Annotated in this window: 61 protein-coding genes (2 of these 61 running past the window's edge); 39 read left to right on the forward strand and 22 right to left on the reverse strand. The window is 42.7% G+C overall.

The annotated features are described in order from the left end of the window. The 7 genes from ACYVBM_RS13770 to ACYVBM_RS13800 form a co-directional block, all read left to right on the forward strand. Nucleotides 1-513 carry the 3' portion of an SDR family NAD(P)-dependent oxidoreductase gene (locus ACYVBM_RS13770; RefSeq protein ID WP_460686254.1) on the forward strand. 252 nt of this gene lie to the left of the window's left edge, so only the last 513 of its 765 coding nucleotides appear in the window; its start codon lies beyond the left edge, outside the window; the stop codon is at nucleotides 511-513. 29 nt (nucleotides 514-542) lie between these two features. After that, the gene (kduD, locus tag ACYVBM_RS13775; RefSeq protein WP_460686255.1) at nucleotides 543-1,304 is read left to right on the forward strand and encodes a 2-dehydro-3-deoxy-D-gluconate 5-dehydrogenase KduD; all 762 of its coding nucleotides are present in this window, start codon (nucleotides 543-545) and stop codon (nucleotides 1,302-1,304) included. Nucleotides 1,305-1,396: 92 nt separating this feature from the next. Next, nucleotides 1,397-2,296 carry a 5-dehydro-4-deoxy-D-glucuronate isomerase gene (gene kduI / locus ACYVBM_RS13780; protein ID WP_460686256.1) on the forward strand — a complete coding sequence of 300 codons (900 nt, stop codon included), beginning with the start codon at nucleotides 1,397-1,399 and terminating at the stop codon, nucleotides 2,294-2,296. 109 nt (nucleotides 2,297-2,405) lie between these two features. Next, complete coding sequence (locus ACYVBM_RS13785) at nucleotides 2,406-3,431, forward strand: PfkB family carbohydrate kinase (RefSeq protein ID WP_460686257.1); 1,026 nt, start codon at nucleotides 2,406-2,408, stop codon at nucleotides 3,429-3,431. 72 nt (nucleotides 3,432-3,503) lie between these two features. Beyond that, a complete protein-coding gene (locus ACYVBM_RS13790; RefSeq protein ID WP_460686258.1) occupies nucleotides 3,504-3,989 on the forward strand; it encodes a NanQ anomerase/TabA/YiaL family protein in 486 nt (161 codons plus the stop codon). A 267-nt stretch (nucleotides 3,990-4,256) separates the two neighbouring features. Next, complete coding sequence (locus tag ACYVBM_RS13795; protein ID WP_460686259.1) at nucleotides 4,257-4,919, forward strand: bifunctional 4-hydroxy-2-oxoglutarate aldolase/2-dehydro-3-deoxy-phosphogluconate aldolase; 663 nt, start codon at nucleotides 4,257-4,259, stop codon at nucleotides 4,917-4,919. 6 nt (nucleotides 4,920-4,925) lie between these two features. After that, the gene (locus ACYVBM_RS13800; RefSeq protein ID WP_460686260.1) at nucleotides 4,926-6,371 is read left to right on the forward strand and encodes an MFS transporter; all 1,446 of its coding nucleotides are present in this window, start codon (nucleotides 4,926-4,928) and stop codon (nucleotides 6,369-6,371) included. 95 nt (nucleotides 6,372-6,466) lie between these two features. Here ACYVBM_RS13800 and ACYVBM_RS13805 read toward each other — a convergent pair whose 3' ends face one another. Together ACYVBM_RS13805 and ACYVBM_RS13810 are read right to left on the reverse strand one after the other, a co-directional pair. Beyond that, nucleotides 6,467-7,738 (reverse strand): hypothetical protein, encoded by a 1,272-nt coding sequence (locus ACYVBM_RS13805; protein WP_460686261.1) that lies wholly within the window; start codon nucleotides 7,736-7,738, stop codon nucleotides 6,467-6,469. 153 nt (nucleotides 7,739-7,891) lie between these two features. Continuing rightward, nucleotides 7,892-8,338 (reverse strand): Hsp20/alpha crystallin family protein, encoded by a 447-nt coding sequence (locus ACYVBM_RS13810; RefSeq protein WP_460686262.1) that lies wholly within the window; start codon nucleotides 8,336-8,338, stop codon nucleotides 7,892-7,894. Nucleotides 8,339-8,695: 357 nt separating this feature from the next. Here ACYVBM_RS13810 and ACYVBM_RS13815 point away from each other — a divergent pair, with 357 nt between their 5' ends. The 8 genes from ACYVBM_RS13815 (at nucleotide 8,696) to ACYVBM_RS13850 (ending at nucleotide 14,002) form a co-directional block, all read left to right on the forward strand. Beyond that, nucleotides 8,696-9,112, forward strand: a complete 417-nt coding sequence (locus tag ACYVBM_RS13815) for a BrxA/BrxB family bacilliredoxin (protein WP_460686263.1) — start codon at nucleotides 8,696-8,698, stop codon at nucleotides 9,110-9,112. 144 nt (nucleotides 9,113-9,256) lie between these two features. Further along, a complete protein-coding gene (locus ACYVBM_RS13820) occupies nucleotides 9,257-10,543 on the forward strand; it encodes a prolipoprotein diacylglyceryl transferase (protein ID WP_460686264.1) in 1,287 nt (428 codons plus the stop codon). A 173-nt stretch (nucleotides 10,544-10,716) separates the two neighbouring features. Beyond that, nucleotides 10,717-11,574, forward strand: a complete 858-nt coding sequence (locus ACYVBM_RS13825; RefSeq protein WP_008585204.1) for a sigma-70 family RNA polymerase sigma factor — start codon at nucleotides 10,717-10,719, stop codon at nucleotides 11,572-11,574. A 307-nt stretch (nucleotides 11,575-11,881) separates the two neighbouring features. After that, on the forward strand, nucleotides 11,882-12,334 hold the full coding sequence (locus ACYVBM_RS13830) for a TlpA disulfide reductase family protein (protein WP_460686265.1): 453 nt from the start codon (nucleotides 11,882-11,884) through the stop codon (nucleotides 12,332-12,334). A 50-nt stretch (nucleotides 12,335-12,384) separates the two neighbouring features. Further along, on the forward strand, nucleotides 12,385-12,471 hold the full coding sequence (locus ACYVBM_RS13835; protein ID WP_460686410.1) for a hypothetical protein: 87 nt from the start codon (nucleotides 12,385-12,387) through the stop codon (nucleotides 12,469-12,471). A gap of 41 nt (nucleotides 12,472-12,512) precedes the next feature. Continuing rightward, nucleotides 12,513-12,737: a DUF433 domain-containing protein gene (locus ACYVBM_RS13840; RefSeq protein ID WP_460686266.1), complete on the forward strand. Its 225-nt coding sequence runs from the start codon at nucleotides 12,513-12,515 to the stop codon at nucleotides 12,735-12,737. Further along, complete coding sequence (locus ACYVBM_RS13845; protein WP_460686267.1) at nucleotides 12,734-13,078, forward strand: DUF5615 family PIN-like protein; 345 nt, start codon at nucleotides 12,734-12,736, stop codon at nucleotides 13,076-13,078. Before ACYVBM_RS13840 ends, ACYVBM_RS13845 begins: the two co-directional genes overlap by 4 nt. Nucleotides 13,079-13,111: 33 nt before the next feature. Further along, a complete protein-coding gene (locus ACYVBM_RS13850; protein WP_460686268.1) occupies nucleotides 13,112-14,002 on the forward strand; it encodes an SDR family oxidoreductase in 891 nt (296 codons plus the stop codon). A gap of 12 nt (nucleotides 14,003-14,014) precedes the next feature. Here ACYVBM_RS13850 and ACYVBM_RS13855 read toward each other — a convergent pair whose 3' ends face one another. From ACYVBM_RS13855 to ACYVBM_RS13865, 3 genes are all read right to left on the reverse strand, one after another. After that, nucleotides 14,015-14,587 (reverse strand): DUF1684 domain-containing protein, encoded by a 573-nt coding sequence (locus ACYVBM_RS13855; protein WP_460686269.1) that lies wholly within the window; start codon nucleotides 14,585-14,587, stop codon nucleotides 14,015-14,017. Nucleotides 14,588-14,873: 286 nt separating this feature from the next. After that, nucleotides 14,874-15,791, reverse strand: coding sequence for a citrulline utilization hydrolase CtlX (gene ctlX, locus ACYVBM_RS13860; protein WP_460686270.1), 918 nt, complete (start codon nucleotides 15,789-15,791; stop codon nucleotides 14,874-14,876). 282 nt (nucleotides 15,792-16,073) lie between these two features. Further along, a complete protein-coding gene (locus ACYVBM_RS13865; RefSeq protein ID WP_460686271.1) occupies nucleotides 16,074-17,525 on the reverse strand; it encodes an arginine deiminase family protein in 1,452 nt (483 codons plus the stop codon). A 64-nt stretch (nucleotides 17,526-17,589) separates the two neighbouring features. On the opposite strand from ACYVBM_RS13865, the gene ACYVBM_RS13870 reads away from it, so the two are divergent. Both ACYVBM_RS13870 and ACYVBM_RS13875 read left to right on the forward strand, forming a co-directional pair. Continuing rightward, nucleotides 17,590-18,492, forward strand: a complete 903-nt coding sequence (locus tag ACYVBM_RS13870; protein ID WP_460686272.1) for a DMT family transporter — start codon at nucleotides 17,590-17,592, stop codon at nucleotides 18,490-18,492. Between the two features lie 5 nt (nucleotides 18,493-18,497). After that, complete coding sequence (locus ACYVBM_RS13875; RefSeq protein ID WP_460686273.1) at nucleotides 18,498-18,707, forward strand: hypothetical protein; 210 nt, start codon at nucleotides 18,498-18,500, stop codon at nucleotides 18,705-18,707. On the opposite strand, the gene fabD is transcribed toward ACYVBM_RS13875, so the two are convergent. The 3 genes from fabD to ACYVBM_RS13890 form a co-directional block, all read right to left on the reverse strand. Further along, nucleotides 18,700-19,590 (reverse strand): ACP S-malonyltransferase, encoded by an 891-nt coding sequence (fabD, locus tag ACYVBM_RS13880; RefSeq protein WP_460686274.1) that lies wholly within the window; start codon nucleotides 19,588-19,590, stop codon nucleotides 18,700-18,702. The two genes, ACYVBM_RS13875 and fabD, sit on opposite strands and share 8 nt — an antisense overlap. 166 nt (nucleotides 19,591-19,756) lie before the next feature. Then, nucleotides 19,757-20,353, reverse strand: coding sequence for a GTP cyclohydrolase I FolE (gene folE, locus ACYVBM_RS13885; RefSeq protein ID WP_460686275.1), 597 nt, complete (start codon nucleotides 20,351-20,353; stop codon nucleotides 19,757-19,759). A gap of 283 nt (nucleotides 20,354-20,636) precedes the next feature. After that, nucleotides 20,637-21,047 carry a 6-pyruvoyl trahydropterin synthase family protein gene (locus tag ACYVBM_RS13890; protein ID WP_460686276.1) on the reverse strand — a complete coding sequence of 137 codons (411 nt, stop codon included), beginning with the start codon at nucleotides 21,045-21,047 and terminating at the stop codon, nucleotides 20,637-20,639. Between the two features lie 518 nt (nucleotides 21,048-21,565). Between ACYVBM_RS13890 and ACYVBM_RS13895 the strand changes: the two genes are divergently transcribed. Both ACYVBM_RS13895 and ACYVBM_RS13900 read left to right on the forward strand, forming a co-directional pair. Beyond that, a complete protein-coding gene (locus ACYVBM_RS13895) occupies nucleotides 21,566-21,931 on the forward strand; it encodes a hypothetical protein (RefSeq protein ID WP_460686277.1) in 366 nt (121 codons plus the stop codon). Nucleotides 21,932-21,941: 10 nt separating this feature from the next. After that, nucleotides 21,942-22,658 carry a thioredoxin domain-containing protein gene (locus ACYVBM_RS13900; protein WP_460686278.1) on the forward strand — a complete coding sequence of 239 codons (717 nt, stop codon included), beginning with the start codon at nucleotides 21,942-21,944 and terminating at the stop codon, nucleotides 22,656-22,658. Nucleotides 22,659-22,918: 260 nt separating this feature from the next. Here the strand turns inward: ACYVBM_RS13900 and rny are convergent, their stop codons facing one another. Then, the gene (gene rny / locus ACYVBM_RS13905; RefSeq protein ID WP_460686279.1) at nucleotides 22,919-24,478 is read right to left on the reverse strand and encodes a ribonuclease Y; all 1,560 of its coding nucleotides are present in this window, start codon (nucleotides 24,476-24,478) and stop codon (nucleotides 22,919-22,921) included. 384 nt (nucleotides 24,479-24,862) lie between these two features. On the opposite strand from rny, the gene ACYVBM_RS13910 reads away from it, so the two are divergent. From ACYVBM_RS13910 to ACYVBM_RS13925, 4 genes are all read left to right on the forward strand, one after another. Then, on the forward strand, nucleotides 24,863-24,988 hold the full coding sequence (locus ACYVBM_RS13910; RefSeq protein WP_460686280.1) for a hypothetical protein: 126 nt from the start codon (nucleotides 24,863-24,865) through the stop codon (nucleotides 24,986-24,988). 38 nt (nucleotides 24,989-25,026) lie between these two features. Then, entirely contained in the window at nucleotides 25,027-26,235 is a 1,209-nt protein-coding gene (locus ACYVBM_RS13915; RefSeq protein WP_460686281.1) for a DUF4369 domain-containing protein, read from the forward strand. Between the two features lie 158 nt (nucleotides 26,236-26,393). Beyond that, nucleotides 26,394-26,591 (forward strand): hypothetical protein, encoded by a 198-nt coding sequence (locus ACYVBM_RS13920; protein WP_460686282.1) that lies wholly within the window; start codon nucleotides 26,394-26,396, stop codon nucleotides 26,589-26,591. Nucleotides 26,592-26,798: 207 nt separating this feature from the next. Beyond that, nucleotides 26,799-26,954 (forward strand): hypothetical protein, encoded by a 156-nt coding sequence (locus ACYVBM_RS13925; RefSeq protein WP_460686283.1) that lies wholly within the window; start codon nucleotides 26,799-26,801, stop codon nucleotides 26,952-26,954. 5 nt (nucleotides 26,955-26,959) lie between these two features. Here ACYVBM_RS13925 and ACYVBM_RS13930 read toward each other — a convergent pair whose 3' ends face one another. The 5 genes from ACYVBM_RS13930 to ACYVBM_RS13950 all read right to left on the reverse strand — a co-directional run bounded on the left by ACYVBM_RS13930 (nucleotide 26,960) and on the right by ACYVBM_RS13950 (nucleotide 33,224). Next, on the reverse strand, nucleotides 26,960-27,250 hold the full coding sequence (locus ACYVBM_RS13930) for a cell division protein ZapA (protein ID WP_460686284.1): 291 nt from the start codon (nucleotides 27,248-27,250) through the stop codon (nucleotides 26,960-26,962). A 67-nt stretch (nucleotides 27,251-27,317) separates the two neighbouring features. Then, a complete protein-coding gene (locus ACYVBM_RS13935) occupies nucleotides 27,318-27,620 on the reverse strand; it encodes a hypothetical protein (RefSeq protein ID WP_460686285.1) in 303 nt (100 codons plus the stop codon). Nucleotides 27,621-27,809: 189 nt separating this feature from the next. After that, nucleotides 27,810-28,793, reverse strand: coding sequence for a 6-phosphofructokinase (gene pfkA, locus ACYVBM_RS13940; protein ID WP_460686286.1), 984 nt, complete (start codon nucleotides 28,791-28,793; stop codon nucleotides 27,810-27,812). Nucleotides 28,794-28,805: 12 nt separating this feature from the next. Then, complete coding sequence (gene pheT, locus ACYVBM_RS13945; protein WP_460686287.1) at nucleotides 28,806-31,253, reverse strand: phenylalanine--tRNA ligase subunit beta; 2,448 nt, start codon at nucleotides 31,251-31,253, stop codon at nucleotides 28,806-28,808. A gap of 729 nt (nucleotides 31,254-31,982) precedes the next feature. Then, nucleotides 31,983-33,224, reverse strand: a complete 1,242-nt coding sequence (locus ACYVBM_RS13950) for a serpin family protein (protein ID WP_460686288.1) — start codon at nucleotides 33,222-33,224, stop codon at nucleotides 31,983-31,985. A 751-nt stretch (nucleotides 33,225-33,975) separates the two neighbouring features. On the opposite strand from ACYVBM_RS13950, the gene dnaB reads away from it, so the two are divergent. The 4 genes from dnaB (at nucleotide 33,976) to nagA (ending at nucleotide 38,231) form a co-directional block, all read left to right on the forward strand. Then, nucleotides 33,976-35,553, forward strand: coding sequence for a replicative DNA helicase (dnaB, locus tag ACYVBM_RS13955; RefSeq protein WP_460686289.1), 1,578 nt, complete (start codon nucleotides 33,976-33,978; stop codon nucleotides 35,551-35,553). Nucleotides 35,554-35,619: 66 nt separating this feature from the next. Beyond that, nucleotides 35,620-35,961, forward strand: coding sequence for a hypothetical protein (locus ACYVBM_RS13960; protein WP_460686290.1), 342 nt, complete (start codon nucleotides 35,620-35,622; stop codon nucleotides 35,959-35,961). Continuing rightward, nucleotides 35,940-36,641, forward strand: coding sequence for an RsmE family RNA methyltransferase (locus ACYVBM_RS13965; RefSeq protein ID WP_460686291.1), 702 nt, complete (start codon nucleotides 35,940-35,942; stop codon nucleotides 36,639-36,641). The genes ACYVBM_RS13960 and ACYVBM_RS13965 overlap by 22 nt, the downstream gene beginning before the upstream one ends. Before the next feature lie 477 nt (nucleotides 36,642-37,118). Next, nucleotides 37,119-38,231 (forward strand): N-acetylglucosamine-6-phosphate deacetylase, encoded by a 1,113-nt coding sequence (gene nagA / locus ACYVBM_RS13970; RefSeq protein ID WP_460686292.1) that lies wholly within the window; start codon nucleotides 37,119-37,121, stop codon nucleotides 38,229-38,231. A 47-nt stretch (nucleotides 38,232-38,278) separates the two neighbouring features. On the opposite strand, the gene ACYVBM_RS13975 is transcribed toward nagA, so the two are convergent. The 3 genes from ACYVBM_RS13975 to ACYVBM_RS13985 all read right to left on the reverse strand — a co-directional run bounded on the left by ACYVBM_RS13975 (nucleotide 38,279) and on the right by ACYVBM_RS13985 (nucleotide 40,086). Beyond that, nucleotides 38,279-38,680 (reverse strand): phage holin family protein, encoded by a 402-nt coding sequence (locus ACYVBM_RS13975; RefSeq protein WP_460686293.1) that lies wholly within the window; start codon nucleotides 38,678-38,680, stop codon nucleotides 38,279-38,281. Nucleotides 38,681-38,758: 78 nt separating this feature from the next. Continuing rightward, nucleotides 38,759-39,391 (reverse strand): CatA-like O-acetyltransferase, encoded by a 633-nt coding sequence (locus ACYVBM_RS13980; RefSeq protein WP_460686294.1) that lies wholly within the window; start codon nucleotides 39,389-39,391, stop codon nucleotides 38,759-38,761. Between the two features lie 2 nt (nucleotides 39,392-39,393). Further along, complete coding sequence (locus ACYVBM_RS13985) at nucleotides 39,394-40,086, reverse strand: HAD family hydrolase (protein ID WP_460686295.1); 693 nt, start codon at nucleotides 40,084-40,086, stop codon at nucleotides 39,394-39,396. Between the two features lie 91 nt (nucleotides 40,087-40,177). On the opposite strand from ACYVBM_RS13985, the gene ACYVBM_RS13990 reads away from it, so the two are divergent. Continuing rightward, on the forward strand, nucleotides 40,178-40,765 hold the full coding sequence (locus ACYVBM_RS13990; RefSeq protein WP_460686296.1) for a Crp/Fnr family transcriptional regulator: 588 nt from the start codon (nucleotides 40,178-40,180) through the stop codon (nucleotides 40,763-40,765). A gap of 55 nt (nucleotides 40,766-40,820) precedes the next feature. Here the strand turns inward: ACYVBM_RS13990 and ACYVBM_RS13995 are convergent, their stop codons facing one another. The 3 genes from ACYVBM_RS13995 to ACYVBM_RS14005 form a co-directional block, all read right to left on the reverse strand. Next, entirely contained in the window at nucleotides 40,821-42,104 is a 1,284-nt protein-coding gene (locus ACYVBM_RS13995; RefSeq protein ID WP_460686297.1) for an alpha/beta fold hydrolase, read from the reverse strand. 84 nt (nucleotides 42,105-42,188) lie between these two features. Continuing rightward, entirely contained in the window at nucleotides 42,189-43,019 is an 831-nt protein-coding gene (locus ACYVBM_RS14000) for a GNAT family N-acetyltransferase (protein ID WP_460686298.1), read from the reverse strand. Nucleotides 43,020-43,400: 381 nt separating this feature from the next. Next, complete coding sequence (locus ACYVBM_RS14005) at nucleotides 43,401-43,859, reverse strand: GNAT family N-acetyltransferase (RefSeq protein WP_460686299.1); 459 nt, start codon at nucleotides 43,857-43,859, stop codon at nucleotides 43,401-43,403. Nucleotides 43,860-44,184: 325 nt separating this feature from the next. Between ACYVBM_RS14005 and ACYVBM_RS14010 the strand changes: the two genes are divergently transcribed. From ACYVBM_RS14010 to ACYVBM_RS14020, 3 genes are all read left to right on the forward strand, one after another. Further along, complete coding sequence (locus ACYVBM_RS14010; protein ID WP_460686300.1) at nucleotides 44,185-45,636, forward strand: NHL repeat-containing protein; 1,452 nt, start codon at nucleotides 44,185-44,187, stop codon at nucleotides 45,634-45,636. Between the two features lie 43 nt (nucleotides 45,637-45,679). Beyond that, nucleotides 45,680-46,918: a 6-bladed beta-propeller gene (locus ACYVBM_RS14015; protein ID WP_460686301.1), complete on the forward strand. Its 1,239-nt coding sequence runs from the start codon at nucleotides 45,680-45,682 to the stop codon at nucleotides 46,916-46,918. Nucleotides 46,919-47,411: 493 nt separating this feature from the next. Then, the gene (locus ACYVBM_RS14020) at nucleotides 47,412-47,657 is read left to right on the forward strand and encodes a helix-turn-helix domain-containing protein (protein WP_460686302.1); all 246 of its coding nucleotides are present in this window, start codon (nucleotides 47,412-47,414) and stop codon (nucleotides 47,655-47,657) included. A gap of 91 nt (nucleotides 47,658-47,748) precedes the next feature. Here the strand turns inward: ACYVBM_RS14020 and ACYVBM_RS14025 are convergent, their stop codons facing one another. Together ACYVBM_RS14025 and ACYVBM_RS14030 are read right to left on the reverse strand one after the other, a co-directional pair. Then, a complete protein-coding gene (locus ACYVBM_RS14025) occupies nucleotides 47,749-48,579 on the reverse strand; it encodes a DUF3108 domain-containing protein (protein WP_460686303.1) in 831 nt (276 codons plus the stop codon). Then, nucleotides 48,566-49,561: a lysylphosphatidylglycerol synthase transmembrane domain-containing protein gene (locus tag ACYVBM_RS14030; protein WP_460686304.1), complete on the reverse strand. Its 996-nt coding sequence runs from the start codon at nucleotides 49,559-49,561 to the stop codon at nucleotides 48,566-48,568. Before ACYVBM_RS14030 ends, ACYVBM_RS14025 begins: the two co-directional genes overlap by 14 nt. Nucleotides 49,562-49,591: 30 nt before the next feature. On the opposite strand from ACYVBM_RS14030, the gene ruvC reads away from it, so the two are divergent. The 8 genes from ruvC to atpF form a co-directional block, all read left to right on the forward strand. Next, a complete protein-coding gene (ruvC, locus tag ACYVBM_RS14035; RefSeq protein ID WP_460686305.1) occupies nucleotides 49,592-50,155 on the forward strand; it encodes a crossover junction endodeoxyribonuclease RuvC in 564 nt (187 codons plus the stop codon). Between the two features lie 115 nt (nucleotides 50,156-50,270). Beyond that, nucleotides 50,271-52,004 carry a sensor histidine kinase gene (locus ACYVBM_RS14040; protein WP_460686306.1) on the forward strand — a complete coding sequence of 578 codons (1,734 nt, stop codon included), beginning with the start codon at nucleotides 50,271-50,273 and terminating at the stop codon, nucleotides 52,002-52,004. After that, nucleotides 52,001-52,741 (forward strand): LytR/AlgR family response regulator transcription factor, encoded by a 741-nt coding sequence (locus ACYVBM_RS14045; RefSeq protein ID WP_460686307.1) that lies wholly within the window; start codon nucleotides 52,001-52,003, stop codon nucleotides 52,739-52,741. Before ACYVBM_RS14040 ends, ACYVBM_RS14045 begins: the two co-directional genes overlap by 4 nt. 49 nt (nucleotides 52,742-52,790) lie before the next feature. After that, nucleotides 52,791-53,006 (forward strand): hypothetical protein, encoded by a 216-nt coding sequence (locus tag ACYVBM_RS14050; RefSeq protein WP_460686308.1) that lies wholly within the window; start codon nucleotides 52,791-52,793, stop codon nucleotides 53,004-53,006. A gap of 299 nt (nucleotides 53,007-53,305) precedes the next feature. Then, nucleotides 53,306-53,467, forward strand: a complete 162-nt coding sequence (locus tag ACYVBM_RS14055) for a hypothetical protein (protein WP_460686309.1) — start codon at nucleotides 53,306-53,308, stop codon at nucleotides 53,465-53,467. Between the two features lie 148 nt (nucleotides 53,468-53,615). Next, on the forward strand, nucleotides 53,616-54,764 hold the full coding sequence (gene atpB / locus ACYVBM_RS14060) for a F0F1 ATP synthase subunit A (RefSeq protein ID WP_460686310.1): 1,149 nt from the start codon (nucleotides 53,616-53,618) through the stop codon (nucleotides 54,762-54,764). Between the two features lie 36 nt (nucleotides 54,765-54,800). Further along, the gene (gene atpE, locus ACYVBM_RS14065; protein ID WP_460686311.1) at nucleotides 54,801-55,052 is read left to right on the forward strand and encodes an ATP synthase F0 subunit C; all 252 of its coding nucleotides are present in this window, start codon (nucleotides 54,801-54,803) and stop codon (nucleotides 55,050-55,052) included. Between the two features lie 243 nt (nucleotides 55,053-55,295). Beyond that, a protein-coding gene (atpF, locus tag ACYVBM_RS14070) for a F0F1 ATP synthase subunit B (protein WP_460686312.1) crosses the window boundary here: on the forward strand, nucleotides 55,296-55,737 show its 5' portion. The gene runs 53 nt beyond the window's last position; 442 of the gene's 495 nt are visible here — the first part of the coding sequence; it begins with the start codon at nucleotides 55,296-55,298; its stop codon lies beyond the right edge, outside the window.

Raw genomic sequence — 55,737 nt, forward strand, 5'->3', positions numbered from 1 at the left:
AACCCGCGTATTGACATTTTGGTAAATAATGCCGGAACCATCATGCGTAAACCGGTGGCAGAGCATCCCGATGGATGGTGGGACGATGTGCTGGCGATAAATCTGGACACACCGTTTATCCTGGCCCGAGAGTTTGGTAAGCACATGCTGGAACATGGGAAAGGAAAGATCATTTTTACCTGCTCTTTACTCTCTTTTCAGGGGGGCATTAATGTTCCGGGTTATGCAGCCAGTAAAGGGGCTTTGGCCAGTGTAATAAAAGCTATGAGCAATGAGTGGGCTGGCAGAGGCGTAAATGTGAACGGTATCGCCCCGGGGTATATTAGTACAGATAATACGCAGGAGCTGAGAGAAGATGAAGACAGGAGCAGCTCCATATTAGGCAGGATACCTGCCGGTCGCTGGGGAACGCCCCGGGATTTTGCCGGTCCGGCCGTGTTTTTGGCTTCACAGGCCTCAGACTATGTAGACGGTACGCTGCTGGTGGTGGATGGAGGCTGGCTGGGCCGTTAAATTTGAATATAATTAAAACATACAATAACATGAGCAACAATCTTTTTGATCTTACAGGCAAAACAGCGGTGGTAACGGGTTGTGATACGGGAATAGGCCAGGGAATGGCAGTGGCGCTGGCAAGCGCAGGCGCTGATATTGTAGGCGCTTCGATAGTTGACGATTGCAGCGCAACGCAGCAGCAAATTGAAGCTTTAGGCCGGAAATTCACTTACCATAAAGTAGATATATCAGACCGTGCCCAGATATATGATTTTCTCAAAAAAGTATTTGAGCAAAATGAGCGTATTGATATAGCCTTTAATAATGCAGGTATTATTATGCGTAATCCCGCTGCAGAACATTCAGATGAGTACTGGGATAAAGTAATTGACATCAACCTGAATGCCCAATTTATATTGGGGCGTGAGTTTGGAAAGCATATGATAGAGAAAGGGGGTGGCAAAATTGTATTTACCTGCTCTTTGCTCAGTTTCCAGGGAGGTATCAATGTGCCGGGCTATACAGCCAGCAAATCGGCACTGGCAGGGCTGGTAAAAGCATTTGCCAATGAGTGGGCCAGCAAGGGAGTGTGTGTAAATGGTATAGCCCCGGGCTATGTGGCCACGAACAATACGGCCGCTTTGCGTGCGGATGCTGAAAGAAGTGAAGCTATCTTAAGTCGCATTCCTGCCGGACGTTGGGCAACCCCTGAAGATTATAAAGGTCCTGCTATCTTCCTTGCTGCGCCGGCATCAGATTATGTGAACGGTACGGTATTGATAGTAGATGGCGGCTGGATGGGCCGTTAGAAGGCACGTAGGTAATAATTAATAATTAATAAAAAATCACTTTAACGCTTCTCCCCTGCAGGAGAGAAACAGGGAGTGAGGTCAATAAAACAATGGCAAAAAAAGTAAGCAGTGCTCCTGCACTTAAAGATTACAGGACAAACACGTTTGTAGACGGTGAGATGGAGATCCGCTTTGCAGTGGGCCCGGAAGAGACCCAACAGATGGACACCCAAAAGCTGATCGATAATTTTTTGATCAAAGAGTTGATGGTGGCAGATCAGCTGAAGCTGGTCTACAGTCATTACGACCGTGTTATCGTTGGCGGCGCTGTTCCGGTGGCTAAATCGCTAACACTAGGTAATCATCCTGAGCTGCGTGCAGACTATTTCCTGGAAAGAAGGGAAATGGGCATTATTAACGTGGGAGGTAAAGGTGTGGTAACTGCCGATGGACAAAAATATGAACTGGAAAAGCTATCCTGCCTGTACCTCGGGAAGGGAACAAAAAAGGTAACCTTTGCATCCGCTTCTAAAAAGGCGCCTGCTGTATTTTATCTTTTATCAGCGCCGGCACATGCCACTCATCCTGGCACTGTTTTTACAAAAGAGCAGGCTTCTCCGGTAGACCTGGGAGCAGAAGCAACCTCTAACAAAAGAACAGTGTATAAATACATTCATCTCGATGGTATTAAAAGTTGCCAGCTGGTAATGGGCTTAACTATACTGGCTCCGGGCAGCGTGTGGAACTCTGTTCCGCCACATACGCACACGCGCCGCATGGAAGCTTACTTTTATTTCGATCTTCCCGAAGATCAGCGGCTGTTCCACTTTATGGGGAACCCTGTAGAGTCGCGGCACCTGGTAATGGCCAACAATGAAGCGGTAATCTCGCCACCCTGGAGCACGCATTTTGGTTGTGGTACTGCCAATTATGGCTTTATCTGGGGAATGGCCGGCGAAAACCTGGTATACAGCGATATGGATCCGGCGCCTGTTCATACATTAAAGTGAGTAATCAATAATCAATTACTGGTTGCAGGTTCCAGGTTGCAAGTAACCAGAAACCGAGAACCAGAAACCAGTAACTAAAAAATCTAAATTTCAAATATCAAATTCTCTTATGTCAAAAAAAGTAATAACCCTTGGAGAAGTTATGTTGCGCTTATCAACACCCGGCTTTCAGCGTTTTGTACAGGCCGAATCATTTGATGTAACTTATGGTGGTGGCGAAGCCAATGTTGCTGTTGCTTTATGTAACTATGGTTTAAATGGTGTGTTTGTTTCGAAAGTTCCTGATAACGCGATCGGACAGGCTGCCATAAACCATTTACGCCGTTATGGTGTAGATACCGGCTTCGTGGCGCGTGGAGGCGACAGGTTAGGAATTTACTTTTTGGAAACCGGCGCTTCTATGCGTGCTTCGCAGGTTATTTACGACCGTGCCGGTGCTTCTATTGCCGATGTGGACGCCAGCGAATTTGACTGGGATAAAATATTTGAAGGGGCAGACTGGTTTCACACCACAGGGATCACACCTGCTTTAAGCGATAAAGCGGCTGCTTTAACTTTAGCTGCTTTAAAGGCTGCCAAAGAAAGAGGGGTTACTACTTCTATCGATTTGAACTATCGCAAAAAGCTATGGAGCAAAGAAAAGGCCCAGCAGGTAATGACCGAGCTGTGCAAATATGTAGATGTATGTATTGGTAACGAAGAAGATGCCGAAACCACCCTGGGATTTAAAGCTGCTCATAGTGATATTACCAAGGGTGAACTGAACCTTGACGGTTACAAAGACGTGATCCGCCAGATGAAAGAGAAGTTTGGTTTTAAATATATAGCCTCCTCTTTACGCGAAAGCTATAGCGCCAGCGATAACGGCTGGAGCGCTTTGGTAAGCGATGGCTCTGAGTTTTATCATACCCGTAAATATGATGTTCGTATTGTAGACCGGGTGGGCAGTGGTGATAGCTTTGCCAGTGGCCTGATCTATGGTTTGGTTACAGGCATGAGTATGGCCGATGCGGCTGAGTTCGGTGTGGCAGCATCTGCTTTAAAACATACAATTCCCGGAGATCTGAACCATGCTACGCTAAGCGATGTAAAAACGCTGATGAAAGGAGATGCCAGCGGAAGGGTACAACGTTAATGCCCTGCGACCTCCCGGCAGGGGAGGCTTTTATAAAAAGGAAAATAATTTTTAAATAAAAAGATCCCTCCCTTGCGGGGAGGGCTGGGGAGGTGCCTTATGATCATTGATTCATTACAAAATGCAGCCAAATACTATAGTGTTCATCCGCTATTTGCCAAGGCTTTTGAGTACATAGCCGGTGCTGATCTTGCAGATATACAACCGGGTACTTACGAAATTCAGGGCGACGAACTAAAAGCCATTGTTTCTGATAAAGAAGGTAAAGCCCGGGAAGAATCATTGCAGAAATTTGAATGCCATCGTAAGCATATTGATATCCAGGTTTGCATTAACGGGATGGAAGAAATCGGCTGGAAGCCTGTTGAAAAATGTGAGAAAGACAACGGCGGTTATGATGAGGCTAAAGATGTACAGTTCTGGGGCGATGAGCCCGATACGTATTTTACGCTTACCAATAACCAGTTCGTCATTCTTTTTCCCGAAGATGTACATGCGCCCATGATCGGCGCTGGTGAGGGAAGTATAAAGAAGATGGTGATTAAGGTAAAAATATAGTTGAAAAGTTTAAAGCCCGCCTGACCGGACGGGCAGGGTTTAAAAGTTGACAGGGTTAAACCTGGTCTGACCGTCCCGGTCTGACCAGTTATGGTGAAGGATACCTGTTTGCGACAGGCAAGTGTAGGTTGAGATATGCACAACAGTATCCCGAAGGCATTCGGGATTGAAGAGTGCGACGCAAAACCGATGGGTAGTGCTCATTAGCCGGTAACAAGAAAATAATCATCAAAATCAATTTAATCAAATAAATCAGGGTTCAGACAAATGGCTACAACACAACAAGCAATAGATACAATTATAAAACAGGGAATGTTGCCCTTATATTTTAATGCCGATGAAACAGTAACGGTAGAAATTCTGCGTGCTGTATATAAAGCAGGAGTAAAAGCAATTGAATATACCAGCCGGGGCGAAACGGCTTTAAAGAACTTTACAAAGATGGTAGCAGTACGCAATGCAGAAATGCCGGGCCTCTTATTGGGTATTGGTACGGTAAAAACATTAGCACAGGTAAAAGACTACATGGCTGCAGGTGCCGACTTTTTAGTAAGTCCGGGCTACGTTGCAGCAATAGCTGAGTATGCGGTGGCTAACGATGTGCTATACGCTCCGGGATGTATGACTCCTACCGAAATTATAGCTGCGGAAACTGCAGGTGTAAAATTCATTAAATTATTTCCGGGCGATACTTTGGGAACAAAGTATTTGTCTGCCATAAAGCCGGTTTTCCCCAATCTTTTATTCATGCCAACAGGTGGCGTGGATACAACCAAGGAAAATATTGAAGGCTGGTTTAAAGCCGGCGTTTGCGCTGTGGGTATGGGAAGCAAGCTCATCAGCAAGCAATTAATGGATGATAAAGATTACGTTGCTATAGAAAAAGCCACCAGGGAAGTTTTTACTACTATTCAATCAATTAAAAAATAAAACGACATGCAGCAGGCCAATGGAAATGGTAAGATGACCAATTACAGGTGGACAATGGTGATTTTACTTTTTGTAGCAACTACCATCAATTATCTTGACCGCCAGGTATTATCTCTTACCTGGGATGAATTTATAAAACCGGAGTTTCACTGGAATGAGGATCATTATGGAACAATTACTTCCATTTTCTCTATTGTGTACGCCATTTCCATGTTGTTTGCGGGTAGGTTTGTAGATTGGATGGGAACCAAGAAAGGCTTTCTCTGGGCCATTGGCGTTTGGTCTGTAGGTGCCTGTTTGCATGCTTTGTGCGGCGTGATCACAGAAAGGTATGTAGGGCTAAATACGGCAGCCGAGCTGATGCAGGCCACCGGGGATACAGCCGTAATCATTTCAACCATAAGTATGTATGCTTTTGTTGTGGCGCGTATTGTACTGGCGGTTGGTGAGGCCGGAAATTTTCCTGCGGCTATTAAAGTAACGGCAGAATATTTTCCTAAAAAAGACAGGGCTTATGCTACCAGTATATTTAATGCCGGGGCATCAGTAGGCGCATTGCTGGCGCCTTTGTCTATACCCCCTTTAGCTACAGTATTTGGATGGGAAATGTCCTTTATTATTATAGGTGCCCTGGGTTTTGTATGGATGGGTTTTTGGGTATTTATGTATAAAAAGCCGCACGAGCATCCGCGTGTAAGCCCCGAAGAGCTGAATTATATACTTTCAGACAGGGATACTGAAACGGAGGAGGAAAAAGCCATTTCGGCCGTGCAGGACAAGAAGATCTCTTTTATTGACTGCTTTAAGTACAGGCAAACCTGGGCTTTTGCTTTTGGTAAATTTATGACTGATGGGGTATGGTGGTTCTTTTTATTCTGGACGCCCTCTTATCTCAATACCCAGTTTGGTATAAAAACATCAGAAGGGTTGGGAATGGCGCTGATCTTCACGTTATATGCTATTGCCACATTCTCAATTTATGGTGGGAAGCTTCCTTCTATTATTATAAAAAAAACCGGTCAGAACCCTTATGCGGCACGTATGAAAGCGATGCTCATTTTTGCATTTATCCCGCTTTTGGTTTTACTGGCTCAGCCCATGGGAACTATTTCGCCCTGGTTTCCTGTAATTTTGATCGGGCTGGGCGGCGCAGCACACCAATCGTGGTCAGCTAATATTTTCTCTACTGTAGGAGATATGTTCCCTAAATATGCAATAGCTACTATTACCGGCATTGGCGGTATGGCAGGAGGGGTAGGTTCTATGATTCTTCAAAAAGCTGCCGGCAGGTTATTTGTTCGTGCCGGGGAAACTCATATGACGTTTTTAGGCTTTGAAGGCAAACCTGCCGGATATTTTATGATATTCTGCTTCTGTGCGATTGCCTATCTTATTGGATGGATCGTTATGAAGGCGTTGGTACCTAAATACAAACCGATCACAGATCTTTAACAAGCTTAGAAAGAAGCGTATATGAAAAAAGTGCGATCGGTGGTCGCACTTTTTTATGTTGTGGGGTTTGAGATGTTTTATACCCTCTTTTCTTTTTATCTCAACCTGTACTTTTTCTGTACTCTGGGACTGTTAAAATAGTCGTTCAATTGTTTTTCAGAGAGATTTTCAGACATATCTGTAGGAACTTCGGATAGTTGTGTCTGGCTTTGCCTTAATTCTTTCTTCAGGGTTTCTGTTTTAGTATTGATCAACGGGTCCCTGTCTCCCGATAGCTTGTTTTCAAATACAATATATTCGAGACGTTTGATGTTAGACCGGAGAAGTGTGGCCTGGTTTTGTTCCACTTTTCTGTCGGGAGCAGCAGCCTCCTTAACAGGCACAGCAAAAACACCCAGCCCAGGCAGGATTTTACCGGTATTTTGTTTGCTTTTGTTATCGCCCGCTGTGGTAGCCAGCACCGTACCGGTTAATGTGGTAGAAGCGGTGGTAATGTCAAAGCCCGAACGCCAGCCCTTGGTCTTTTTTATTTTCCTGTCAATTTGATAAAAGGTGTATTTATACCTCAGGATATACGTACTGATGTTACTCAAAGCATCGTTATATTCCTGTGTGGCAATATCATAGTTCAATCCATCCTTTACAATAACCCTGACTTTAGCCGAATCGGAAAAATTAAAATTTGTAGTGCCAATGAATAATAACGTAACTGCCTTTTCTTTATTAGGATCTTTTTCATTTACAAAGTCATATCCCGGCGTCCATTCAAAATTGTCATCACAGCTCTTCGGCAGCTTAAAATTGCCAATAGATATATCGCTGGACATCAGGATTTTTTCGATCGGGAAATTGCCGTTTTCACACAGTACTGCAAAACTTAATTTATCGCCTTCTGTAATAGTTACAGGGCTAACCACAGAAGGTTTTATGCGCGGGTATACTACATCGCTGCTGTAAAATATAACATTCAAAGTAGTATCCAGCTTGTCTAACGGGTTAGAAAGATTTTGTACACCAAATTTTACAGGATATTCCCTGTCATATTTCAGCCTGCCCGATAAGAAAAGAGATTTATTGGTACGAAAGCTCAATGTACCATCGTCTTTATCTATTTTAAACCCAACGGGTGCCTCTTTAATATACCAGTGATATTGCCGGGCATTTTTATTTATTAGAAACCTGTAATTCAGGCTCGAATCTACGTGCAACGAAAAAAACGGGCTGAAATTAACAATTCTCAGGGACGTATCAAATGTATGGTGAGGTATCTCCTGTAAAGACTTTAACGCAGCACTGTCTGGCTGAATCTGGGCATTGACAGAAGAGAGTGTACCTGTTAATAGTAAGATAAGGAACGAATAGCGCATTTTTTGATGCTTTGAATTTTCAGTATCTGCAAATTTACACATAAGACGGTTAAAACTGGCTGTTGGCAGCATCAGAATTGCAATAAGTTAAAAAACCCTTCGTGGAAACGAAGGGTTTAAACCAAAACTAACTGCTTATGAGAAAAACTTGTATTATTGTACTTCTATATCTTTTGATGCTGCTTTTGCTTCTTCCTTGCGCTGTAAAGTAACTATTAGGATTCCGTTAACATATTTAGCAGCGATCTTTTCTGTATCTATTTTATTATCAATAGTGAATGTTCTTTTAAAGGAACGCAGGTAAAATTCTTTCCGGATATTTTTGCCTGTTCCTGCTTGTTCTTCTTCCTTTTTTTCAGCAGCAATAGTCAGGAGGTTATTCTCCACACTAATCTTAAAATCTGCTTTTTCATAGCCGGGAGCAATTACTTCGATCTGGTACTCGTTTTCATTTTCGGTAATATTTACCGGTGCATGCCCCTTAATATTAGGTTTGGCAGCTTCTGTTTTTAAAAGAGCAGGCATTTCTGTAAAAAAATCGTCTACCAGGCTGGTAAAGGTTCTTTCAAAAGGAACGCCATTGAATTTTACGTTTGTCATTGTCATATAGTTTTACTTTTTTAATTAATTGGTTACGATTGGGGAAAGGCAAATTATAAACCAATACAATTTAAATGACAAAAAGTCTTTATATTATTTAAAAGTAAGACATAATGTCTTATTTTCTGTTTTTTGAACGTAATACTGGCATAGAGAAGGTTGAAGAATCTTCTTCTTAAAAACTCTTTGTATCAGCCATCGTTCACCTTCTCCAAGGCCAACGCTAATCGGTCCTGCACTTTTGGGCCTTTTAAATATAAAATGTTATGCACGCAATATATTATGATTACCACCCGAACATTTCATTTATTTTTGTGTTGAGTTTAAAAGTAAAATCTTCAAATAATTTAATTAAGTATGTATCCCGCAGAAATAGTAATTCCTATGAAAGAGGAATTAACAGATAATGGATTTATAGAGCTTCAGACTCCTGAAGAAGTAGAGACCAGCCTGGCACAGGGTGGTACTAACCTGTTAGTAGTTAATTCGGTTTGTGGTTGCTCGGCCGGTACGGCCCGGCCCGGAGTTTTGCTGGCCATAGCTAATGCAGAAAAAAAGCCTGACCATCTTACCACCAGCTTTGCCGGTTTCGACATTGACGCAGTGAAGAAAGTTCGTGAGCATTTGCTGCCTTATCCTCCTTCTTCTCCGTCCATTGCTCTGTTTAAGGATGGTAAGCTGGTGCATTTCATTGAAAGGCATATGATAGAAGGACGGTCGGCACAAATGATCGCTCAAAATCTTTTGGCTGCTTTCGATGAGTATTGCAGTTAGGACGGTTTATAAGTTGAAATATTCACAAGGATGCGTAGCCCGGCTATGCATCTTTTTTGCTTTATACCTCATTAACATATAAACATGTTAACTTTTCAACCCACTTTATCGTAATATTGCCGCTAATTATAAAATGTCAGCTGCATGTATCCTAATTTATATTATGTTTTCAGAGACTGGTTTGGGGTAGAATGGAAGTTTTTACATTTTGTAAATTCTTTTGGCTTTTTTGTAGCCGTAAGTTTTCTTATCTGCTCGGTTGTGCTGGCACGGGAGCTGAGGCGTAAGAGCAGGGATGGTGTTTTTCAGCCTACAGAAGAAACCATAACGGTAGGAGAACCTGCCTCTGTAAGCGAGCTGGTAAGTAATTTTTTATTGGGCTTTGTGCTGGGCTACAAAGTGCTCGGCCTGCTGTTTGTTGATAATACGTTCAAAGTAAATCCCCAGGAATATATTTTTTCATTGCAGGGCAACTGGCTGGCCGGTATTGTATTGGGCGCCGTGTTTGCGGGTATGAAATGGAGAGAGAAAAACCGGCAAAAGCTGGCCCGTCCGGAGAAGAGGACAATAAGGGTATGGCCGCACGACAGGGTGGGAGAATTTACTATGATCGCCCTGGTATTTGGCCTGGTAGGTGCCAAGTTGTTTGATACTTTCGAAAACTGGGATTCTTTCTTAAAAGATCCGTCATCTATTTTTTCAGCATCGGGCCTAACTTTTTATGGCGGACTGATACTTGCCGGTATTGCGCTTTGGTGGTACACCCGCAAGCACAAAATTCCTTTCATCCATTTTGTAGATGTAATGGGCCCGGTGATGATGCTGGCTTATGCTTTAGGAAGGATCGGCTGCCAGGTATCGGGCGATGGAGACTGGGGTATTTATAATTCAGCTTTTAAAACCACCCCAAACGGAGGCGTTCTTCCTGGAAGCCAGGCCGATTTTGACGGTGCCCTGGCCGCTAATGCTGAATTTTTTGCAAGACATGAATCGCACTATGCGTTTTTTCCAAAGCCCGGGTTTTTAAAATTCCTTCCTGATTGGTTCTTTGCCTATGATTTTCCTCATAATGTAAACGAAACAGGGGTAAAGCTGGCTAATTGCACCGATCTGCAATACTGTAATCATTTACCGGCACCTGTATTTCCTACCTCTTTATATGAAATAATTATATGCCTTATATTGTTCGGCATATTGTGGATGTTAAGGAAACGGATCCGGGTTCCGGGGCTTTTATTTGGTATCTACCTTATCTTCAACGGAATAGAGCGTTTTTGGATAGAGCGCATCAGGGTAAATGTAAAGATGGACTTTTTGGGGATGGAAATCACCCAGGCGCAGCTCATTTCTTCAGGGATCATTATTGCAGGTATTGCAATGATTATTTTTGCCCGCACAAATTATAAAAACATAAAACCAACAGCCGGTTAATTACGTTATAGGATAGTATTGTGGAAAATTTTAGAAGATTAACGATAGTTTTAAGGCTTGTTTCTCAAAACTATTGATTTTCTTCTGATTTCTGCGTACTTTTGCAAGTTATTATTTATATTTAGGCGTGGTCCCATGCTTAATTACCAAAAAGGTTATATACAATTTAAGATATGCGTCAGCTCAAAATTGCCACACAGATTACTAATAGAGACTCGCAGGCAGTTGAAAAATACCTGCAGGAGATCTCTAAAATTTCCATGATTACACCAGAGGAAGAAACAACGCTTGCTCAAAAAATAAAAATGGGTGACCAGCGCGCTTTGGATAAGCTCGTTCAGGCCAACCTGCGTTTCGTAGTGTCTGTTGCCAAGCAGTACCAGCACCAGGGTTTATCTTTAAGTGATCTGATCAATGAAGGGAACCTGGGACTGATTAAGGCTGCCCAGCGTTTTGATGAGACCAAAGGGTTTAAATTTATTTCCTACGCAGTATGGTGGATCCGTCAAAGCATTTTACAGGCCCTGGCAGAGCAGGGACGCCTGGTGCGTTTGCCTCAAAATAAGATCGGTACCTACAATAAGGCCAACAAAGCTTATATGGCTTTCGAGCAGGAGCACGAACGGGAGCCTTCTACTGAAGAGCTTTCAGAGCTGCTTGAAATGAGCGAGACAGAGATCAACAATATTTTCCAGAGCAATACCCGCCACACTTCCCTGGATGCACCCGTGCATGAGGCAGAAGATGTAGCGATGGGCGACCTGCTGGAGGGCGGATCAGATACCGATGACGATGTAATGAAAGATTCTCTGCGCAACGAAATTCGCCGTGTATTGAAGTCCCTTTCCCCAAGGGAAGCAGAGATCGTAAATGCCTATTTCGGCCTGGACGGAGAGAACGGGGTAACTATTGAGCAGATCGGCCAGAAATATGACCTTACCAAAGAACGGATCCGCCAGATCAAGGAACGTGCTATCAAACGCCTTCAGAAGGCAAGGTACAGCAGCGCTTTGAAATCTTACTTAGGATAAGCTAATTATTTGATAAAATCTTTGAAAACTCTGGTGAATAACCAGAGTTTTTTTATTATAGCATAATAATGAAGTTTTTATGAGAAAAGCACTTGTGGTGATCTGTAGTATACTGTCTTTCTGTGCGGCATTTAGCCAGGATGAAGTAACGATGTACATGACGGAGGCCGGATTAGTTTACAATCAAAAGTAATTTGATTCCATCCGTGTTTCAGGCCCCATAGCTATATCGTTAATAAGCCGTACTAAGAGCGGAGATACTACATTTACCGATATTAAGATAGCTCCTATAGAGCAGCCTGGAGTTGTGACAAAATATGAAGATACTGTTTTGCCAGAGTTGGTATTTTCTGATTTGCAGGGGAAAAAATATAATACCAATGACTTAAAAGGATATGCATTATATATAAATTTCTGGTCCACCTCCTGCGGACCCTGTATTGCAGAGATGCCGGATTTATCCCAGTTAAAAAAACGGTACGAAAAGAAAAAAATACTATTTATTGGTATTGCACCGGAACCTGCTGATGAACTTCAGCGTTTTTTAAAAGAGCACCCATTCGATTTTACCATTGTAAGCAGTGATGAAATATTCCAGTTGCTGGGAATAGATAGCTATCCTGTTAATTTTTTTGTTGATAAAAAAGGCGTAATAAAAAAAGTTAGCACGGGTACTCCTGTTAAGAAAAATCCAGACACAGGAAAATGGGAGGTTAGTGTAATAGAGAATTATTCTAAAATAATTGATCAGTTAATGTAATATGAAAGTACTTGTAACAAGGTGCTAATGGTTTTGTAGGTAGCTATATTGTGGATGAGCTATTAAAAAACGGGCATGAAATATTTGCCTCTTCACGCACAGGCGATATGTCATCATCAAAGAACAGCTTAATCTGATTGTAAAAATTTTCTATCATAAAATGTAGTAATTTTACAATATGAATAACTGGAAAGAACGCATAACAGTCAATCCCCAACAATGTGGCGGAAGGCCCTGCATCCGGGGTATGCGCATCCGGGTAATAGATGTGCTTAATCTTCTTGCATCCGGACTTACTCAGGAACAAGTGTTGGAGGAGCTGCCAGACCTGGAAAAAGCGGATTTGGAAGCAGCACTCCGCTATGCCAGTCACAAATTAGATCACCCGGTATTGGCCGCATGATGACTATCTGGATGGATGCACAATTATCTCCTTCGCTGGCGGCCTGGATAAACAGTAATTATACTACCATACAAGCCCACTCTGTTCGCTCATTAGGATTACGAGACGCTCCTGACATAGAAATATTTAAGCAAGCCAAAGAAAAGCAGGCTATAGTAATGACTAAAGACGAAGACTTTCTTCACCTGCAGGAACAATTAGGAGCGCCTCCTGTTATTATATGGGTTACTGCTGGCAATACTTCCAATGCGAGGATGCGTGAATTATTAGGAATGTACCTGGACACCATTATCAGGTTTATAAAAGACGGAGAATGTTTGATTGAAATAAGCGGAGGATAGTCATAGTATTTGTTTATTCATTAACGAATTGATATGAAAGTGCTTGTTACCGGCTCTAACGGTTTTGTAGGTAGCTATATTGTGGATGAGCTATTAAAAAGGGGGTACGAAGTATTTGCCTCTTCACGCACAGGCGACCTGTCAGCTTTCAACAGCAATAAGAACTATCGTTTTATACAGGCCGACTTTACAGATCCCTATGCGTTGCACGATGCGTTTGAGTTTGTACAACCTGATGTAGTAGTGCATAGCGGCGCTATGAGCAAGCCTGACGATTGCGAATTAAAACAGGCTGATGCATTTGATGTAAATGTATTTGGTACCGTGCAGCTGCTTTTAAATGCAGAAATGTATCAATCGTTTTTTGTCCATCTTTCCACCGACTTTATTTTTAATGGGGAAAAGGGTATGTACAGGGAAGAAGATAAACCCGATCCTGTAAGCTATTACGGTAAAACCAAACGGGATGCGGAAGAAGCGGTGATGGAATATAAATATGGCTGGGCAATTGCGCGTACCTGTTTTGTTTATGGTAAACCATTTTACGGACGCGGCAGCTTCATTAGTATGATCGAGCAAAAGCTCAGGAACAATGAGCCTTTTAAAATAGTGAACGACCAGGAGCGTACGCCCACACATGCAGCAGACCTTGCCAGGGGTATTGCATCCATTATTGATAACCGGGTAGAAGGTATTTATAACCTGGCCGGGAAAGACGTACTGACGCCTTATGAAATGGCTATGGCCACGGCTGAATATTTAGGCATAACCGATCATCAGCTACTCCCTGTAACGCGCAACGAATTTAAAGAAATAGCAGAACGCCCGCTAAGAAGCGGATTGAATATCGATAAGGCCGGGAAGGATTTTGGCTATGCGCCTATGGGCTTCAAAGAGGGGCTGGAAAAGACCTTAGGCGATTAATGTAGGTGCCTCTTAGCGTATTTTTAAATATTTTTTCTCTCCAGCTTTAACAGCTGCCTTCAGCCTGTTTTCTTTAGGAGGCACCGGGCAGCTGTATCTTCCCGAAACGTAGGCACAGTAAGGGTTATAAGCTTTATTGAAATCTATTACCAGGGTATCATTCCTGATATCAGATATTTTAAGATCTATATACCGCCCTGTTTCATAAGATTCTTTTCCGGTAGTGGCATCTGTAAAAGGTAAAAAAAGATGATCGGCATATTGCGGATTTTGTATAAGATCCTGTGATTGATACGCGTAAAGTATTTGCGGCACGCCATCCAATACAAAATACAGCTTCCCATATTGCCTGTACATTTTTGTTTTACCGTTTGAGGTTGGTAGCGCTAACCAGGGTGCTTTTTTTACATACTCAAATCTTGCATTTACTTTATAGGTTTCATCAATTGTAAAAAACTGCAGGTGTTTCCTGGCATCGCCTTTTACTACTTGATGCGTAGTTACATAGCTGTTAATGTACTGTTGCATGCTGTCTTTATAGGGTCTTCCTGAAAATTCGAGGGCGTTGAGAATTGCATATTTCAAAACACATCGAACCGATATTGGGAATTTTTAATTCTCCAGCCACTTAAAAAACACTTTTCGTTGTTTTTTAAGGTCTAACCATCAATTAGTTGAAAATCAATGTTGCCTCAAAATAGCCGTTTTTACGGGAAAAGGCTCATTTTACGACCATCAAAACCTCTTGAAACTTAATGCTGGCGCGCGTTTCCCATTTTCAGGTAAACCGTTTATAAGTAGTGGTTTGTGCATGAGCTATTCCAGCGGATAGTAATATAGCGATTAGTAAAATTTTCATCTGTATATACTTTTAAGTGTTATGTTTTCCAGGTAAAAAAATCTCCGCTATCATACAGCGGGCGCTGCCCCCGCCATTATCTTCAATGTTATTTAACGGAGCGTGAATGATGGGGTTGAAAGAGCGGAGCAGGCTGACCTGGTCTTCATGGAGTGAATGAAAAGCTCTGGTTGACATAACGAGCAGCTGATCGCCCGCTGTGTTCTCCAACTGTAACATATTACCCACAAATTGATTCATTTGTTTCCGGCTTATTTCTATGATTTCTTTACCGGTTTCGGTGAGCCTGGAAACGAGCATTTGCTTTTGAACGGTATCCCTGATACTTTCAAGACATATAATTGCGTATTGGTCAGCAATGCACATCATCACATTGGTATGATAAATTTCATTACCGCCTGCATCAAAAGCATTAAACAGTACGGGCTGATAACCCATAGCATCGCAAAAATCATATAAGGCAGTAGGGCAGGTGCGTGGCGAGAGGCAGGCATAGGCCAGGTAATGATCCCTGTCTAACACCATACTGCCTGTGCCTTCCAGGAAAATGCCCTGCTTTTCGTAGCCGGTAAGGTCCATAGTACTTCGTATGAAAAATGATTCCTTGATGGTGGCAATGCTATTTTTATTTCGCTCCAGCTGCCGGTTGGGCGCGAACATAGGGTATATTACAACTGTACCGTCTTCGTGAAAGGAGACCCAGTTATTGGGAAAAACAGCATCGGGTGTATGCGGCTCAGGCTCGTCTTCAATCACTGTTACATCAATGCCGCCGGCGCGGAGTATATGTACAAAACCATCAAACTCCTCCAAGGCTTTTTGATGAATATTTAATGGTGCTGATATCTTTTGGAAATGGTTATTGATGGCTGTTTGCGGATTGTAGGCAAATGCCGCCGGGCGTATCATTAGTATATGAGAAGTGGTCATTTTTTTAAGTTCACAGTTGATAGATGACAGGGGTGAAAAGGGTTAAAGTTTAAAAATATATTGGTTATTGGATGCTGGTTACTGGTTACTAGATGCTGGTTACTGGATACTGGATATGAGATACGGGTCACTTATCGTACATTATACTGGTCGCTGATTATTCGGATACAGAATTTCTATACTACATAATGAGCGGTATATCTTCGACCATCTTGTAAACCTTTATACTTCCTATTAAACCACTCTCAACTATATTCAACCATTAATTATCCTATCAACTTTTCAACCATCCTCCGACTCCCTCAGCAACGGCATACTCATGCAGTGAAACCCGCCGCGGGCACGTGAAAGCTCTGCCGAAGGCATAACAATAAATGTGTTTGTAATATCTTTTACGGTAGTAGATCCTTCTTCTAATTGCTGCAACAGGTCTTTTACATCAATGGTGTTGAAGCCTGCTTTAATAAAAGCCTGTAAGGTTTTGTCATTACGGTCATATCCAACAACCACGCCTTCCTTTAAAGCCAGTAAATTACAGCTGTCTGTCCATTGCTCTCTGGCATCGAAGGGGAACTCGTTATTCCCGGAGTATATAAACCTTACTTTTTCTGTGCAGCCCAGATCATTTTTACTGATGTCAATAAGCAATTCTTCAAGATTATCAAAGTAAACGGGGTTGGAAATATTCTTCTTTTTGAACTGTATAATGCTTATCACTTCTTCTTTTTTACGGGTGTCCAAAGCCTTTTGTATATCATCTGCATCCTCTTTTTTAACATGCTTCCGGGAAAATTTTCCCAGCATGATCCACATATTTTTTTGTACCTGCGTAAAAATGGTGTCAATATGCATATAATCCCGCTTTTTAGGGATCTTAATAACCGATACCTTTTGTACCACATTCTTTTCAAAAAGTATTTTTATAGCAATATGTGCGGCTTCCAGCGAGGTGCGCTCACTAACGCCGATGAGCACATGCCCGGCACTTACTACCATGATATCACCGCCTTCAAGGGTAACCAGTTTTTCTTCCGAATCTGATGGAAGCAGGAACTGCTGTGCACTTGCGGGCAGCTCAATTATTTTATCCCTGTAATTTTTGAATAAAGGATGGTGGTAGAAAATATATTTCATCAGCAAGGCTTCGCGGGTGCGGGCCTGCCTCGCGGGCTTGTTTAGCAGGATGTGGTCGTTGATCACTATGCCGATATCTCTTGTAAAAATAAAATTAGGCACCGGGGGAAAAAGCATTTCGGTTTCTTTATAATAAGTGCCGGTAATAAAAATATGCGCCAGCTCTTTTGCGTCTGCCTGTATTAATTCGTTCTGCAACTCATACGAACAGTTTTCGATAGCGCACACAGACGCTACCAGCTTTAACCGGATATCCACCTGTTCGAGAATCTCTGCTAACAGCCATTCGATCTCTATCACGTTAGTTGACCTGTAAAAGTGCCTGCTTGACGGTTTATAAAATTCGTAATTGTTTTCGGGTGCATCAATTTGCGCAAGTCTCCCTTTTATTTTGTCAGGGTCAAGAAAATAAAGCAACAGCTTTATATAATAGTCGTACTCTTTGCGCCTGATGGTTTCCAGGTGCACAATATCCTCAAAAAGCCAGTCCTGGGCTTTGGAGGGTACTACCTTACCCAGGCCGCTGTCGGGACTATGTACCAGGAGCCGTTTTAATGTGCCTGTTTCTGACGTTACATGAATTTCTTTTTCCTTCATCATCCTGTAGTCTAAGATAACGCGGTTTTTACTGCGAAGCAAGTTTATTTACTTAGCTTGCAGCCCGATGAAAAAATCGTTTTTACAACTGCATACCGCGGTGCTGCTGGCCGGGTTTACAGGTGTGCTGGGCGGACTGATTACAATGAACGAAGGGCTGATCGTATGGTACAGGCTGCTTATTACGGCTCCTACGCTTTGGGTATTGTTTTACGCCACCCGGAAGCTTCAACGGATACCCTTAAAAGATATTTTGAAAATATGCGGCGTTGGCTTTATAACTGCGCTGCACTGGCTGTTTTTTTATGCATCGATAAAATATGGAAATGTATCTATCGGACTGGTTTGCCTTTCGGTGGTGAGCTTTTTCTCCTCACTGCTGGAACCGCTAATTAACAAAGTGCGTATTAAACCTGCTGAGTTGTTGTTTGGTCTTATGAATGTTTTGGGGATATGGCTTATTTTTCACTTTGATACAAAGTATAAAACAGGAATTTTGCTTGGGCTGATCTCCTCTTTTTTTGCCGCGTTGTTTACCATATTTTTAAAATTGAGAATGGTTCGCATTAATATGCAGACCGTGCTCAGCTGGCAAATGACCGGCGGCTTCATAACGTTGTCGCTGGTAATGCCGTTTTATCTGAAGGCCTTTCCTGTAGCAAGTTTAGTCCCCTCGCTGAGTGATTTTTTATGGCTGCTGGTGCTGGCCTGGTTATGCTCGGTAATAGCTTTCCAGTTTTCAATGAGCGCGCTGAAAAAGCTATCGGCCTTTACCGTGAATTTATCATACAGCATGGAGCCGGTATATGGTATCTTAATGGCTTTTTTTCTTTTCAAAGAAAACCAGGTGCTGAACAAGGGTTTTTATATAGGCACGGCAGTTATATTTTTTACACTGGTACTGCATATGGCCTGGATGAAGCGAAAAAACAGGTTGCATAGTGAATGGCAGGTGATAAGCAGTAAATAGGTTGAGTGATGTTGCCGCGCCGGTTATCCGATCCACAACCTGCAGGTATCATACATTATGTAATCTTTCTGCATGCTGCCATCGTAGGTATTGAGCAGGACTATGTGCGCGGCCTGATAACCAACAATATCTGGAGGAATCTGCCTGTTGGTGTTTTACCGCTGCTATATGGCTATACGCTACATACAACAGCGGTGTTTGATGCGTTTAATTAACACCATTAACAGCTACTGTTGCATCTATTTTCTGTACAAGGCCCTGTAACACCTTACCGGGGCCGGCCTCTGTAAATGTAGAAGCACCATTGGTAATCATTTCCTGTACACTTTGTGTCCAGCGAACGGCACCTGTAAGCTGTGCAATAAGATTTTCCTTAACCTCGTCCTTATCTCTTACCGCTTTGGCCACTACGTTCTGATATACGGGGCAAACAGGGTTGTGGAAAGTGGTTTTTTTGATGGCTTCCTGTAATTCTTTTTGAGCCGGTTCCATTAAAGGTGAGTGAAAAGCGCCTCCTACCGGCAACACTAATGCACGCCTGGCACCCGCTGCTTTCATTCTTTCGCAGGCGGTTTCAATGCCTTTCATACTGCCGCTTATTACTAACTGGCCGGGGCAGTTATAGTTGGCCGGAACCACAATTTCGCCTGTTTCTTTTTGTACCCCGGCACAAATTTCCTCTACTTTTTCATCGGGCAGATTGAGAACGGCAGCCATAGCAGAAGGATTGATCTCGCAGGCTTTTTGCATAGCACCGGCACGAACGGATACGAGCTGCAGGGCATCTTCAAAAATTAAGGTGCCATTGGCCACTAACGCCGAGAATTCGCCGAGCGAATGGCCTGCAACCATATCAGGCTTTGCATCCTGTATGGTACGGTATGCTATAATAGAGTGCAGGAAAACCGCCGGCTGGGTAACACTGGTTTGCCTGAGCTCTGCTTCTGTACCGTTAAACATAATATCTGAGATACGAAAGCCTAAAATCTCATTTGCCTGTTCGAACAGCTTTTTTGCAAATATGCTTTCTTCATAATGGCTTTTCCCCATTCCTGTAAACTGCGATCCCTGTCCGGGAAAAATGTAGGCATGCTTCATCTTTAGTAGATCGTTTTATTTCGGTCGTTTTAATCAAATAATATTATACATGCAATATTCATGAAGAGCGCCGATCGCTATCGGGCGCTGCATCTGCCTGGGGTTGCTTTTTTTGCAGCAGTCAGGCGAACAGTTCATAAGCACTGCCTGGTGTATTAATAACAACTTAATGCAAATCTGCACTTATTAATTTTAAAAATTCGCTTCTGGTAGAATTTTTTTGGAATTCTCCATCGAAGGCGGAAGTAGTGGTTACCGAGTTTTGTTTTTGTACGCCGCGCATCATCATACATAAATGCTTGGCTTCTATTACTACGGCCACACCAATAGGGTTAAGGGTTTCTTTAATGGCATTCATAATTTGTACGGTGAGCCTTTCCTGCACCTGCAGCCTGCGGCTGTACACATCCACTACCCGGGCAATTTTGCTGAGCCCGGTGATCCACCCGTTCGGAATGTAGGCCACATGCGCTTTTCCGAAAAAAGGCAGCACGTGGTGCTCGCACATGCTATATAGCTCAATATCCTTTACCACGATCATTTCGCTTATATTTTCATGAAATTTAGCCGAATTGATAATAGCATGCGCATCAAGGCGGTATCCCTGCGTTAAGTATTGCATGGCTTTGGCCTGGCGTTCAGGGGTTTTCAGCAGCCCTTCCCGCAGCGGGTCTTCACCCAGCAATTGCAGTACTTCCTGATAGTTTTTGATGAGGTCATTGGTGACTTGCTCATCATACGTTTCTGTTTTGCTGTAGGACATATAATGTTTCGATATTCTGCAAATATATCTGATATCCTTGCTTTTAAAGCGATAAGGCCGGTATAATATTTTAACCGGCATCAACCGGTCTGTGATATTTAACAAGACCGGTAATATACAGGCTGCCAGAAACAACCGGTATACAACGTTCAGTAAATCAATGCGCAACACCAGCTGTTTCAAGATGATTTTTGAAACTTAATGTCGTTTGCTTAAAGTTGTTGGTGATACCTATCAACATTGGCGATAAAAACGTAACCGGCATCGATTGCAGATTGGGCTTTTAATTAGCGGGGTACTCCACAAAGTTCCTGGGTGTTTCGTACAGGCGTACCTGCAGGTCGAGCTCAGGATCTATATGCGGCCTGATTAAATTGTAAATGACAATGGCAATGTTTTCGGCTGTGGGATTCAGTGTTTTAAATTCTTCTGTGTCCAGGTTCAGGTTTTTATGATCAAACTTCTGAACCACTTCTTTTTTCAGGATCTCACTAAGCACTTTCATATCCATTACAAATCCTGTTTTGGGATCTGGTACGCCGCTTACCTTTACCACCAGGTCGTAATTGTGGCCATGATAATTAGGATAGGCGCATTTACCGAATACATTTTCGTTAGTAGTATCATCCCAGTCGCTATAGTACAAACGATGAGCTGCGTTAAAATGTTCCTGCCGGTAAACAGATACTTTCATTATCCGGCTAAAGTAGCAAAAAAAAGTAATTATTTGTGATTCTATCAGGGAGGACGCCTCTTCTATTCGAGCCTAAAGCCATTCATCCGGACCAATAATAACCTCCCTTTCAGGGTTTAAGTGGGATGCTATACGTTTTGTATAATCATTGCACCGCTGAGGGGGTTCCTTAATAATCAGGCAAATACGTCTGAAGGTTCTGAAAAGATCATAAAACCGAGGGCCGGTATGGTAAAAACGCTGCAAGGAGTGATAGGAAGCATAAAAAATCTTTCCAATCAGATGCGTTTGTTCTGAATGATTATTTCAGCCAGGGCACCTGTAAAAGTTTTTTGCCGTATTTTTAGTGAAAACCTGGCGGTGGCAGTGCAGCCACTATCGCGTCTTTGAATAACAGCTACATCTCGAAAAGCACGCGGGCAGGATGCGTCCCTGGGGTGATTGCCTCCACCTTATAAAATGAATTGATGAACAATCGCTGATATAAAAATGTTGTTACCGGTAAAGCATATGAAGTGATGAAAATATTACAAGCCTGTTTAGTAGCTGCGGAAAATAGTAGCCTGGTTGTTTTTGAAAAAATAGTGGCTGAGTTTAAAAGCATGACCGTAACCGGTCCCTATCCGGTAGAAAACGCTATAGATGCAATGCCTGTACAGCAGTTTGATCTGCTCATCCTGGATAAAGCATTGCCTGCTGAAGCTTTAAAAAAGCTGAACAGGGTAGGTGAAATACTCCTTCCTGATGCTGCTATTATCGAGTTCCATCTAATGGATGAGGATTTTATCCGGTTCCGGTTAACCAGCATAATGGCGAAATGGGAAGAGGCCCGGTCTGAAAGTCAAATAAATTTTATGGACGGGCCGGATTTAAAAACATCTTAATCTCTATACTATGAACCGGAGCCTGCTTTTGGTAACTTTTGTTACTGCATTCGCATCCTGTAGCTGCGGAAACGCGCAAAAACCGGGAGCAGCAAAGCTGGATGCTGCAGCTTTTTCAGAAAAGATCGCTCAAACACCCGGAGCCATTATTTTAGATGTGCGTACACCAGGCGAGTATGCGAAAGAACATATTAAAGACGCCGTGAACTTTAACTGGAATGATCCCGGCTTTAAGGTGCAGGTTGCTAAAATGGATAAGTCAGAGCCGGTATTCGTGTATTGCCTGAGTGGTGGCAGAAGCGCTGCTGCCGCTAAAAATATGCGCGAGCAGGGGTTTACACAGGTATATGAAATGGAAGGCGGTATTTTAAAATGGAAATCAGCGGATCTGCCTGTAGAAACGGATCTTAAAATGCCTGCTGTACCAGGGATGACCCTCCGGCAGTTTGAAGAATTGATCAGGTCAGACAAAAAAGTTTTGGTAGACTTTTATGCAGCATGGTGTGCTCCATGTAAAAAAATGAAGCCTTACCTGGATGAAATTGCAAAAGAGATGGCGGGCAAGGTAAAGGTAGTGCGTATCGATATTGATGCCAATCCTGAAATTGCAAAAACCCTGAAGATAGATGCATTGCCCTTGCTGCATCTTTACCAAAACAAAGAAATGATATGGTCAAACACCGGGTACATGGATAAGGAAGGGATAGTAAAGCAATTAAAAAAATAGGAAACCCTGTATTTTTCAGCAAGCGCTCTCAACATATGGTAATATATCTGTGCTTTGCTATTCATGAATAAACCCGCAACTCCCGTTACATTAAGCCTGTTAGTTGCTTTCGTATTAAACGGTCGTAATGGCATTACCATATATTTGCTTTAAGCTTTGCGCCTTTTGCCTGCAGGTTTTGTATAAATGAGCAACCCTCCACAAAAAAGAAGCCGGCATCCCAAAAGATACCGGCTGTTGTATTATTACCTGCTTACGTTTTACCTTGCTACATTTACTGCTCTTTTTTCCCGGATCACTGTAACTTTTATCTGTCCGGGAAAGGTCATTTCAGTTTGTATTTTCTGTGCGATCTCGAAAGACAGCTTGTCGCTGTCCTGGTCGGTTACTTTATCCGATTCCACAATTACGCGCAGCTCGCGCCCGGCCTGGATGGCATAAGCTTTTTCCACGCCGGGATAGCTGGTGGCCAGGTTTTCCAGGTCTTTAATACGTTGCAGGTACTGCTGCATAATTTCGCGGCGGGCGCCGGGGCGGGCACCACTGATCGCATCGCAGGCCTGGATAATGGGAGAGATCACGTATTGCATTTCCACCTCGTCGTGGTGGGCGGCAATGGCGTTTACCACGGCCGGATTTTCGCCGTATCTTTCAGCCAGCTTGGCGCCCAGCAAAGCATGGCTCAGCTCACTCTCTTCGTCGGGTACTTTACCAATATCGTGCAGCAGGCCGGCTCGCTTCGCCAGCTTGGGGTTCAATCCTAGTTCTGCGGCCATGGTAGCGCAAAGATTGGCCGTTTCCCTGCTGTGCATCAGCAGGTTTTGCCCGTAAGAAGAGCGGTAGCGCATCCGGCCTACCATTCTTACCAGCTCTTTATGTAAACCGTGAATACCGAGGTCGATAACAGTACGCTCTCCGATTTCCATCACCTGCTCTTCGATCTGTTTACGTGTTTTTTCCACTACTTCCTCAATACGTGCGGGGTGAATACGGCCATCCGTAACCAGGCGCTGTAAGCTCAAACGGGCAATTTCACGGCGCAGCGGGTCGAAGCACGAGAGCAGGATGGCTTCAGGGGTGTCATCAACGATCAGGTCTACACCGGTTGCCGCTTCCAGGGCGCGGATATTACGGCCTTCACGGCCAATGATCTGCCCTTTTACCTCGTCACTTTCCAGGTTAAAGACCGTGATCGAGTTTTCAATAGCCTGCTCGGCAGCGGTACGCTGGATGGTTTGTATAATGATCTTGCGGGCCTCCTTATTGGCCTTTTGCTTGGCGTCGTCAATAATTTCCTGCTGAATGCCGATGGCCTGTGTTTGCGCCTCGTTCTTAAGGCTTTCTACCAGTTGCGTTTTAGCCTCTTCGGCGGTAAGGCCGGCTATTTTTTCCAGGCGCCGGATATGCTCTTCCTGATGCTTTTCGAGCTCTGTACGCTTTTTGTTTACCAGCTCTATCTGCTTGTTCAGGTTGTCTTTGATGGCGTCATTGTCTTTTACCTGTTTATCCAGGCCGGCTTCTTTCTGGCTAAGGGATTGTTCTTTTTGTTTGATGCGGTTTTCGTTTTCTGCCAGCTTCCGGTTGCGTTCGTTTACTTCCTTGTCATGGGCCGATTTTAACGATACGAATTTTTCCTTGGCCTGCAGTTCCTTTTCTTTCCGTATGGTTTCGGCATTCAGTTCGGCCTCTTTTACAATGGTTTGTGCTTTTAAATGGGCTTCATCGATCTTTTGTTGTGTGTTTTTAGCGAAGATAAATTTACCCGCCACGATGCCCAACACCAGGGCCACTGCTGCTACAATAATTATTGTGGGTTCCATTAAAATTCATTTGTTTTTTCTTGCGAAAAAGGTTCTGTAATTCTTATCTTGATATCAAAAAAATACCCAAGCCATGGGTTGGGTAGTGGGCGAAGATAAAAATAAATTTGGGATTTGGGGGGTGAGATTTTGAGTCCCTTCTAATTCGCCGCTTTACTACAACGAATTGAGGAAGACAGGAAAAAACTTAAAAAAGAGGACGACAATCATATTTCATTTTGGATTTTCCTGACAAAGGTCATGCTTTGCTATTTTTTACTATATATACCTTTATCCGGTCATTGGGTTTTCGCCATTCAATTACCTTTTAGATTGCGTGCAGCCCTGTAACCAAGGGTAATTTTTTGCTGACTCCCTGTTGTGTAAACTTTCAATGATAATAGTATGCTTAGCCGTTATGAAACAAATGTAAGGGCCGCCATAGCCTTTATAAAAGTCCTGAACGTAAAGGTCAATAACCAGACAATTGACGAAACGCTCCAAAACCATCCTGACTGGCTCTTAACATAAATTAAACACATGCGCTCATTCTTTAAAATTTTTTAAAAATGAAGAAAATACTACTTACGCTAATTTGTGTTATTACCGTTGTTAGCGCAAAATCTCAGGAATTTATTATTGAAGGTAAGGTAAATGGCAACCAGAGCGATAATCTGGCGTTTCGTTATTTAAATTCCGAAAAGAAAAAAATATCGGACACGATACCCGTCATTAACGGACGGTTTTCTGTAACGGGGACTGTTAATGGCTGTTCTGCCGGCATTTTGCGAAGTCTCAATGCGGACCCTAGGAAAGATATTTCATGTATAATTTTCCTGGAGCCTGCCAAAATGACGATCACTTATGATTATGGAAATGTAAAAGCCGCTACAATTGAAGGTTCGGCTTCTCAAAAAGAATATGAACGATTAAATAATAGTATGGAAGAAGCCACGGCAATAACGGATGCCTACATACAAAAGATAAATGCAATAAGGGTTAGAATTGAAAAAGGGGACTTAGATGCCAATGTAGGAGCCGATAGCATTAAGGCATTATATACAAATACTTTGCCTGCTATCAACTTTAGGGAGAACCAGAAATTAACTTATATAGCTCATAATCCCGATTCTTATGTAAGTATGGATATGCTGGTTTACCAAATAGCACGAATCGCAGATGAAAAAATCGATTCTCTTTACGCCAATCTTACAGATAAAGTAAAATTTAGCACAATCGGTGATGAATTTATTGCCAGCTATGCCAGGTATAAGAAAGCTATAAATACACAATACCCTTTTGAAAAAATAAATATCGGCGAAAAAGCACCTGGCTTTGCTTACCTTAAAACAAACTCAAAAGACAGTATAAACGACCAGTCTTTGAATGGCAAAGTATATCTTATTGAATTTTGGGATTTAGGCTGCCTGCCATGTCTAAGGTTTAATATAGAGATAGAAAAGATCCGGAAGCAATATGAAAGATCGGGTTTTGAAGTGATCGGCGTAAGCAGAACCTCCCCGGAAAACTTAACGCAGGTAAAGGCCTACCTTAAAAAGAGCCACTTATCTGCCTGGAGGCAGGTTTCCATAAATAAAGAAATGAAAACTGATGATGACTTAATGTATAGGGGCAGCTTTGATAATTATCATACGCTTGAAGTTCCCCGGTCTGTCCTGGTCGATCGGAAAGGTAATGTGATTTACAAAAAAACCGGCTATTTCCAGGGTGATGAAGAATATTTAGAATCATTAATTAGAGCAGCCATTAGTGACTAAAATTTAACTAAGCGAAATGATCTTTACTATAAAGATTGGCCAAACCTGGAGAGAAAAAACATGTGTTTATTGGCCATTCTAAAACAAGGTATTAAATTACTTGGCGTTTAATCGCACCAAGTAATTTATTTGAGATAATTAACTGAAGTTCTCAGCGTATGAAAAAGATAATAATATTCTATTTGGGTATATTATTGGTGCTGCAACTTGCGGCACAATCCAAGACAATTACTATTCATGGCATTGTAAATGATAGTACAGTTAAAAGTATTGAAATATCGCATACTGTTACGCTCTTCTCTTTGAAAAATTGCCAGCATTACAAAGCCCAAGAATACAGGCAATGGGTTAATTGAAGCCATCTAATATTCAAACGAATAATTTATACACTAAATTTCTGGGTATAAAACTACAATAATACAATAGGGAAATCGAAACATGTATTTACCATATGATCCCTCTTTATTTTTCCTGTTAATTAGTAAATTGAGTTGCTTTACTTTTATTTAAACAAATCATTAAATAAAGAAAAACTAAAGGAATTATTAATAAAAAAATATGGTATGACCCATACTCCCGCAATAACACTGTTCTTAAATATTGCAGCAACAAGGAAACCGTTGCTTAAGCATGAGGCCAAAGGCACAGCGGAGGTCATTACCAAAGACAGGAGGCTGATTGAACGATTGTTTGATAACTTTAAAATATGTGCTGAATAAATAACCTACCCCAGTTCCCCGTCTATCAGCGCTTCTATTTGCTGTAACTGGCCCAGCAAATGGTTCTCATCGGCAATAGATACGTTTTTTTTGCTGCTTTCGGTTACAAACCATACCAGCACCATAGAAATATAGTCCTGCATATCCTTGCCTGGAATTTTGGTCTTAAACTCTATTATTTTTTCATTGATGATCTTTACCGACTGCCGAACGGTTTGCTCGTCTTCGGGCGACATTTGTACGCGGTAGATCCTGTCGGCTATATTGATATTGGCGGGAATAAGGGTTTGTTGCATGGATAATGAATGATGAGTAATGAGATGGTAAATAGGGTACTCCCCGCTCCATCAGGAGGGGGCAGGCTCACACGCTGAGCAGGGCAATACATTTATCAATTTCCTTAATGTAGCCATTGATCTTTTTTTCAAAGGCTTTCTTTTCCCCGGGATCCATTAAGGCCTGGCTGTACTTTTTGGCATCCAGCTGGTGTTGCAATGCTTCTGCTGTCTGGCCCGCAGATCGGGCCTGCTGCCGGGCCTCAGTAAGCGCCTCTTTCAGCAGTTGGTTCTCTTTTACAACGGCCGCATTTTGCTTTATAAGTAATTGCAGCTTTTCCTGTACCTGTTTTATTTTATCTTCAATAACCTGCGACATATGTGTTGCCAAGGGGGATTATATCATACTAATTGCTTCCTTTCAGGAAAGATACATCAAAGCGCAAAATGTAAAATATAAAATATTGAATGTAGAATGTTAAATTTCCCGGAAAGCCGAAAGCAAAGGCTGAAAGCAGGTCGCTGGTTACAAATTTCCAGTACCGGTATCTTGCAACTTCTTCCAGACTTCCGACTGTCTTTAAACAACCGTTTCCGTGATGCGGATCCATTCCTCGCTGATATGATCCCGCTCTTTTATAGCATCGTGCAGGGAGGTGGCATGAACGGCACCTTTAAGAATGCCTACCATTACATTATAATTGCCGTTGATGAGGAACTGCACTGCATGATAGCCGAAACGGGTGGCCAGTACCCTGTCGGCAGCAGTGGGAGCGCCGCCACGTTGTATGTGACCCAGTATGCACATACGTACATCTGTACCAGGTAATGTAAGCCTGAGATAATTTTTGATGCCTTCCGCGCCGCCATATTCATCTCCTTCCGTAACCACGATCAGGTTCACATTTTTCTTTTTAGCGTCTTTATCGCTGAGCGTCTGGGCCAGGTGCAGCAGGTCGGTCTTTTTTTCGGGTATTAATATGCTCTCGGCCCCGGTAGAAATACCGCTGTTGAGCGCAATATAGCCTGCATCCCTCCCCATGACCTCCACCACGAACAGGCGCCCGTGGGCTTCCATGGTATCACGGATCTTGTCAATGGCTTCCATCGCCGTATTGATCGCCGTATCAAAGCCAATGGTGGAGTCGGTACCCGCCATGTCTTTATCTATGGTGCCGGGGATACCGATACAGGGTATATCGTACTCCGTGCTGAAAACTTCTGCTCCGCGAAAGCTCCCGTCTCCCCCGATAATTACCAGCGCTTCGATGCCGTGCTGCCTGAGGTTTTCGTAGGCCTGCGCCCGGCCTTCGGGCGTGAGAAACGCTTTGCTCCTTGCGGTACGCAAAATGGTTCCTCCCCGCTGTATGATGTTGGACACATCGCGATCGCCAAATTTCCGGATGTCATTTTCGATCATCCCCGAATAGCCGCGGTAAATGCCATATACTTCCAGATTATAATACCAGGCTGTTTTAACAACAGCCCTTATTGCTGCATTCATACCCGGCGCATCCCCGCCTGAGGTAAGCACGCCGATCTTTGTCAGTTTTCTCGCTTCCATAAAATTCGTCCTTTATTTCCTGATTTCTGCCTGCAGGTCTGTTTCAAGGGTTTTCATGATCTTCTTCATCCAGCCGTCTATTTCAGCATCGGTAAGGGTCTTTTCTTCGTCGAGGAAGGTAAAATTAACCGCTATGGATTTTTTACCGGCGCCGAGCTTTTCACTTTCAAAAATGTCGAATAGCTGTACGGCCTGTAGTTTTTTCAGGTTCAGCTTTTTTACCTGATCTGCTACTGCTGCATATTTTAACGATTGGGGAATCACCACCGCAATATCTCTTTGTACCGCAGGGAACCTGGAAAGTGGCTTGAACTGCACGTTGGCTGCTTTTGATTTTTTTAGGATCAGGTTCCAGTTAAGGTCTGCAAAAAACACCGGCTGTTTGATATCAAAGCTTTCCAGCATTTTTTTGCTAACCAGCCCCAGCCGGCCCATTAGTTCCTTACCAGTGTATACGCTCAGCCCATATTGTAATTGTGGTGTTTCGGCCTCATCAAAGCCGGCGCCATCAATACCGGCCAGGGTCAGTACTTTTTCTACCGCGCCTTTTAAGGTAAATAAATCGTTGGCCGGGCTTTTCCCCTTCCAGGCATCTGCCTGTTTGTTACCCGTAAGATAGATACAGAGATGCTCCGGTTCTTCAAAACGGCCTTTATCGTTCACTGCATAGGTTTTCCCGTATTCAAATAACCTCAGGTTATCATTTCGGCGGTTCAGGTTGTGTGCCACAATCTCCAGGCCTGTTTCGAGCATCTGCGGGCGCATAATATTCAGCTCCGCACTCAGGCTGTTCTTCATTTTTACCATATTTCCCGGTGCTGCTTCGCTGAAGTAGGCCTTGTTGGTAATAGAATTGGTAAGGATCTCGTTAAAGCCCAGCCCGGTCAGGTAGCCGGCTACTTTTTCCTTTAAGGCTTCGGCCTCGCGGTTCATTTCCACCGCCGGTGTCATGGTAACAGCAGTGGGTATGCCCACATTATCCAGCCCGTCAATTCTCAGTATTTCTTCTACAATGTCCGCAGGCAGGCTGATATCCGGCTTATGATAAGGAACCGCAATTTTAAGAGAGTCGATATCTTCTTTCTCGATCACGAATCCAAGGGCCGTCAGTATTTTTTTTACCGCGTCGGGATGATAATTCTTGCCGCTTAATTTTTTCAGGTAATGGTATTTAAGCGTTACCGATGTTTTAGGTTGTTCATCGGGATAAATATCAATAATATTGGAGGCCACTTCGCCGCCGCAAAGCTCCAGTACCAGTTGTGTGGCGCGTTTCAGCACATTTACGGTTGCCGAAATATCTGTTCCTTTCTCAAACCGGGTAGCGGCATCGGTTCTTAACCCGTGCGCAAAGGAGGTTTTGCGAATGGTAATACTATCAAAACAGGCACTTTCCAGGAAGATATTCCGGGTAGTAGCGGTTACGCCGCTGTTAATACCTCCATACACCCCGCCTATGCACATAGCGCCTTCGGCATCACATATCATCAGGTCAAAATGGTTCAGCTTTCTTTCCTTGCCATCGAGTGTAATAAACGGCGTATCCTGCGGCAGGTTTTTCACGATCACTTTTTTACCGGCAATTTTATCTGCATCAAAAGCATGTAAGGGCTGCCCGGTTTCGTTCAAAATGAAATTGGTAATATCCACCATATTGCTGATGGGCTTTACGCCAATCGCTTTCAGCCTGTTTTGCAGCCACTCGGGGCTTGGGCCGATAGTTACATTATTGATGCAGATGCCACTGTAGCGCGGGCAGGCCGTAATGTTTTCGACGGAGACTTCAACGGGATTTTTTCCTTTGAATGCCGGCAAAGCTTTTATAGCCGGGATCCTGGCCCCCCCGTTTTTTTTATCATGGTGAGACAGGTAAGCCGATACATCTCTTGCCACGCCCCAATGGCTCATGGCATCCATGCGGTTGGGTGTAAGGCCTATCTCAAAAATGGTATCGGTATAAATTTTAAATATTTCAGAAGCCGGGGTGCCGGGTTTTACCTGTGCCGGTAATACCAGGATGCCCTCGTGGGAGGTTCCTACGCCTATTTCATCTTCGGCGCAGATCATTCCCTGGCTTTCTTCACCACGGATCTTTGCGGCCTTCATGGTAAGCGGTTCGCCGGTGGAGGGATAAATGGTAGTGCCGATAGGGGCTACTATTACTTTTTGTCCGGCTGCTACGTTAGGGGCGCCGCAAACAATGCGTAAAGGTTCCGGCTTCCCGATGTGTACCGTGGTCAGTTTTAGTTTATCCGCATTAGGATGCTTCTCGCAGGTGAGTACTTCGCCTGCTACAAGGCCCTTCAACCCGCCTTGATGAGATTCGTAAGGTACTATAGCTTCCACTTCCAGTCCGATAGAAGTTAAAATATGGCTCAGTCTTTCGGGTGGCACCGCTTCGGGCAAACCTGCCAGTCCGGCAGGCAGGTACTCGCTCAGCCAGTTGTAAGAAATTGTCATCTTCTGAAAATCTTTTTGCCCGGAGAACCTCTCCGGGAGGCCGCAAAGATAAGCAAATAGGGAGAAGGGAATAGGGAGGCGTGAACTATTGAAAAGTTTGAAAGTTTAAGGTTGCTGGTTGCCGGTTTCAAGTAACCAGTACGATGTAAGGTGTACGATGTACGACAAACCAGTACCCAGTATCTATGAGCCATGAAATAGGAATTATAAACTGTATAGTACAGAAATTCTATACTTGAATGATTCATAACCAATGTGCATTTGCCGGGAGCTTTGAGCTTTATGCTTTCAGCTTCCGGCTACAACCATCCTGTCAACGGTCATCTGTCCTCTGTCAACTTAAACAATGCTCAATGGGCTGAATATTGATTTATTGAAAAATTGATTATTGAATATTTCACGATTGTTGTATAGAATATCTGAACACTCAATATTCAGTGCTCAATAATCAAAGCTCAGTTGAATATTGATTTATTGAAAATTGATTATTGAATATTCTGATCCGGCATCCAGTAACCAGCATCCAGTATCAAGCATAATGTACGGTATAAGGTGTACGATGTACGATATGAAAGCTGGAAGTAAAAGGCTGAAAGCAAAAGCCGGTTACACAATCCAGTAACCAGCAACCAGTAACCAGTAACTATTATCCAGTAACCAGCAACAGTATCCCAAAAAAAACTCCCCCGCCGGAGCGGAGGAGCAGGTTCATATTAATGGTGTATTGTTTTACTCTTTCGGATCCATGATCCTGCCCATAAATAAAATGGTATTGGAGGTTTTTTCGCTGATGATAAAGCCAAACGGGCGGTCGCAAATAAACTGAGGAGGCGCAGCCGGTAAACTGGTAGTAAACATCCCGGTGGTAGTAACTGCGGCTGCTTCGGTGCCTTCTTCATCCACCGCTGCAAAAGTGTTTTGCTTTACAAAACCTACATATAGAGGCTTTAATTCTCCTATTCCATCAAATTTCGCATTTGTTTCAAAAGCCTTTACCATACCCATTTTTTGAAGTGTTTTGTTCAGGTTAAAATCCTGCTCCAGCTTAAATTTAGGTAAACCCACTTCCACAGACCGGGTGTAGAAACTATTTTGTAACTGGCCCCAGGCATCAGCATTCATTTCATTTAGAACAGAAGCAAGACTTTTGCCGGTGTTGGGCAAGATCAGTGTTGCGCGGAACTGGCCATTGCCATAAGGCACCTGTAACGCGGTAAAATCATTTCCCGGTGCCAGCCGGAACGTATCCGTCTGGTTCATCATTTTCACCGTTTTCTGCCCGCCTCCTTCCAGGTAAAAAGACTGTTTTTTTGTATTTTTTCGATCAAATTTAGCGCGCCAGTCTCCTTTAAAGTATAAAGCGTTCATCAGCAGCATTACCAGGTCGGCGCTAAGCTCATCCAGCACTTTAGGGATTTTGCCGTTGGTATGGTCGCTGGCCCATTTATTTATAATGTCTTTATCAGAGGGTATAAAAGGCAGGCCGGTTATTTGCGCATCAAAGGTATTTTTCATGGTATTTAAAAACGGGGTTTCTGCTGTAAACCCGTTTTTATAAAAAATGGCATTGGCCAGCGCCATTTTTACCAGCGGATCGGCCTGGGGCAGCTCTGTTAAAAGCGTTTTGTAGGCGTTGTTCATCGCTTCCTGCGAAAGATTTTCAGATCTTAATGCCTTCATTATCTGGGATCCGGTTTCGCCCCGGGCGCCATTTACCAGCATCCCCAGCGCTATATGCAGGCTTAGCGGCGAAACAAAGATATCCTTCTCCGCTCCGGTCTCAGCCTGCAGGGCCTTAAAAAAGTCGAATGAGAACACCGTAAATACATCAGCAACAGGGGCCGCCAGCTCAATAGGGTGCTGCACACCGGCCTGTTGCCGTTTTTCTGTTTCTTCGGGTGCAGTATGGCTTTTGCTGCAACTGATTAAGATGATCCCGGCAATAGCTGAAACGAGAATCGTTTTTTTCATATTACGGGCGTTGGTTGATATATATGGTATAACAGACGGTAAAAGAGCGGGTTTCGCAGCAGCGGTGTATGTTTTTTCCAGGAAACGTTTTAGGCCTGTAAACATTTGCCTGATATGTACTATGTCTTTGATCTGTTGTCCCGGGCAGCCAACGTATTGCTGCTCAGTTAAAAACATACTTATCAATCCCCGCCATGTAATAGCCGTCGGTATCAGCTTTTTGGAAAATTGCATGCAAGAGTTCGTCAGGCCGGCTGCCATTGCAGAATGTTCTTCCGCCGGGTTGAGCGGCTGTTTGTTGAGCGGTCTTTGATAGCGCCTTTAGAAGCGGCCGTTCCTGCCATCAGTTAGGCGCTGCCCGCGCAAGCGCCCATGTGTCAAAGGCTTATATAGATGCCGGAAAAAGCATACGGTATGGGCCGCGCCATGTGCCCACAAATAAAGTGAGTCCCCGGTAATCTATCAGAACTGCGGTGCGGCCATATATTGACAGATCGTAATATAATCAGTTGGCCAGGCTGCAATGCCCGGCCGGTTCCTGCGAAATGTTAATAACCTGTGTTTTCATGTAAGGAAAATGTTCGGAAATAAAGATTTTTTTCTACCCTTTTTAGGGTCTAAATTCGCCCTTTGATTTCGCGGGTAGATAACAACCTCAACCAATATTTTTAACAAAAAACAAGTTGGATTGCGCCCTATCGAATCGTTGGTAATTACTGATGAGTGGATATTTTATCGTTTGAATTGAACCATGGACCCTATAAATGTAAATAAAGACCGGAAGCAGAAAAGAAGAACGGGCAGCGCAGTAGACCTGGGCACAATGGTGTACGGCAAGGTACCGCCGCAGGCGCGTGAGCTGGAGGAAGCCGTGCTGGGCGCCATTATGCTGGAGAAAGGCGCTTTTGATGCCGTAATAGAAACCATCCGCAACCCCGAATGCTTTTACGTGGATGCGCACCAGCGTATCTTCCGGGCCATACAATCGCTGGCCAATAAAAGTCAGCCCATTGATATACTTACCGTGGTGGAAGAGCTGCGCAGCAAGGAAGAGCTGGAAATGGTGGGTGGCCCGTACTATGTTACCCGGCTCACCAATACGGTGGTTTCGGCTGCCAATGTAGAATCGCATGCGCGCATTATTATGCAGAAGTTCATCCAGCGCGAGCTGATACGCATCAGCGGTGAAATTTTGAGCGATGCTTACGAAGACAGTGCCGATGTGTTCGACCTGCTGGATGATGCCGAATCGAAGCTGTTTGAAATTACGAACTCCCACATGAAGAGCACCATGCAGTCGATCGACTCCGTGCTCGTGGATACTATTAAGCGCATCGAAGACCTGCGCCACCGTAATGAGGATGTAACCGGCGTGCCCAGCGGCTTTAAGCCCCTGGATAAAGTTACCTATGGCTGGCAGAACAGCGACCTCATTATCCTGGCGGCCAGGCCGGCGGTGGGTAAAACCGCTTTTGCATTGAACCTGGCGCGTAATGCCATTATGAACCCGGCAAAACCAACGCCGGTGGCCTTTTTCTCCCTCGAAATGAGCGCAGCGCAGCTGGTGCAGCGGGTGCTGGCAGCCGAAAGCGAGATCATGCTGGAGAAAATTGCCCGCGGTAAAATGGAAGAGCACGAAATGAAGCAGCTGTATACCAAAGGTATCCAGCGTTTATCCCAGGCGCCTTTGTTTATTGATGATACGGCGGCGCTGAATATATTTGAGCTGCGGGCCAAGTGCCGTAAGCTGAAGAACAAGCATAATATAGGCATGGTCATCATCGACTACCTGCAGCTCATGAGCGGCGCCGGCGACAACCGGAACGGTAACCGGGAGCAGGAGATCAGCACCATCAGCCGGAACTTAAAGGGGCTGGCAAAGGAGCTGAATATACCCATCATCGCCCTGTCGCAGTTAAGCCGTGCCGTGGAAACAAGGGGCACCAAGGATGGCAGCCGGGTGCCGCAGCTGAGCGATCTTCGTGAATCGGGCGCTATTGAGCAGGACGCCGATATGGTCATGTTCCTATACCGGCCCGATTATTACGATATGAACACCAATGCCGAAGGCGAGGATCAGAAGGGGTTGACCGAAGTAAAAATAGCCAAGCACCGTAACGGTTCTTTGGAAACCGTCAAGCTGAAAGCGCTGCTGCATATACAGAAATTCATTACCTGGGACGATGACCCTTACAATGCCATTGGCCTGGGCGGCGGTACCTGGCGCCCTGTGAATGACGATGCGGAAGGCGGCGGCGCGCGGCTGTTCCAGGCGCAAAGCAAAATGAACAATATGAGCGATGATGAGCTGGACGAAGCACCGTTTTAAGCTGGTTCATAGATATTGCTAACAAGTTTTTAACTTCAAAAAATATGGCCGAGCTATATGAGGCTGTTGCTTGATGAAAACCTTCCCAAGAGGCTAACGCCGGATTTCTCCGATCATGAAGTTTTTACGGTTCGTGATAAACGGTGGAATGGTATATCTAATGGTGAGTTATTAAAATTATTGTTAGCAGATGCTTTTGACCCATTAATGACGTTTGATAAAAATCTGCAACACCAGCAGAACTTATCAAAATATACCATTACTGTTTTTGTATTAAACGCAAAAATCAATCAATATGATGAATTGGTAAAACTGGTGCCTCAAATAAAGGAGTACTTAAACTGTGGCTTAATGCCTGAAGGTCCTGTTGTTATTAAATTAAAACCTTGTTACCCTATTTTTACATAAAGAATTTCAACCCTGTTCAAAGAGAGCTGATATTGGACGAAGATAATTCGCGCCATGTCGTGCAGGTATTGCGTATGAAAACCGGGGATGCCATGCACCTGACAGATGGTAATGGGTATCTTCTTACGGCCGTTATAACCAACGATCATAAGAAGCATTGTGAAGTAAGCATTAACTTTATAGAACCTAAACCAAAAACAGACCCTGAAGTAACCATCGCTATAGGCCTTACCAAAAATGCTGCCCGCTTTGAATGGTTTTTAGAAAAAGCTGCGGAATTAGGTGTAAGCAGGGTAATACCTTTAATTACCAAAAGAACCGAAAAGCAAAAGTTTAAGGAAGAGCGTTTACAAAACATCCTGGTAAGTGCCATGCTGCAAAGTCAGCAGGCCTGGCTGCTGCAATTGCAGGCTCCTGTTATATTTGATGATTTTATACATACGGAAGCTTTTCAGGCTGTGACTAATAAATATATAGCCCATTGTATAGAAAGCGATAAGCAATCCCTGCAATACCAGCCCGCTCCATCCATTATCCTCATCGGTCCTGAAGGCGATTTTACACCGGAAGAAATTACGATGGCTTTGGAAAAAGGGTACCGGCCGGTAACCCTGGGCAGTACCCGGTTAAGAACCGAAACTGCCGGGATGGTGGCAGCGGCTTTGCTACGGGTAGGGTAATTTTCCCATTTAGAATGGATTAAGTGTTGAAAGGGATCGGAAATATCCCCCTTTGGAGGGGGTTGTCCGCCATAGCGGACGGGGGAGGATAACATTTCAATTGAACTAACCGATCTGTTTTTTCTTCTGATCGGTCTAATCTGCAAGAAAAGTGTGAACATTGCTAATGTTATTCAATATTTGATTGTCTTCTTCAGCTTTTGTCATTTCTTTTCGAAGACGGCTGGCCCAGGGCCTAAGTGCTTTATTGTAATGGTGATTTTCAAACAGGTTTTTCATAATTATAAAGTTAGCAGTTTCCAATCCTCACCCTTCATCTGCTATCTAAATAACAGGCTTCTCAAAATCTTCCTTCAAAAGGGAACATATTTCCGGCTAGTATCAACTTCGGGCCAGAGCGGGATATGCAGTTTTCAAAATGTTATACAACCACTAAAACCTGAATAGCATTGATACCGTTACATTACTTTTGCAGCTATGGTAACAGCAGTCATTAATGGGGTCATATATACCGGTAATGAAATTGTACACAACAAGGCACTGCTTATTGAGAACGGTAAGATATCGGCTTTAGCGGATGAGGTACCGGGCCATGCCGCAATATATGATGCAAAAGGAAAAAATATTGCCCCCGCTTTTATAGATATCCAGCCTAATGGCGGCTACGATTTGTATTTCTCCAAAGAAGTTTCGGAAGCGGCACTGGAAGATATGTACCGGGCCAGCCTCGATCATGGCACCGGCTTTATACTGCCTACGCTTATCTCTTCTGCTCCCGAAACCATACTCAAAGCCATCGAAGCAGTACGGGCGTTTAAGCAAAAGCAGCCCGGCGTATTGGGCATGCACCTCGAGGGGCCTTTTATTAACCCGGCCAGGCGCGGGGCACACCCGGCGCATATTATAAGAAAGCCCACTGACAACGAGCTGCGCACCATTATAAAAGCCGGCAGCGATATTATTCAAATAATCACCATCGCTCCTGAATGCTTTACCGAAAGCCAGCTGCAGCTGTTGCTGGATAGCGGCATCTCTGTTTCAATAGGGCATACCACGATCGGTTACGATCAGGCACAATATTATTTTTCAAAAGGCATCAGGCTGGTAACGCATTTATATAATGCCATGACCCAGATGGGCCACCGGGAATGCGGCCTTGTGGGTGCGGTATTCGATAACAGCCATGTATATGCCCCGCTTATTTTAGACGGCGGCCATTGCCATTATGCCGCGGCGCGGGTAGCTTACCGGCTGAAAGGGGAGCAGCTGATATTACTGTCGGATGCCGCTTTTCTGGGAAGAAAAAAACAGCGGTTCGACTGGGAAAACCTGGATATTACCTTAACGGACGGTTTTTACCGCGATCGCAACGGCAACCTTGGCGGGGCTGCCATATCCATGGCCGATGCGGTAAAAAATGCCGTGGCGCATTTGCAGGTGCCTGTGCACGAAGCCGTGGCCATGGCCACCAGCCGGGTGGCCATGGCTATAAAGCTGAACGACCGCATCGGCTGCCTACAGCCCGGCTTTGCAGCGAGGCTGGCGCTGTTTGATAATAAAATGGAACAGTTGGAGACGTTGGTGCTTTAAAGCGATCCGGTAAGGCGGCTGGAGAACGGATCTCATACCCCACCCTGTTATACCAGGTCTTTACCGGTAGCCGTTTGGTCCGTATCTGTTACTTTTTTGCCCCCAGCCATGCCATTTGCAATAACGGGGTAATCTTCCCTAAACAGGTGCTTTAGCTGAAGGGTAATGATCCTGCGTACCGGCCGCAGGAACAGGTTTACAAATTTGCTTTGGGGGGCCATTGCTTCCATATTCTCCAATATGGATACCACTTCGGTATAGATCATCAGGTACAGCATCAGGTCGCCAAAGAGCCAGGCAAACTGCTGCCCAAAATTTTCCCCGGATCCGTACACAATGTTAAGGATTACCACCGCTACAATAATGCAGCCACCATATTGCAGTAGTTTTGCAAAAGATTTTCTTAACCCGCGGGAGGTAGGGCAAGCATATTTCTGAAATCTTGACATCAGTTAGGTGTTCATTGCATTCTCAGCATACTTCAACACACTTTTGTTCTTTGCCATTTACTCTATTTATATTATGTCTTAAAAATAATTTTCTTTCATCAACTCCTGAAACTTATCTACAAAAAGCCCTACGTGGTAACCATCTATTAAACCGTGATGTGCGTGTATGGAAATTGGCATTAACCTAACGCCATTATTTTCTGTCATTTTTCCGAAGGATATTTTTGGACAGCTATCCGGAAGTGAAAAGCTTCTGGTATGGGAAAGTGCCGTAAAATTCAGCCACGGGATTGCAGAAAAATGAATGACGTTTTCTCCCGAAATTGCAGGAACCAAATCAGTTGATTGCCGGACACGTTCTATTTCCTGCAGGCTGTTTTTATAAAATATATGTTCATCTTCGTTGTAATCCATATAAGAAAAGCCGAAAGTTCCGTCTGGTCTGTTGATTGTAGGCGAAGCGTTTACTTGCTCAAACAGGCACACTTGCTTCTCCACGATTCGGTACCGGAAATTTTCAATGCCATTGGCGGCTTTTAACGCCCGGTACAGGTAGTACAAAAAGAAAGAAATTCCTTTTGTTTTTGCCTGTAGATATGCTGTGGTACAGTCCACATTTACCGTTATGCCAAAAAAGGGTTCATCAAACTGAGAAAAAAAGCGGTAATGTTCTTTTCTGTTCCATTGGTCGATGTTTATTACAGTATTCATTGCTAAATGATATAATTCAAAATGTGGTTGATGTTTTTAAGCTCTACAAAATTCTCGTGCTGTAGTTGGTGGTCGTGCCGTTCGTGCAGCCAGGTGGTATGATAGGGAATGTGCCCGCCATAGGCTCCCAGTTCCAATACGGGGATAATATCTGATTTTAAGGAATTGCCCAGCATCAGAAAATGCTCTGGCTCACAGTTCAGGTGTTTCAATAGTTTTTGGTAATCGCTTACTTTTTTGTCGCTCATTATTTCTATGTGATGGAAATAATTTTCCAATCCGGAATTTTTCAATTTTCGTTCCTGGTCCAGTAAATCGCCTTTGGTAGCCACTATCAAATTAAATTTTCCTTTGAGCTGCTCCAGTGTTTCCTGTACCAAAGGCAAGAGTTCTATTGGCTTTTGAAGCAATTCGTTTCCGATAGCTATGATTCTGTCTGCAAGTTGCCAGGAAGCTGTATTGTTGGTAATTCTGCCTGCTGTTTCAATCATACAGAGCACAAATCCTTTCACTCCGTAACCGTAAAGCGGCAGGTTTTTCATTTCCGTTTTGTAGAGTTCCTGCGATACCGAATGTAGCGGCATATAGTCTTCAAACAGCAGGCTAAATTGTTTTTCTGCTTCTTGGAAATAGGGTTCATTTATCCATAAGGTATCATCGGCATCGAATGCTATTGTTGTTATTTTCTGCTTCATCTAACTGCTTTTTTTTAACTTTACAGTGCTTAATGAGGCAAAATTCTGAAAAGCGGGGAATTTTAAAAAGGACATTTGTCCCGATGAGAATATGTTAAGAACCAATCAATTATTTTTAGATTACACACGGAAGCTTTACGAACAACAGGAGCGTAAAGAGCATATTGTAGTAAAGCACTATTCCAAAGGGCAAAGGTTGTTTTCTCAAAATGAAAATCCTGCTAAAATAATGATGATACAGACCGGTATTACAAAATGCTTTTTTACGGAGGACAACGATAAAGAATATATTTTAGAGTTTTTAGGCAGCGGTGAAATCCTGGGAGAGATAGAGTATTTTCGTAAAGTTCCCTGTCTTTGTACTATTGAAGCATTGACCGAAGTAACGGTGTATGCCTTTTCTATGCCTTATTTTCAATCTCTTTTAAAAGGTGATATTTTTCTGAATGAATTATTGCTGAATGTTTTTGCAGAACGTGTGGTAAATACTGCCAGCAGAGCTTCTTATCAACAATTATACACGATAGAGCATAGTTTGAAAAAGTTACTGGATTTACAAACGAAGCAGCAAATAAGTATTTCGAAGGAAGATATGGCAGCTTATCTTGGTGTTTCGGTAAGAAGTCTTAACCGGGGATTGAAAAACCTGTCAAGCGACATTAACGGTATGGAAATTTAGTAATTGTTTACGCTGTCGTTTTTCCGGTGTTTAAGCATAGGGTATCTAAGTGTGTTTATTGTTTAAATTCTTCAGCGTTAAATCCTTCATTCAGAAATGTATTGCGTATGTGCATATATTTTTCTTTGTCATTTTGCATTCGGTGTCCATCTTCGAACAATACTAATTTTGCATTGGGATAAGCCTGTTGTATTTTCTGATTAATTTCATCAGAGAAAACTACGTCCTGCGTTCCTTTCAAAATCAACACTTCTCCTGTAAATTGATTTCTGTTGATGACAAATTCTTTGGGCTGTATTTTATTTGTTCTATGGTATTCCAGTACATCTGATACTGCTTTTAAAGAAAGCTCGTAGAGCAGATTGGTTTCTTTTTCGCTATTGTATCTCATCAAATCATAGCCAACCAATTCAAACCAGCGAACTCTTGCCATTATTTCCGATGGTGGTTTTATCATATAATTGAGTATGGAGAGATTGGTAACTGGCTTGAATTTATAGCGAAGTAAACTTCCACCGTCCTGCAACTTTTCAAGAATTTTCAGTTGTACCTCTTTGGGGTCTTTCTCTGTTCTTCCTGTTTGATAGAGGATATTGGCAAGGCTTTGTTTATCGATTGATTTTTTTTCTATTAAATCTTTAAGGACTTTTGCTCCTTCAGGATTAAATGCTTCAAAGTCCGGAGAATATTTTATCTCAAATTGTTTTGCCAAATCGGGTGCGCCGGTGGATTCTAATATCACACGATGTACATTTTTCCCGTATTGGGAAAGGTATTGCTGTGCTAAAACTCCTGCTCCGGAAGCTCCAAAAATGTTTATTTTATCTTCTTTTGCTAAAAGTCCTTTTTTAATCAAATCCAATCTCACGCATTCTATATCTTTAATTTGCTGGTCTGAATTGTACAACTGTAATGCGGTTTCATAATCCACTTTTCCGTCTTTATACACTTCAGGGAATAATGTAGGCGAATGTCCTCTGACGCCAATCAAAACATACGAGCTGCCGCCTATAATATTTTCAAAAACCCGAAAGTCCGTTTTTGTACTTACCAATTCCATTTGTCCGTCTGTAAGTAAAAATGTGATGTTTTTACTTTTATAGAAATTCGGACTTAACAGATAAAAGCCTCTGAATAATCCCTTGGTGAGTTCATTATGGTTAATGGGCAAATTAATGTAATGATGAAAACTATCTTCTGGCATTGCTGCATAAGTTGCATTCAGTGCTAATCTGGTTTCTGGAATCTTGTAGTAGTCACAATGCAAATAGCTGAGTATTCCTGAAATGATGGTCAGCATTATAGCAGTAATCAGCAGCCTTTTTCTTGATTTTCTCATTTGATTTTGGGCTTTGGTTATTCAATTTCCCTGAGTTCAAAATTTTCAACATTTCCAAAATCTTTTAATATTACTGCTTTCATATTAATTGCCAAACAGGTAATAAGGTAATTCGATAGTTGGGACAAACCCAACTTTTTGAGCGAGTTTATAAGATCCTGTATTTTCTAAACGGCACGCCCAAACAGGCTCAAATTGATGTTCTATGCAGTAATCAATGAGTGCTTGACATACGTATTGTGCAAATCCCTTTCCTCTGAATTCAGGGACGGTTTCAATTCCCAATTCAAGCTGTGAAGCGTTGATGCAAGACGAGTAAGCGGTTGACGCTAATTTGTTTTTGTAATAAAGGCTGAAGCCTACGCCACTAGTCAAAAAATCTTCTTCTGTTTCCCAAAAGTATGCAGGAACCACGCTGCCGGGCATATTTCTGAATACCTCGCTGTCTGTTCTTACAATTTTAATATTGTTGTCAATAACAGGTTTTCTGGAAGCTATGAATTTATAGTGGTCAAATTTAAAATTCACCCGGGTGTTCAATTCTACTATCCCCGATAATTTTTGCGCTCTATGCTCGGAAGAAGCAATTAATCTGTCGTCGAATAATTCTGATAAAACGTTGTCCCAGGTAGCAGGATATGCCTGCATCCATTCGGGTTTGTGTCTTGTGTTATCAACGTTCAATGCATAATCCTTAAACTTGTTATTAAACTCTTTATTTGTGCTATCTCCAATTAAAAGTGTCATTCCATAAGGGTGGATAATGTAAAAAGTCTTTGGCTCCTCAATGTTATCTACATAGATTTTGCCATTTATTTTTTGCTCTATGACAGCCTCTGCAAACAAAGTATTTATGGCTACATTTTTAATAGCTTCTGCCGCTTTTTGATAATTGTTTTCGGGTAAAATTTTCATTTTGGATGAGTATTAAATTTTTACATTGTATTTATAATTTTGGTGGTGAATAGCTAAGCAATTAGATATTTCATCTTCAAAACATTTTTCAAAGTTTAAATTTATAACGATTAAATTTTGATTCTAAGGACATTTGTCCCAGAAATGAATACGCATTAAATCTGTTATCTTACAGCATTTATAAAATAATGACAATTACCAAACAGCCTTTGTTCAGCTCAGGTAGTACAATTGTTTAGGATTCATGTCTGGTGGTTTTGGTATGGTATAAAGGTAAAAGGGCAAATGCGGCAAAAGTTTATTCGGGCATATTTTGGTTGCTACCCCCACTGAGGATGCGCGAATTTTTCCTCCAGGCCGGCATTTACATCAACGCTCTCTTCAAAGGGCACAAGAACTTTGCTTTTTTGTCTGCCAATTTTCTGCTGTCATTTCAAATTTTATTTCGCCTTTCCCGTGTGTTCCAATTTCAGTCCAGCCTGTTTTCCGATAGAAAGTTTCGGCTCTTGTATGAGGTGCAGTTCCTAACCAAACAGTTTCTTTTGTCTGTTCAAAATACCAGTCCAGCATGATGTCGTGCAATCGTCTTCCAATACCTTGTTTGTCAAAATTGGGGTGTACAAATAATGCCCAAATGTTGTTTTCTTTTAGGTCGGCAATGGAAAATCCAACAATTTTATTGTCCATTTCGCAAACCCAGCCTTTTCCTCTTTGAGTTATAAATGCTTCGCAATCTTTGTCAGTTACAAGGTTTGGGTCGGAAAGTGTATTTTCTTTTACCGCATTTCTTACGATTTGTATTTGTGCAATATCATCTATTTGAGCTTCTCTTATTTTCACGGCCTGTTCTTTTAAACGCTGTTAATATGCTTGCTAATTTACTAAAATAAAGTATAGCCATAAGTTCACATCTATGTATCCCCGGTGTATAAAATGCAAGAAGTGGCCCGGCTTTTAGGTCAGGCTACTTTAACCTGAGGGTATTTCTCCCCGTGCTACAATAATATATTACGGGGAGAAGTGATTAGATAAGCTAACCGGTAATCGGCCGTTTAAAAGTTGCTACATTTATTTAAAATACAATTCAATAATTTTTTGAGTTTCGAAATAAAAATATCAACAGGTATTGCCTACTTTTGCGCTTTATACCTCAAAACCATTTGTAATGACAACCAAAGCTATCTTTAACGGGCTTCCTCGGCCTGCCATTCTCTTATTTTTATTTTTAAGCGTTTTTGCCGTTACCCGGGCCCAGGTCGTAACTGTAGTAGCAGATGCAGGCAAAGGTATTTCTGGGCCGGCAGGGCTTGTCCCGGACAATAGCGGGCACCTTTATGCTGCTGACTGGGGCAACAGTGCCGTCTACAAAATAGATCTGGCCAACGGGTCAATATCGACGATTGTTGAAAGTACTGTTGACTTTTATAGCCCCGGGGGCATGGCTTATGATGGTACCCGGTATTTGTATGTGGCCCTGTCCAGTGGCCGGGCTATCAGAAGAATTGACCTTACAGATAATACGTTCATTACCATTGCCGGCGACGGAACACAGGGAAACGAGAACGGGCAGGGAAGTGCTGCACGATTTAAATATCCCTGGGGACTTGCCCTGGATGTAGCCGCAGGTAACCTGTATGTAGCAGACCAGGAAAACCATACTATTCGTAAAATCGATTTGAGTACGAATACCGTTAGTACTATCGCGGGATTAGCTGGGCAACAGGGAAGTCAGAACGGCCAGGGCAGCCAGGCACGCTTTGATAATCCCACGGGACTTGCGCTGGGTGCAAATGGTCAGCTTTATGTAAGTGATGCAAATAACAATATCATCCGTAAAATCGATCTGAATAACAGCAACACTGTAACAACCATCGCCGGGCTGGCAGGCGAAACGGGCAATACCGATGCAGCGGGTACCCAGGCACGGTTTAACTATCCCACAGGCCTGGCTTTATACGGAAACGATATACTTTTTGTGGGCGATAATTTTAACGGAAGAATCCGTAGAATCAACCTGAGCAGTAATAACGCGGTAGCAACGGTAACAGGCGACGCCGGGAGCCTGGATAATGCGGGCGGAGATGTGGCAGTAGATGCCGCCGGCAACCTGTATTTTTCTGACTTTTTTATGTCGGAAATCCGTCGAATAGGATCAGGGGCGGCATTACCGGTGACCTTTGGCAGCATTAACAGTTATATAAAAAATAAGGAACTCTATGTCAGCTGGCAAACACTTTCTGAAAGCAATAATGATCATTTTGACGTGCAGGTATCCGGGGATGGGGAGAAATTTGCCACTGTAGCTACTATTAAAAGCCAGGCAAAGGAAGGCAATTCTGACCAGTCCCTCAATTATCAGATATCACTCGGCGTTTCAGCCGCTACAGGCTTGATGGCGGCAGGATTACTATCCCTGTTCTCGCTATCAGCATGTAGCAAGAGGAAAAAATGGCTGGCGATTGGCCTCTTATCGGGAGCCATAAGCCTTACTGGTTACAGTTGCACGAAAGCGGATACGATCGACCCCATTAGTAAAAAATTATATATCCGCATAGCACAGGTGGACAAAGATGGCTCTACAACTTATAGTAAGGTGTTTATAACTAATCACGATTAGTTGTAAAAAACAGGATGAACTGAAGGAGTAGCTAAAATTAAAAATGAGAAAGGCAGTTGTATTATTGGTATTATTTATTTGTGTGATAACACGTACCGCGGCGCAGCAGGTGCCGGTAATACGTATTGACCCCGGCCAGGCTTACGGAGGTACAGTGTCTGAATACTTCTCCGATGTAGAATATATCCCTTTAGAAACAACAAAAGAAAGCCTGTTCGGGGATATTTATGATATGATTGTAACAGATAGCAGTTACGTTATTTCTGATTTAGATACAAAAACTATATTTTTTTTCTCGCTTAACGGAAAACTATTAAATAAAATTCGGGGACAGATTTTTATTTCGCATGATTTAAGTGAAAATCGAATTGTTTCTTTTAAGTTTTCTGAAGATCAGACTAAATTATATTTAACTTATCTGAGCCTTTCAGGGAGAAAAATATTACCTGATGTTCAGGTTGATTTAAAAGGCAACAGTATGCCTGTGCCGAAATTCTTAACCACACCTCTTGGGGATGATTATTTTTTGGTTTTGAATAATTGCATCTCAGACGGGAAAGAAAACAGGATACCGGAAAACTGTGATTTTTTTTCTATCTATAAAAATGATTCGCTTTATCGAAAACTTATTCCTGTAAAAGAAAATGTGTTGAAGGCTACTAAAAAATTATCAGGATATGTTAGTTTACCTAAAATAACAGAAGGGGGGGATTTTTACTTTTCATCTCCTTTGGATTTCAACATTTATAGAGTCAATAAGGATACTGCTGTCGCAATATATCGGCTTGTATTTCCTGGTGATAGGGTACTTGCAAAGAATATTGTTGAATCTGATAACGATAAATTTCTTGATAGTATAAAGGTTAAAGTATATACTGATAGAAAACTGATTCTGAACATAGAAAATATATTTTTTTCCGGATCTAAGTTCTTCTTTAAACTAAGGGTTCCGTCTTCTGTTGTTGCATATAATACGTCTATTAATGAGTATCAGTATAATTTTATATATGATACAGTATCAAAAAAATTAGTATCATTAGATAGGCTGACACCAGACAAAATGTCCAGTTTTTTGCCTGTTATGGGAGAGAAATCTAAAATGCGAGGGTTTATACCGTTTCAAAAGCATCTATACAGTTATATGTCTTCCTTGGTATTATTTACTGCTAAAGAAAAAACGGAATCCCGCAATCCTATATATCCAACTGTATTGCAGGAATATTTCAAAACCCAGAGCCGCAAAAGCAACCCGGTTATTGTGAGGATGAAGCTGAGGGAGTAGCTAAAAATAAAAAATGAAACAGGTAGTTATATTGGTATTATTTTACGGGTGTGAGCGCGCATAACCGGCGCAGCAAATACCGGCAACTAATATAGGTTTACAGGCAAATGCATAAGTTAATTGTTACAGATAGCATCGATTTTATGAATTTGATTTGATGTTAGTCTTTTTTAAGGTGGACTGCAGGTTTTTGCCTTTGAGCGGAAGGCTGTTCCTCAAGAAAGAATTGTGTTTTTTAGGTGCCAAAATAATGTTGGTAGCGTTATAGTTTGCATTATCTCCGGGAAGGAAACAGGAGACGGGGAGGAATCACTATATCCGGGATCTGCCTGAAAACATCCAACGGTTTTACCCGTTTCGCTTTAAAATATAAGGCATAAAGCAGTGGATTGATTGAAGAACGCTGAAAAATAATATTTTTGAAACGGTTGTAAGTGACCGTGAAAAATTTCTAAATAATGAACACCTTGACTTTATAAAATTACAAGGTGAAATGACAACAGAAGAAATTAAAAAATTAAATCTTGCTTTTGGTGAAAATCTTCGAAAGATCAGGAATTCAAAAAAATTTTCTTTGCTGCAGTTATCTTACAATTGTTCTGTTGATGAAAGTAAAATTTCAAAAATAGAGCATGGTAAGTTCAATATTAAATTATCGACCGTATACGAGCTAGCCAGCGGGTTAAATATTCCTGCCAGGCGGTTACTGGATTTTGATTTTGAGTTGGAAGAGGCATGACCCGGCCGCCATAAGCGTGGTCCGGTACCCGCCCGCAACACAGCGCAGGCCGCATGCCGCATGCTTTTTTGCAGGGTGGAGGTATGTATTTTTAATTTTTTTTGATCAGCGCTTCCATCGGGTTTCGCAGGTTTTGAAAGTCGGTCATGTCGATCCTTACTTTACCTACAATAATGGGGCTTTCTACCCTAACCGGAACGCGATTGGCATCGTCAGTTACCCAAACGGTCATTTTATCGTCATCTTTGAAGATCGTACCCTTTATCGTAGAGGGTTTTATTTTAATGGTCTTGAACTTGCCATATTTGGTCGTTATGGTTTCTTTTCCCAGGTACCTTACATACATCGTGTGCACTTCGTTATCCAGAAAGATTTTAACAGGCACTTTGTCGGAGTTGGGTTTCAATAAATTAAAATTGATATTCCTGGCCCAGAACACGGCACTTACCACGTCATGCACGCATTCGGGAACTTTAAAAACGCCTTCTTTGCTGATGGCGGTATTGGTTGCCCTGTTAAAACTCACGTTCTGGTATTTTTTATAATCGCCTTCGTTTACGTTTCTTACAAATTTTAAGGGAAGCAGGGTTTCTGCATCCATATAGGTTTCGTAAACATCTTTGGCTTTATAAGCCCATTCGTAAGAGGATAAAGTATGTCCTTCACCCTCAATATGATATACCTGCCGGCCATTCAGCTTTTCCAGGGAAGTGGTAAAAGAGCCGGCACCGGCTGCCATATTAATGATCTTTGCGGCGGTATAATAAACAATAAAGCTTACTTTTTCTCCTGCTTTAAACGCGGTATTGGTTATCCCGCAGTTTACATCCACAGGTGCCGCGTCCTGGTTAGCCGGTATTTTTGTATTTGCCATTATGGCAATGGTACATATTGCCAGGGTAGATAATTTAAGTGCTTTCATTCTTACTTTTAAAAATATTTTTTATACCCAGTATAAATAAGCTGCCTGCCAGGGCAGGAACCACCAGGTTGATGAACCATATGCTTAGCGAAGTTAAGCTCACTCCTAAATGGTTGGTAGTAAATAACCCCATTAGTTTAATGCTTAGTTCGTTTTTTAATCCAAGATCAGTAAATAAGGCAATGGTTGGAATAATAGCCATTATTAAAAACATTACACTTATTCCCATCCAGCTTTGTAATATACTAACATCTACTTTAAATAATTGAAATAATAAAAAATATTGAATACTGAATACTACAAAACGCGTTACGGATAAGGACAGGAATTTTAAAAGCAACGTTGCATGGATGTGCTCAACTGCCTCTATTGCCCATGAAAATTTGCTGACCTGTGGCAATTTATCAATAATTTTTATTAACCAGGGCAACCTGAAATAAAATAATGTTAATGTAACGACAATAATCGCTGAAGTGTATAAGATGCCATTGGCCAGGGAATAGGGGATATTGCTATTGGCCGTTATGTGGTCTTTTAGAAAAAAGAGGGCTATGGTACCCATCAAAAATGTAACGATCAGCTGGCTCATATTGGCTACAATAGTGAGCGCAACTGCTTTTACCCGGTTGCCTTCGCTCATATAAAGCACCCGGCCTATGTATTCCCCTATTGAATTGGGGGTGCTTATAGAAAAAGAAATGCCTGAAAAAACAGCTTTAAGCGCTCGTCCAAAGCTGATGTGCTGCACGCGGCGCACTGCCAGCATCCATTTGTACGCTTCCAGGCCCCAGTTTACCATCATGAATATAATGGTAAATATAAGATACAGCAGGGAAGGGCCGGAAAAAGACGACCTGATCTGTTGCAACGATACTTCCAGCCCTTCCTGGTTACGGATTTGCTGGTAAATAGACCAGGCCAGCCAGATAAACAATAGCGGCCCTAAAAAATAGTTGAGGAATATTTTAATATTTTTGTTCACCTTCACCTGGAAGGTAAAAATAATACCTGTTTGCAACAATCTTCCAAAATAATATTAGGAATAGATCCCGGCACCATCATTATGGGGTATGGGGTAATAGTCTGTCAGCACAAAAAAGTGCAGTTGCTCGAAATGCAGGGATTGAAATTGCCCGCCCGCAAAAGCAATTACGAAAGGCTGAACCTGATTTACCAGCGGGTCAATGAACTGATACAGTTGTATAAACCCACCGAGTTTGCTATTGAAGCGCCGTTTTTTGGTAAAAATGTACAAAGTATGCTAAAGCTGGGGCGGGCACAGGGCGTGGCTATTGCGGCAGCTATGCACCATAATTTGCCCATAACCGAGTATTCTCCCAAAAAAGTAAAGCAGGCGGTAACCGGCAACGGTAATGCCAGCAAGGAGCAGGTTTTTAAAATGCTGCAGCAAACTTTAGGGCTGAAAGAGCTGCCCGACTATTTTGATGCTACCGATGCACTGGCGGTGGCTATATGCCATCACTATCAATTACTTTCACCCATTCCGGCAACCAATGGATTTAAGGGCTGGGAAGATTTTATTAAGAAAAACCCGGAACGGCTGGCAGGTAAATAAGCAGAACGTACAGCGTTGGGAGGTGAAATCGATAATTCTCAAACTCAAAATGGCCGTTGGCTAATTATGGGTTTGCTGCTGCTATAGCCCCAGCTACTTTTATGTAAAAAGCGATATGAATGCAGGTAAATCAATGGGGTTGTTGCTGTTACTGGTAACGGCAAAGCCAGTTTTTGCACAATATGATTATGCTTCGTCTAATAGCGGGGGTGGCATTGTTTATTATGGAGCAAAGCAACAAACAGTTCAAGATGCCCGGGGAGATTTTGGCATAACTACCACTCCATCCTCCGAAGGAGTAGACCCTCATAGCAAGTATTACGTACTCTATCCCATGAGTGTGAAAAAGCCACAAACCAGTTTGGAATATTATCCCGGTGCGCAAAAAATAGATATCAGCTTTTCATTTGATACAGCTTATTGCAGGATCAGCGATATGCGCTATAGCATTACAGATATGGATACTACTGTTAACACAGGATGGCGTGTATTGCCCGCAGGCAGATGGGTGCCGCAGGGGGGAAGCAGGACCATTCTTTTTGCGAACGATTTTGATTGTAGGGATAAGGTGCTATTTATAAAACTATATAATATAAACAACCCTGAAAGTGTAATTACCCAGATAGTAAACACGCGCATATTAGAGGCGCCGCTGCTGCAATGTGGAGGAACATCCGACATCGTTCTAAAAAATGCTCAAAAATCTAAAAATAAAAAGATTGACGATTTTTTGAAACAAATCAAAATGGTTGAATTAAAGGGTAAAGTTCGGTTAAACACAGCGGAAAATTTTAGAGGGCTTGGTATTACCATTCATACTAAAAACTATCCTTTTTTCTTCAGAGGTTATCTTATCCGGGATATGGGCCGGGAAAAAGATACCGTTGATCTTGCGCTGAACTGGGAACCGGTAACCGATATGCAATTATACTTTTGGGCCAGGATGGGGGGTGACATTAAGCCATTGCCCCGGCCCTCCTATACGGCGGAAATTCCAGCCGGGCTTATTAACAACGGGGGAAAGTATACCTTACTTGTTACTACTGCCGATTATAGGGATAAAAACTCCAGAGCCAATTTAGTTACTCCCGTATTTGCCAGCACCAGTTTTGAAATCAGCCGCCCGTATATGTTCAGGCTGCGCGATGTGCTTTGGGGTGCAGGTGTGGCTGGTGCCGCATTGCTGGCTTTGTTCCTGTTTTTAAAATACAGGCAACGAAAAAAAATACAGGCAGAAAAGCAGGCCGCCCGGGAGGCAAAACTCAGTTTGCAGGCCGTTCAGTCCCAATTAAATCCTCATTTTATTTTTAATGCACTTGCGGGTATTCAAAACCTGTTACACAAGCAGGAAAACGAAAAGGCCAATGCCTATCTTACTACTTTTTCGAGGCTTACGCGCAGTGTGCTGAATGATGCAGAAAAAGAGCTGATACCGCTGAATGACGAAATAAAACTACTGAATGATTATTTACAAATGGAGCAATTGAGGTTTGGTTTTACTTACTCCGTTGAAACCGGCAATGGCATTGATACACAAAATACCGAAATTCCTCCCATGTTGCTGCAACCTTTTGTAGAAAATGCTGTAAAGCATGGCGTCGCTTCTATTAAACAGGAGGGTAAGATATTAATAAAAATGTACCGGGAGGAAAACGACCTTATTATCGAAGTGAAGGATAACGGGAAAGGCTTTAGCTCCAAAAGGCGTTACGATGGCAAGGGGCTGGTTTTGTCGGAAAACAGGATATCTTTATTGAATACCCTTTATGGTGATATTTTTGGTTTAGATGTCAGTTCGGGACTGCCGGGCGCCATTGTTACCCTAAAGATAAAAAGCTGGTTAAAATGAAAGCCATAATTGTAGACGATGAGCCTCATAATATTGAGAATCTTCAAATCATATTAAATAAAAACTTTCCATGGATTGAAATTGCAGGTTGGGCTGATAATAATACAGATGCTGTTTCCATTATAGGCTCTGTACAGCCCGATCTTTTGTTCCTGGATATACAGATGGGTGCCGGAACCGGATTTGAAGTATTGCAGGCTATTCCAGAAAGATGCTTTGAAGTGATATTTGTAACCGCTTATGATCAGTATGGCATTCAGGCTATTAAATATGCTGCTCTGGATTACATACTAAAGCCGGTAGATATAGCCGAGCTTACACTGGCAGTAAATAAAGCACGGGAGAAAATAGAGTTAAAACAGCGTAATGTGCAACTGGATTTTTTAATCGACCATATCCGGGGAAACAGAAAACCTGCTAAAATAGCATTACCCCAGATGCACGAAGTCCGGTATGTATCGGTTGACGATATTGTACGCTGTGAAGCGCAGAATACCTACACTTTTTTTTATCTTCTGGCAGGAGATAAGATACTGGTGTCCAAACCCTTGAAGGAATACGAAGAGCTGCTTTTACCGCATGGATTTGTACGATGCCATCAAACGCACCTTGTAAATACCCATTATGTAAAAAGTTATTTGAAAGAAGACGGGGGCTCATTGCTGTTACAGAATGGAGTAAAAATTCCGGTATCAAAGACGAAAAAAGAGCTTGTAAAAAAGGTACTGTTAAGATAGAGGCGCAATATACTTTTATCCCCAAAAAAATTAGTAAATTGCGGTAGAAATGGCAGCAGCAAAAAAATATAAGATTACAGAAGAAGATGAGCCGCTTTCCGTGGTAAGCGAACCGGATGATTTTTATTTTGAAAAGGCTGAAGACGATTTGCTTCGGGCGGCGTTAAAACGTAGCTACAAAGAGCGATTTTTAGTAATGACCACACTTATGAAACGAAGCATAATGTTCAAAAATGCTAAAATTACCTATAAGCCTTATAAATAATTAGTGTATTGGTATGGATATATTTGACGCAGAGTTGCTGGACTTCTGGACCTGCCTTAATAAGCGAAAGGTCAGGTATATCATGGTGGGGGCGTTGCTACAAATTTGAATGGCTATCAACGATCCACGGAAGACGTGGATGTATGGCTGAAAGAAACGAAAGTCAACCGGGAGAACTTCCGTAAAGCTTTTGAAGATTACTCCGGCGAAAATTATTACATGATCAATACTTGCAGATCGTTCCCTGATGGACTTATCTTTATTTGAATAATGGCTACCGGCTTGATTTAATGGTGGATATGAAAGGGCTGGAAGGTTATTCTTTTGAGCAATGTCTTAAACTGGCTGGTGTTGCCGATATTGACGGCGTTTTAGTACCTTTTTTGCATATTAACCACCTGATAGCCAATAAGAAAGCTGTCAATCGGCCCAAGGACCAAATAGATATTATTTACCTGTAACGGATTAAGGAAATTCAGCAAAACGAAGGCTTATAGCAGGCAATTGACAAAATGCAGGCAGCACTGCAACGCTTTCCAATTTTTTCAACTTTTAAACCTTCCAACTTTCCCATACTACCCTTATCTTTGCGCCAAATTTCAGCGAGTTATGGGATATATTGGCCTCAGGTCCTTTATAATGGCGGCTTTCAGCCTTTTTTTTACGTTTGCGACACCAGCGGTTTTTGCCCAGCACGAAGAAGCGCCTCATGGGGCGGCGGTAGGGGAACAGGGTACGGCAGAACATGAGGTAGCCGGAAAAGAAGCTTTTAAGCCCGGCGATGCTATTTTACATCATATTGCGGATTCGCATGAGTTTCACTTCTTTACCTATAAAAAGGGTGATGGCAGTGAATTGCACGCCACTTTGCCTTTACCGGTACTGGTATATTCACCTCAAAGGGGTTTTTCTGCTTTTATGTCTTCTAAATTCCATCACGGCCACGAGGTGTACAACGGCTATAAACTGGAGCATGACAAAGTGGTGCCTGTAGATGCAAACGGAAAGGTAGATGAATCAGTAAAAGTATACGACTTCTCCATTACTAAAAACGTAGCGCAAATGTTGCTGGCCCTAACCGTTCTGGTGGTTATTCTCATTACTCTTGCAAAAAAATACCAGAAAGGATACGGTGTAACTACTGCGCCCAGGGGTTTCCAGAATGCCGTGGAGCCGGTTATTACGTATGTACGTGATGATATCGCAAAGCCCAACCTGGGGCCTAAATACAAAAAGTATCTGCCTTACCTGCTTACTATATTCTTTTTTATCCTGATAAATAATCTCTTTGGATTATTGCCCGGTGCGGCCAACGTTACCGGCAATATCGCTTTTACTGCGGTAATGGGTATTATTTCTTTCTTTGTGATCCTGTTCAGCACTAATAAACATTATTGGGCGCATATATTCTGGTTCCCCGGCGTGCCGCTTCCTGTAAAGTTGCTCATGATACCGGTAGAGCTGTTAGGCGTGTTTACCAAGCCTTTTGCGCTTATTGTGCGTTTGTTCGCGAACATGACGGCCGGGCACATCATTATTCTTAGTTTTATCAGCCTCATATTTATTTTCGCCGAAATGAGCCATGTAGCAGGTTATGCGTTCTCTCCTGTTTCGATAGCATTCGCGGTATTTATTTATGTGATAGAAATTCTGGTTGCTTTTATTCAGGCCTACATTTTTACCGTGCTTACGGCAGTATTTATTAGCGGCGCTATTGGCGACCATCATTTTGAAGAGGATATGCAGGCGCATCATTAAACCGTTTTTTATTTTTAATTATATAAAATCACAATCATGGATGTATTAAACACTTTGTTGGAAGTAACCGGTAGCTGGTCTCACGTAGGTGGTGCCTTAGGCGCTGGTTTAGCAGCAATTGGCGCTGGTTTGGGTATTGGCCAGATCGGTAAAGGTGCTACAGAAGGTATCGCCCGTCAGCCGGAAGCTGCCAACGACATTCGTGGTGCTATGATCTTAACCGCAGCCTTTATTGAGGGTGTTGCCCTGTTTGCAGTAATTGCAGGCTTACTGGCTGTACTGAAGTAATAGCTTCACCAAAAATTTTATCGCATCTCAAGCAAAGGGCGGCGGGTGCGATAATCTTTAGCTCTTTTTATTATGTTGTCGGCTTTAGTACTTGTGGCAGCGGTTTTGTTCCGGTAGCTATCGGAACACACGGTGTACTGCGGAATATAAATCAACTAATAGTTTACATGTTTAAAAGTTAACGGGTGAACTACATATTCCTTGCCAACTTATCAACTTATAACTTATCAATTTTATAAAACAATGGGATTAGTTACACCAGACCTCGGTTATTTTGTTTGGGCGCTTGTGGCCTTTTTAGTAGTATTTTTTATACTTAAGAAATTTGCATGGAAGCCCATTCTGAAAATGTTGAACGAGCGCGAGCAAAATATTGCCGGCGCTATAGCCTCTGCTGAAAAAGTAAAAGCAGAGATGGCGCAGCTGCAAGGTGAGAACGAGGCTTTATTAGCTAAAGCCCGCGAAGAAAGGGGACAACTTTTAAAAGAAGCCCGTGAAACCAAAGACAAAATTATTAACGAAGCGAAAGAGCAGGCGAAAACCGAGGCATCAAAAATTATTGCAGATGCCCAGCAGGCTATCAATGCTCAAAAAATGGCCGCGCTAACTGAGGTTAAAAACGAGGTGGGCAAACTGGTGGTGGAAGTGAGCGAAAGAGTGCTGAGAGAAGAACTGAGCAGCCAGA

The sequence above is a fragment of the Niabella aquatica genome (genome assembly GCF_054779315.1).

What these genes read in the sequence shown, in the direction of transcription:
- kduD (WP_460686255.1), top strand. Translation starts at nt 543, where the DNA reads ATGAGCAACAATCTTTTTGATCTTACAGGCAAAACAGCGGTGGTAACG.
- kduI (WP_460686256.1), top strand. Translation starts at nt 1,397, where the DNA reads ATGGCAAAAAAAGTAAGCAGTGCTCCTGCACTTAAAGATTACAGGACA.
- ACYVBM_RS13785 (WP_460686257.1), top strand. Translation starts at nt 2,406, where the DNA reads ATGTCAAAAAAAGTAATAACCCTTGGAGAAGTTATGTTGCGCTTATCA.
- ACYVBM_RS13795 (WP_460686259.1), top strand. Translation starts at nt 4,257, where the DNA reads ATGGCTACAACACAACAAGCAATAGATACAATTATAAAACAGGGAATG.
- ACYVBM_RS13800 (WP_460686260.1), top strand. Translation starts at nt 4,926, where the DNA reads ATGCAGCAGGCCAATGGAAATGGTAAGATGACCAATTACAGGTGGACA.
- ACYVBM_RS13805 (WP_460686261.1), bottom strand. Translation starts at nt 7,738, where the DNA reads ATGCGCTATTCGTTCCTTATCTTACTATTAACAGGTACACTCTCTTCT.
- ACYVBM_RS13810 (WP_460686262.1), bottom strand. Translation starts at nt 8,338, where the DNA reads ATGACAAACGTAAAATTCAATGGCGTTCCTTTTGAAAGAACCTTTACC.
- ACYVBM_RS13815 (WP_460686263.1), top strand. Translation starts at nt 8,696, where the DNA reads ATGTATCCCGCAGAAATAGTAATTCCTATGAAAGAGGAATTAACAGAT.
- ACYVBM_RS13820 (WP_460686264.1), top strand. Translation starts at nt 9,257, where the DNA reads ATGTATCCTAATTTATATTATGTTTTCAGAGACTGGTTTGGGGTAGAA.
- ACYVBM_RS13825 (WP_008585204.1), top strand. Translation starts at nt 10,717, where the DNA reads ATGCGTCAGCTCAAAATTGCCACACAGATTACTAATAGAGACTCGCAG.
- ACYVBM_RS13840 (WP_460686266.1), top strand. Translation starts at nt 12,513, where the DNA reads ATGAATAACTGGAAAGAACGCATAACAGTCAATCCCCAACAATGTGGC.
- ACYVBM_RS13845 (WP_460686267.1), top strand. Translation starts at nt 12,734, where the DNA reads ATGATGACTATCTGGATGGATGCACAATTATCTCCTTCGCTGGCGGCC.
- ACYVBM_RS13850 (WP_460686268.1), top strand. Translation starts at nt 13,112, where the DNA reads ATGAAAGTGCTTGTTACCGGCTCTAACGGTTTTGTAGGTAGCTATATT.
- ctlX (WP_460686270.1), bottom strand. Translation starts at nt 15,791, where the DNA reads ATGACCACTTCTCATATACTAATGATACGCCCGGCGGCATTTGCCTAC.
- ACYVBM_RS13865 (WP_460686271.1), bottom strand. Translation starts at nt 17,525, where the DNA reads ATGATGAAGGAAAAAGAAATTCATGTAACGTCAGAAACAGGCACATTA.
- ACYVBM_RS13870 (WP_460686272.1), top strand. Translation starts at nt 17,590, where the DNA reads ATGAAAAAATCGTTTTTACAACTGCATACCGCGGTGCTGCTGGCCGGG.
- fabD (WP_460686274.1), bottom strand. Translation starts at nt 19,590, where the DNA reads ATGAAGCATGCCTACATTTTTCCCGGACAGGGATCGCAGTTTACAGGA.
- folE (WP_460686275.1), bottom strand. Translation starts at nt 20,353, where the DNA reads ATGTCCTACAGCAAAACAGAAACGTATGATGAGCAAGTCACCAATGAC.
- ACYVBM_RS13890 (WP_460686276.1), bottom strand. Translation starts at nt 21,047, where the DNA reads ATGAAAGTATCTGTTTACCGGCAGGAACATTTTAACGCAGCTCATCGT.
- ACYVBM_RS13895 (WP_460686277.1), top strand. Translation starts at nt 21,566, where the DNA reads ATGAAAATATTACAAGCCTGTTTAGTAGCTGCGGAAAATAGTAGCCTG.
- ACYVBM_RS13900 (WP_460686278.1), top strand. Translation starts at nt 21,942, where the DNA reads ATGAACCGGAGCCTGCTTTTGGTAACTTTTGTTACTGCATTCGCATCC.
- rny (WP_460686279.1), bottom strand. Translation starts at nt 24,478, where the DNA reads ATGGAACCCACAATAATTATTGTAGCAGCAGTGGCCCTGGTGTTGGGC.
- ACYVBM_RS13910 (WP_460686280.1), top strand. Translation starts at nt 24,863, where the DNA reads ATGCTTAGCCGTTATGAAACAAATGTAAGGGCCGCCATAGCCTTTATA.
- ACYVBM_RS13915 (WP_460686281.1), top strand. Translation starts at nt 25,027, where the DNA reads ATGAAGAAAATACTACTTACGCTAATTTGTGTTATTACCGTTGTTAGC.
- ACYVBM_RS13920 (WP_460686282.1), top strand. Translation starts at nt 26,394, where the DNA reads ATGAAAAAGATAATAATATTCTATTTGGGTATATTATTGGTGCTGCAA.
- ACYVBM_RS13925 (WP_460686283.1), top strand. Translation starts at nt 26,799, where the DNA reads ATGACCCATACTCCCGCAATAACACTGTTCTTAAATATTGCAGCAACA.
- ACYVBM_RS13930 (WP_460686284.1), bottom strand. Translation starts at nt 27,250, where the DNA reads ATGCAACAAACCCTTATTCCCGCCAATATCAATATAGCCGACAGGATC.
- pfkA (WP_460686286.1), bottom strand. Translation starts at nt 28,793, where the DNA reads ATGGAAGCGAGAAAACTGACAAAGATCGGCGTGCTTACCTCAGGCGGG.
- pheT (WP_460686287.1), bottom strand. Translation starts at nt 31,253, where the DNA reads ATGACAATTTCTTACAACTGGCTGAGCGAGTACCTGCCTGCCGGACTG.
- ACYVBM_RS13950 (WP_460686288.1), bottom strand. Translation starts at nt 33,224, where the DNA reads ATGAAAAAAACGATTCTCGTTTCAGCTATTGCCGGGATCATCTTAATC.
- dnaB (WP_460686289.1), top strand. Translation starts at nt 33,976, where the DNA reads ATGGACCCTATAAATGTAAATAAAGACCGGAAGCAGAAAAGAAGAACG.
- nagA (WP_460686292.1), top strand. Translation starts at nt 37,119, where the DNA reads ATGGTAACAGCAGTCATTAATGGGGTCATATATACCGGTAATGAAATT.
- ACYVBM_RS13975 (WP_460686293.1), bottom strand. Translation starts at nt 38,680, where the DNA reads ATGTCAAGATTTCAGAAATATGCTTGCCCTACCTCCCGCGGGTTAAGA.
- ACYVBM_RS13980 (WP_460686294.1), bottom strand. Translation starts at nt 39,391, where the DNA reads ATGAATACTGTAATAAACATCGACCAATGGAACAGAAAAGAACATTAC.
- ACYVBM_RS13985 (WP_460686295.1), bottom strand. Translation starts at nt 40,086, where the DNA reads ATGAAGCAGAAAATAACAACAATAGCATTCGATGCCGATGATACCTTA.
- ACYVBM_RS13990 (WP_460686296.1), top strand. Translation starts at nt 40,178, where the DNA reads ATGTTAAGAACCAATCAATTATTTTTAGATTACACACGGAAGCTTTAC.
- ACYVBM_RS13995 (WP_460686297.1), bottom strand. Translation starts at nt 42,104, where the DNA reads ATGAGAAAATCAAGAAAAAGGCTGCTGATTACTGCTATAATGCTGACC.
- ACYVBM_RS14000 (WP_460686298.1), bottom strand. Translation starts at nt 43,019, where the DNA reads ATGAAAATTTTACCCGAAAACAATTATCAAAAAGCGGCAGAAGCTATT.
- ACYVBM_RS14010 (WP_460686300.1), top strand. Translation starts at nt 44,185, where the DNA reads ATGACAACCAAAGCTATCTTTAACGGGCTTCCTCGGCCTGCCATTCTC.
- ACYVBM_RS14015 (WP_460686301.1), top strand. Translation starts at nt 45,680, where the DNA reads ATGAGAAAGGCAGTTGTATTATTGGTATTATTTATTTGTGTGATAACA.
- ACYVBM_RS14020 (WP_460686302.1), top strand. Translation starts at nt 47,412, where the DNA reads ATGACAACAGAAGAAATTAAAAAATTAAATCTTGCTTTTGGTGAAAAT.
- ACYVBM_RS14025 (WP_460686303.1), bottom strand. Translation starts at nt 48,579, where the DNA reads ATGAAAGCACTTAAATTATCTACCCTGGCAATATGTACCATTGCCATA.
- ACYVBM_RS14040 (WP_460686306.1), top strand. Translation starts at nt 50,271, where the DNA reads ATGAATGCAGGTAAATCAATGGGGTTGTTGCTGTTACTGGTAACGGCA.
- ACYVBM_RS14045 (WP_460686307.1), top strand. Translation starts at nt 52,001, where the DNA reads ATGAAAGCCATAATTGTAGACGATGAGCCTCATAATATTGAGAATCTT.
- ACYVBM_RS14050 (WP_460686308.1), top strand. Translation starts at nt 52,791, where the DNA reads ATGGCAGCAGCAAAAAAATATAAGATTACAGAAGAAGATGAGCCGCTT.
- ACYVBM_RS14055 (WP_460686309.1), top strand. Translation starts at nt 53,306, where the DNA reads ATGAAAGGGCTGGAAGGTTATTCTTTTGAGCAATGTCTTAAACTGGCT.
- atpB (WP_460686310.1), top strand. Translation starts at nt 53,616, where the DNA reads ATGGGATATATTGGCCTCAGGTCCTTTATAATGGCGGCTTTCAGCCTT.
- atpE (WP_460686311.1), top strand. Translation starts at nt 54,801, where the DNA reads ATGGATGTATTAAACACTTTGTTGGAAGTAACCGGTAGCTGGTCTCAC.